The sequence below is a fragment of the Alteromonas sp. 07-89-2 genome (assembly GCF_013113925.1).
Lineage (GTDB): Bacteria > Pseudomonadota > Gammaproteobacteria > Enterobacterales > Alteromonadaceae > Alteromonas > Alteromonas macleodii.
Window position 1 is genome coordinate 57,672 of sequence record NZ_VTYM01000013.1, and the last position, 41,451, is coordinate 99,122.

37 protein-coding genes (1 of these 37 cut by a window edge) are annotated in these 41,451 nt (G+C 45.3%); 18 read left to right on the forward strand and 19 right to left on the reverse strand.

Annotation, left to right across the window (positions count from 1 at the left end):
- The 9 genes from F0261_RS10615 to mutS form a co-directional block, all read right to left on the reverse strand.
- On the reverse strand, window positions 1-495 hold the 5' end (the start) of the coding sequence (locus F0261_RS10615) for an HD-GYP domain-containing protein (protein ID WP_171337935.1). 702 nt of this gene lie to the left of the window's left edge; 495 of the gene's 1,197 nt are visible here — the first part of the coding sequence; it begins with the start codon at window positions 493-495; the stop codon falls past the left edge of the window.
- A 346-nt stretch (window positions 496-841) separates the two neighbouring features.
- On the reverse strand, window positions 842-1,447 hold the full coding sequence (gene leuD / locus F0261_RS10620) for a 3-isopropylmalate dehydratase small subunit (RefSeq protein WP_014948483.1): 606 nt from the start codon (window positions 1,445-1,447) through the stop codon (window positions 842-844).
- Window positions 1,448-1,450: 3 nt separating this feature from the next.
- Window positions 1,451-2,851, reverse strand: coding sequence for a 3-isopropylmalate dehydratase large subunit (leuC, locus tag F0261_RS10625; protein WP_105932330.1), 1,401 nt, complete (start codon window positions 2,849-2,851; stop codon window positions 1,451-1,453).
- Window positions 2,852-2,860: 9 nt separating this feature from the next.
- Window positions 2,861-3,958 (reverse strand): 3-isopropylmalate dehydrogenase, encoded by a 1,098-nt coding sequence (gene leuB / locus F0261_RS10630; RefSeq protein ID WP_014978501.1) that lies wholly within the window; start codon window positions 3,956-3,958, stop codon window positions 2,861-2,863.
- Window positions 3,959-5,518: a 2-isopropylmalate synthase gene (gene leuA / locus F0261_RS10635; protein ID WP_014978502.1), complete on the reverse strand. Its 1,560-nt coding sequence runs from the start codon at window positions 5,516-5,518 to the stop codon at window positions 3,959-3,961.
- 448 nt (window positions 5,519-5,966) lie between these two features.
- On the reverse strand, window positions 5,967-6,701 hold the full coding sequence (locus F0261_RS10640; protein ID WP_171337936.1) for a hypothetical protein: 735 nt from the start codon (window positions 6,699-6,701) through the stop codon (window positions 5,967-5,969).
- A gap of 145 nt (window positions 6,702-6,846) precedes the next feature.
- Window positions 6,847-8,139: a phosphopyruvate hydratase gene (gene eno / locus F0261_RS10645; protein WP_171337937.1), complete on the reverse strand. Its 1,293-nt coding sequence runs from the start codon at window positions 8,137-8,139 to the stop codon at window positions 6,847-6,849.
- Between the two features lie 59 nt (window positions 8,140-8,198).
- Window positions 8,199-9,830, reverse strand: a complete 1,632-nt coding sequence (locus tag F0261_RS10650) for a CTP synthase (RefSeq protein ID WP_014978516.1) — start codon at window positions 9,828-9,830, stop codon at window positions 8,199-8,201.
- 156 nt (window positions 9,831-9,986) lie between these two features.
- A complete protein-coding gene (gene mutS / locus F0261_RS10655) occupies window positions 9,987-12,608 on the reverse strand; it encodes a DNA mismatch repair protein MutS (protein ID WP_171337953.1) in 2,622 nt (873 codons plus the stop codon).
- Between the two features lie 142 nt (window positions 12,609-12,750).
- Between mutS and F0261_RS10660 the strand changes: the two genes are divergently transcribed.
- The 4 genes from F0261_RS10660 to F0261_RS10675 all read left to right on the forward strand — a co-directional run bounded on the left by F0261_RS10660 (window position 12,751) and on the right by F0261_RS10675 (window position 16,775).
- Entirely contained in the window at window positions 12,751-13,290 is a 540-nt protein-coding gene (locus tag F0261_RS10660; RefSeq protein WP_171337938.1) for a CinA family protein, read from the forward strand.
- Window positions 13,291-13,410: 120 nt separating this feature from the next.
- Window positions 13,411-14,457 (forward strand): recombinase RecA, encoded by a 1,047-nt coding sequence (gene recA / locus F0261_RS10665; RefSeq protein WP_171337939.1) that lies wholly within the window; start codon window positions 13,411-13,413, stop codon window positions 14,455-14,457.
- A 316-nt stretch (window positions 14,458-14,773) separates the two neighbouring features.
- The gene (locus tag F0261_RS10670; protein ID WP_014978519.1) at window positions 14,774-15,595 is read left to right on the forward strand and encodes an ABC transporter ATP-binding protein; all 822 of its coding nucleotides are present in this window, start codon (window positions 14,774-14,776) and stop codon (window positions 15,593-15,595) included.
- On the forward strand, window positions 15,579-16,775 hold the full coding sequence (locus tag F0261_RS10675; protein WP_049585957.1) for an ABC transporter permease: 1,197 nt from the start codon (window positions 15,579-15,581) through the stop codon (window positions 16,773-16,775). Before F0261_RS10670 ends, F0261_RS10675 begins: the two co-directional genes overlap by 17 nt.
- A 152-nt stretch (window positions 16,776-16,927) precedes the next feature.
- Here F0261_RS10675 and F0261_RS10680 read toward each other — a convergent pair whose 3' ends face one another.
- Both F0261_RS10680 and F0261_RS10685 read right to left on the reverse strand, forming a co-directional pair.
- Window positions 16,928-17,245, reverse strand: coding sequence for an EscU/YscU/HrcU family type III secretion system export apparatus switch protein (locus tag F0261_RS10680; RefSeq protein WP_014948509.1), 318 nt, complete (start codon window positions 17,243-17,245; stop codon window positions 16,928-16,930).
- Between the two features lie 11 nt (window positions 17,246-17,256).
- Window positions 17,257-19,854, reverse strand: a complete 2,598-nt coding sequence (locus F0261_RS10685) for a flagellar hook-length control protein FliK (protein WP_171337940.1) — start codon at window positions 19,852-19,854, stop codon at window positions 17,257-17,259.
- Window positions 19,855-20,134: 280 nt separating this feature from the next.
- On the opposite strand from F0261_RS10685, the gene ccmA reads away from it, so the two are divergent.
- The 10 genes from ccmA (at window position 20,135) to F0261_RS10735 (ending at window position 28,505) form a co-directional block, all read left to right on the forward strand.
- Window positions 20,135-20,758, forward strand: a complete 624-nt coding sequence (gene ccmA / locus F0261_RS10690) for a cytochrome c biogenesis heme-transporting ATPase CcmA (protein WP_014978522.1) — start codon at window positions 20,135-20,137, stop codon at window positions 20,756-20,758.
- Window positions 20,758-21,423, forward strand: a complete 666-nt coding sequence (gene ccmB / locus F0261_RS10695) for a heme exporter protein CcmB (RefSeq protein ID WP_014948512.1) — start codon at window positions 20,758-20,760, stop codon at window positions 21,421-21,423. The genes ccmA and ccmB overlap by 1 nt, the downstream gene beginning before the upstream one ends.
- Entirely contained in the window at window positions 21,423-22,214 is a 792-nt protein-coding gene (locus F0261_RS10700) for a heme ABC transporter permease (protein WP_171337941.1), read from the forward strand. Before ccmB ends, F0261_RS10700 begins: the two co-directional genes overlap by 1 nt.
- Window position 22,215: 1 nt before the next feature.
- A complete protein-coding gene (ccmD, locus tag F0261_RS10705; RefSeq protein WP_014975830.1) occupies window positions 22,216-22,425 on the forward strand; it encodes a heme exporter protein CcmD in 210 nt (69 codons plus the stop codon).
- A 75-nt stretch (window positions 22,426-22,500) separates the two neighbouring features.
- On the forward strand, window positions 22,501-22,995 hold the full coding sequence (gene ccmE, locus F0261_RS10710; protein ID WP_014975831.1) for a cytochrome c maturation protein CcmE: 495 nt from the start codon (window positions 22,501-22,503) through the stop codon (window positions 22,993-22,995).
- 3 nt (window positions 22,996-22,998) lie between these two features.
- The gene (locus tag F0261_RS10715; protein WP_171337942.1) at window positions 22,999-25,056 is read left to right on the forward strand and encodes a heme lyase CcmF/NrfE family subunit; all 2,058 of its coding nucleotides are present in this window, start codon (window positions 22,999-23,001) and stop codon (window positions 25,054-25,056) included.
- Window positions 25,056-25,757: a redoxin family protein gene (locus tag F0261_RS10720; RefSeq protein WP_171337943.1), complete on the forward strand. Its 702-nt coding sequence runs from the start codon at window positions 25,056-25,058 to the stop codon at window positions 25,755-25,757. Before F0261_RS10715 ends, F0261_RS10720 begins: the two co-directional genes overlap by 1 nt.
- The gene (locus F0261_RS10725) at window positions 25,754-26,251 is read left to right on the forward strand and encodes a cytochrome c-type biogenesis protein (RefSeq protein WP_014978527.1); all 498 of its coding nucleotides are present in this window, start codon (window positions 25,754-25,756) and stop codon (window positions 26,249-26,251) included. Before F0261_RS10720 ends, F0261_RS10725 begins: the two co-directional genes overlap by 4 nt.
- Entirely contained in the window at window positions 26,248-27,558 is a 1,311-nt protein-coding gene (gene ccmI / locus F0261_RS10730; RefSeq protein ID WP_171337944.1) for a c-type cytochrome biogenesis protein CcmI, read from the forward strand. The genes F0261_RS10725 and ccmI overlap by 4 nt, the downstream gene beginning before the upstream one ends.
- Before the next feature lie 2 nt (window positions 27,559-27,560).
- The gene (locus F0261_RS10735) at window positions 27,561-28,505 is read left to right on the forward strand and encodes a VacJ family lipoprotein (protein ID WP_171337945.1); all 945 of its coding nucleotides are present in this window, start codon (window positions 27,561-27,563) and stop codon (window positions 28,503-28,505) included.
- A gap of 185 nt (window positions 28,506-28,690) precedes the next feature.
- Here F0261_RS10735 and galE read toward each other — a convergent pair whose 3' ends face one another.
- The 8 genes from galE to F0261_RS10775 all read right to left on the reverse strand — a co-directional run bounded on the left by galE (window position 28,691) and on the right by F0261_RS10775 (window position 36,670).
- Complete coding sequence (galE, locus tag F0261_RS10740) at window positions 28,691-29,713, reverse strand: UDP-glucose 4-epimerase GalE (RefSeq protein WP_171337946.1); 1,023 nt, start codon at window positions 29,711-29,713, stop codon at window positions 28,691-28,693.
- The gene (locus F0261_RS10745) at window positions 29,710-30,012 is read right to left on the reverse strand and encodes a DUF6170 family protein (RefSeq protein ID WP_171337947.1); all 303 of its coding nucleotides are present in this window, start codon (window positions 30,010-30,012) and stop codon (window positions 29,710-29,712) included. Before F0261_RS10745 ends, galE begins: the two co-directional genes overlap by 4 nt.
- A 100-nt stretch (window positions 30,013-30,112) precedes the next feature.
- On the reverse strand, window positions 30,113-31,633 hold the full coding sequence (locus F0261_RS10750; protein ID WP_014997538.1) for a peptide MFS transporter: 1,521 nt from the start codon (window positions 31,631-31,633) through the stop codon (window positions 30,113-30,115).
- A gap of 217 nt (window positions 31,634-31,850) precedes the next feature.
- On the reverse strand, window positions 31,851-32,969 hold the full coding sequence (locus tag F0261_RS10755) for a capsule biosynthesis protein (RefSeq protein ID WP_171337948.1): 1,119 nt from the start codon (window positions 32,967-32,969) through the stop codon (window positions 31,851-31,853).
- 12 nt (window positions 32,970-32,981) lie between these two features.
- Window positions 32,982-33,656, reverse strand: coding sequence for an ABC transporter ATP-binding protein (locus tag F0261_RS10760; protein ID WP_014948525.1), 675 nt, complete (start codon window positions 33,654-33,656; stop codon window positions 32,982-32,984).
- Window positions 33,653-34,432, reverse strand: a complete 780-nt coding sequence (locus F0261_RS10765) for an ABC transporter permease (protein ID WP_014978534.1) — start codon at window positions 34,430-34,432, stop codon at window positions 33,653-33,655. Before F0261_RS10765 ends, F0261_RS10760 begins: the two co-directional genes overlap by 4 nt.
- A 2-nt stretch (window positions 34,433-34,434) precedes the next feature.
- Entirely contained in the window at window positions 34,435-36,267 is a 1,833-nt protein-coding gene (locus F0261_RS10770; protein ID WP_014978535.1) for a polysaccharide biosynthesis/export family protein, read from the reverse strand.
- 4 nt (window positions 36,268-36,271) lie between these two features.
- Complete coding sequence (locus tag F0261_RS10775) at window positions 36,272-36,670, reverse strand: hypothetical protein (RefSeq protein WP_014948528.1); 399 nt, start codon at window positions 36,668-36,670, stop codon at window positions 36,272-36,274.
- Between the two features lie 562 nt (window positions 36,671-37,232).
- Between F0261_RS10775 and wecA the strand changes: the two genes are divergently transcribed.
- The 4 genes from wecA to galU all read left to right on the forward strand — a co-directional run bounded on the left by wecA (window position 37,233) and on the right by galU (window position 41,344).
- Complete coding sequence (gene wecA, locus F0261_RS10780) at window positions 37,233-38,294, forward strand: UDP-N-acetylglucosamine--undecaprenyl-phosphate N-acetylglucosaminephosphotransferase (protein ID WP_014948529.1); 1,062 nt, start codon at window positions 37,233-37,235, stop codon at window positions 38,292-38,294.
- Between the two features lie 114 nt (window positions 38,295-38,408).
- Entirely contained in the window at window positions 38,409-39,296 is an 888-nt protein-coding gene (locus tag F0261_RS10785; protein WP_014978536.1) for a glycosyltransferase, read from the forward strand.
- Window positions 39,293-40,189, forward strand: a complete 897-nt coding sequence (locus tag F0261_RS10790) for a glycosyltransferase family 2 protein (protein WP_171337949.1) — start codon at window positions 39,293-39,295, stop codon at window positions 40,187-40,189. Before F0261_RS10785 ends, F0261_RS10790 begins: the two co-directional genes overlap by 4 nt.
- Before the next feature lie 261 nt (window positions 40,190-40,450).
- Window positions 40,451-41,344 carry a UTP--glucose-1-phosphate uridylyltransferase GalU gene (gene galU / locus F0261_RS10795; RefSeq protein ID WP_014975843.1) on the forward strand — a complete coding sequence of 298 codons (894 nt, stop codon included), beginning with the start codon at window positions 40,451-40,453 and terminating at the stop codon, window positions 41,342-41,344.
- The last annotated feature ends 107 nt before the right edge of the window (window positions 41,345-41,451 follow it).

Sequence of the window (41,451 nt, forward strand, 5' to 3'; positions counted from 1 at the left end):
GCCGCTTAGTACACTGCAATTAATACTGTGCTCAAGAAGGTACTGGTCGGTGTCCTTGATCATTGTCAGGCAGCTCAGCGCATCTTTGTTATCAAATACACTTTCGATCAGGCTTTGCGACAGCGACTCCATGGGAGACAAATCTTTTACCGCCCCATTTTTAAGCGACTTTAAAAAGCTGCTTTGAATGGCAATTGCGCTGCTGTAAAGCTCGTTGGCTTCGTTAATTGAATCACGACCCACTGGCTTAACAACCGGTTTAGTCACTTCAGGCTCTTTTTCTTTAGCTGGCTCGGGTGGCACAGCTGGCTCGGGCAGCTTAGACTTCGCAAGATCTACTTCGACGCTTAAAATACCTTTCGATTTTAGACTATCAATAATGGCTTGGGTTTTCACAATGCCTTTAGAGCGCATTTTAAGTGAGCCTGTTTGTTCAAGTACTTGATTGACGTACATTCCTGGCTGCAAATCATCAATGGGTACCTGTTCTAGCATTATTTCTCCTGTGAGGCACAACGTTGCCATAGCCTTCAATTACAATAGAAATGAATAGTACGATATTCCAGTGAAAAAAGTGAGGAGTTTATTAGTCTTTAGTATAGCTAGAGTCAGCGAATATAAGATTAACGTATTCGTGAGAAAACGTGTGACGTGTAAATGTGTCGAGAAGTTGCTTATAGCTCAAATCAGGTGAACTGATATTCTCTATGCGGTTTGGGATTAGGCGTATTGATACGAAGTTAAGGTAAAGGCATGGAAGGGAGAAATAAACAGGGTGCCACCTCGCGACGGCACCCATGTGTCATGCTAGGGCTTTGTTAAGCGCTAAAGTCCCACGCTTTTACAACCACGCGGGTTGTTTATCTTCGAAGGCTTCTATAGCACTTGTGAGTTCAAGGGTTTGACCGATAGCATCTAAGCCTTTAATTAGGTTGTTTTTGTGATGCTCAGCAATATCGAAGCTGAAGCTTGTATCGTTAAAACTTACCGTTTGCGCTGGAAGATCAACGGTGATCTTAGTTGCTGGGTCTGCCTTCACTGCAGCAAACAAAGCGTCCATTTGCTCGCTTGATAATGCCACAGGCACTAGCTGATTATTAATGCAGTTGCCGTAAAAAATATCAGCAAAGCTGGTGGCAATAACCGTTTTAAACCCAAAGTCTGCAAGTGCCCACGGCGCGTGTTCCCGGCTTGATCCACAACCAAAGTTTTCGCGAGCTAGCAACAGACTCGCACCTTTGTGCTCAGGCTTATTCAGCGCGAACGCTGGGTTTGGCTCTTTCTCTTCTAAATCCAAATAACGCCAGTCGTGAAACAAATGTTTGCCGTAGCCAGCACGCGTTACGCCAGTTAGAAACTGCTTTGGAATAATTTGGTCGGTATCGACATTGGCCTGATCAAGCGGCGCAGCAATGCCTGTGTGTTGTGTAAAACCTTGTTCAGACATAACTTACTCCTGATAATCTCTAACGTCAGCAAAGCGACCGGTAATTGCAGCTGCGGCAGCCATTGCTGGGCTTACTAAGTGAGTGCGCGCACCACGGCCTTGACGGCCTTCAAAGTTACGGTTACTGGTAGAGGCACATCTATCGCCTGCTACTAGCTTGTCGTCATTCATACCAAGGCACATAGAGCAACCTGGCAACCGCCACTCAAAGCCAGCATCGATAAAGATTTTATCTAAGCCTTCTGCTTCAGCTTGGCGTTTAACGTTACCTGACCCTGGAACGACAATCGCGGTAACTGAATCGGCGACTTTACCGCGCTTGGCGATTTGTGCCGCTGCGCGCATATCTTCAATACGACCGTTGGTACATGAGCCGATAAATACGTGGTTTACTGCAACGTCAGCAAGCTTTTCACCGGGTTTTAGTCCCATATACTCAAGCGCTTTTACTGCGCTCTCTTTTTCAATCGGGTCACTGAAGTCTTCAGGGGCAGGTACCGGTGTGTTTACGCCAATAACCTGGCCTGGGTTAGTGCCCCACGTAACCTGAGGAGCGATATCTGCCGCTTCAAGTTCAACCACAGTGTCAAAGGTTGCGCCCTCTTCGGTATAAAGGGTTTTCCAATAAGCGACAGCGTCTTCCCAGTCTTGACCCTTAGGTGCGTATTCGCGGCCTTCAAGGTAGGCGAAGGTTTTCTCGTCTGGTGCAACAAGGCCAGCTTTCGCGCCAGCTTCAATACTCATGTTACACACCGTCATGCGCTCTTCCATGCTCAAACCGCGGATAGCTTCACCTGCGTACTCGATAACATGACCAGTAGCGCCGGCATGGCCAATTTTTCCAATAATGGCAAGGATGATGTCTTTTGCGGTGATGCCGACTGGAAGCTTACCATTTACGTTGATAAGCATGCTCTTCGCGCGGCTTTGCTTCAACGTTTGTGTCGCCAGTACGTGCTCTACCTGTGAGGTACCAATACCAAAGGCTAGCGCACCAAATGCACCGTGGGTAGCTGTGTGAGAATCACCACATACCACCGTCATACCCGGCTGAATTAAGCCTAGTTCAGGGCCCATTACGTGCACGATCCCTTGCTTCTGGTGACCCACTGGAAATAGCTGAATACCGTGTTCTTCACAGTTGGTCGCTAAGGTTTGTAGTTGAAGCGCGTTAGCTGGTCCACACGCGTCGATTGCCAGTGAGCGAGTTGATATGCTGTGATCCATTGTGCCAACAGTGCGATCAGGGCGACGTACTTTACGGCCTTTTTCATTAAGGCCAGCAAATGCCTGAGGTGACGTCACTTCATGAATTAAGTGACGGTCGATATAAATTAAGCTGTCTTCACCGATTTGGTCAATAATGTGGGCTTGCCACACTTTGTCATATAAGGTCTTGGCCATGAGGTTGTTTTACTCCTGCGCCATTAATTGTTTAACGATTTCATCGCCTACTTGCGACGTGCTTGCCGCTTGGCTGCGTTTATCTGCAGGTAATAACTCGCCTGTAAGTACACCTGCTTCTAGTGTTGCTACGACCGCTTTTTCGATGGCGTCTGCGGCATCACCTAAGTTCATGCTGAAACGCAGCATCATAGCGGCCGATAAAATTTGTGCGATAGGGTTAGCAATGCCTTGGCCTGCAATATCTGGAGCCGAACCGCCTGCTGGCTCATAAAGGCCAAAGCCTTCCTCGTTCATGCTTGCCGATGGCAACAAGCCCATAGAGCCCGTCATCATAGCGCATTCATCAGAAACGATATCGCCAAAAAGGTTTGAACACAGCATTACATCGAACTGCGCTGGGTTCTTCATTATTTGCATAGTGGCGTTGTCGATGTAGATATGGTCAAGTTCTACATCTGGATAGTCTTTCGCTACTTCTTCAGCAATTTCACGCCATAAACGGCTGGTTACCAGTACGTTGGCTTTGTCCACCGACGTCACTTTGCCGCGACGTTTCTGTGCTGCTTCAAACGCTGCAATAGCAATACGGCGAATTTCACGTTTGCTATAGCGCATGGTGTCATACGCGAACTCTTCTTCGCCTTCACCTTCTCGGCCCTTAGGTTGACCAAAGTAAATGCCGCTGGTTAGCTCACGCACAACTAAAACGTCTACGCCTGATTTAGCAATGTCTTCACGAAGGGGAGACAGGCTTTCAAGGCCCGGATAAATGCGAGCTGGGCGCAAGTTGCTGAACAGGTCAAAATGACTGCGAAGGGTAAGTAGTGCGGCACGCTCAGGACGTTGCTCTAACGGCAAGGTGTCCCACTTAGGGCCACCGATACTGCCAAACAAAATTGCATCGGCTTGCTCACAGCCCAAAAGCGTTTTTGAGGGTAGCGCCTCGCCTTCAGTATCAATGGCGTAGCCACCTACAGGATATGCAGTACGGTTGAGGGTGACGTTAAACTTCTTTTCAACAGCATCTAAAACCTTATTGGCTTCCTGCATAACTTCTGGGCCGATACCGTCTCCGGCTAATACGGCAATTGAATACTGGCTCATTTATACTCCTGCAACGCGTTCTTGTTGATTTTTTTGCTGATCAATTTGATCGGCCAAATATGTATTGTTTAATACAAAGATAAGGGCTTTAACGCCGGCTTCCACAATATCTGTAGCCAAGCCGATTCCATGGAAACGACGGCCTTTATATGTAGCGATAACGCTCACTTGCGCCAAAGCGTCGGCACCTTCACCTTTTGAATCTAGTTTAAAGTCGACAACTTCTAGATCTTCGTGACCTAGTATAGACATAATGGCCTTATAAGCCGCATCTACCGGGCCGTTTCCAATGCTAGACTGGGTAATTTCTTCAGTGCCCACTTTCATTTTAACGGTGGCGCTTGGAATAATTTCACGCCCTGAATTCGCTTGAAGATAAAGCAACTGGAAGTGTGCTTGGTCGTGCTTTTGCTTATCGAAGAACAACAAGGCTTCAAGGTCGTAATCGTATACTTGGCCTTTTTTATCCGCTAACTTTAAGAATGCGTCATACACCGCTTCTAAGTCATAGTCTTCGGTTTTATAGCCAAGTTCGGTTAAGCGATGCTTAATCACATGACGGCCAGAACGTGACGTTAAGTTTAGGTTGTTCTTATTAATGCCCACACTTTCTGGGGTCATAATTTCATAGGTATTTTGCGCTTTTAAGACACCGTCTTGGTGAATACCAGATGAATGGCTAAAAGCGTTCGCGCCAACAATAGCCTTGTTTGATTGAACTGGCATATTACAAAGCTGGCTGACTAGCTTAGATGTGCGCGATATTTCGGTAGAATTAATGTTAGTTTCAAAGCCCAACATGTTCTTACGGGTTTGCAAGATCATAGCAATTTCTTCAAGTGAAGCATTACCAGCACGCTCGCCAATACCGTTTATGGTACATTCAACCTGTCTGGCACCTTGCTCAACAGCTGCTAATGAATTTGCTACCGCTAAGCCCAAGTCGTTGTGACAATGTACTGAAATGGTTGCTTTATCGATATTTGGAACGCGATTAAACAATTGCTGAATAATACCGCCAAACTCTGTAGGTGTTGTGTAGCCTACGGTGTCTGGAATATTCACCGTCGTCGCGCCAGCGCTAATCGCTGCTTCAACCATTCGGCATAGGTAATCAATATGGGTACGCCCCGCATCTTCACAGGAAAACTCTACATCGTCAGTATACTTACGTGCATGTTTCACCGCGGCTACGGCCATATCCACAATTTCATCTTGCGACTTGCGAAGCTTGGCACCTACGTGAATCTCTGACGTTGCGATGAAGGTGTGAATTCTGAATTGCTCAGCAACGCTTAATGCTTGCCCGCATGCATCAATATCACCCGACAATGCGCGAGATAGGCCACAAACGATAGAGTTCTTAACTTCTTTGGCAATCATTTGTACAGAGCGAAAATCGCCGGGTGAAGAGACAGGAAAGCCAGCCTCAATGATGTCAACGCCTAACCGTTCGAGCGCCAGCGCGATCTGCAATTTCTCTTTGGCACTTAGGCTTGCTGGTAAGGCCTGCTCGCCGTCTCGCAATGTGGTATCAAAGATCTTCACTTGATTTGTCATGACGCTCTCTCAGTTGAATAGTTAAAAAAAAACCCGTGCTTGGCACGGGTTTTTGTGAAATTAAATCGCTGGTCGCAATCTACCCGTGCAGTCTGGCTGCCATAAGGAGTAGAGATAGAAGAAGGAAACGAATACGCATTTGTTGTTTCTTTGCTGACCAAGTTGATAGCGACAATGTACCCATGTGGCATGAAGAGGTCAACCATTGTTTACAATAATGAGTATATTTTTCGTGTATAAATACTTTCTTTTAATTATTTAGGATGTGTGTCCTAGCGCTTTTGGTCTTAGAGCAACGTGACCAGTAACTACAGTCATTTATGAGGGGGTTAATTTACTATAGATGATGTTCGTTAGGATGTTTGTACTAAATTTGGTTGTTAAGGTGCAAAAGAGACTTTGGTTTTTTATGCGGATATACTGGGTTTTTATTCTTGTCGCGGCTTTGTTACCTATCAAGCAGCGTAAAGTTCTTCCAGTTGATTTGAGTAGATAAGCGCATTTCGCGAAGGGATAAGGCACGTGGTGAACGCTTGGATTTAAAGCTCCATGCGTGGCCACAGCATGCAGCGGTCATTATCGACTTTGAAGGCCGCAGCAGTATTTTGTTTTGAACTGAAAGTGCCGTGGCTGCTTCCATTTCATCGCGTAAGGGAGTTGAAGAAATGCACTCCCCTGTATTAGCAAACCATCCATTTTTGTTCAGATGGAGCTGGGTATTGTCTTGGTTTACCATATCAATGGAATCAAGCTCAATGTGAGAGCCTTCCATATTTACAATTAAAACAGATACAACAAGACCATACCTAGCGTTTTTTCTATACCACGCTTCTCGCTTTTCTACATCGTCTAAATGATTAATGCCGGGGCACTTTGCAGATTGCTTGGCATACCAACTCCCATTATGGGTATCTGTTTTTAGCGGGGATGGATTGTTTGAGTTGCCATTGCTAATCATATATCGAGCAATAGCTTTCACGTGATAAGGAAGCCCGCCCATTCGACGCTTGAGCAGCGATAGGTTTTTTATCTCGCTATGAGCTAGAGAGACGATTTCTCTTTCATACAGAGCAGTACATATTTCATTGAATTGAGGGTGGCTTCCGCCGAGTTCACCAGCTTCACTGAAAAAGCCAACTTGGGAGTTGGGTATAGAGTGGGAAAGTTTGTCGCCTGAAGCCATCGGGATTATCAAATACCTGTCTAAAGTCTTTTAACCCTAGCAAGATTAGGCGCTTGTTGCTACATGGTTTCATTAAACAAGGCGAAAAATAGACACAAAAAAGCCGCTGTATAAAGCGGCTTTTAATCATTGTCTCAGGCGTAAATTATTGACCTTTGATTTCGCTACGGCCTTTGTAAGTTGCAGCGTCACCTAGTGCTTCTTCAATACGAAGTAATTGGTTGTACTTAGCAACGCGGTCAGAACGGCATAGTGAACCCGTCTTGATTTGGCCCGCCGCTGTACCTACTGCTAGGTCGGCAATAGTGGCGTCTTCAGTTTCACCAGAACGGTGAGAGATAACTGCCGTAAAGCCCGCATCTTTTGCCATTTTAATAGCGTTGAGGGTTTCAGTCAGTGAACCGATTTGGTTGAACTTGATAAGGATTGAGTTACCAATACCGTTATCAATACCGCGCTTAAGAATTTTAGTGTTAGTTACAAACAAGTCGTCACCAACTAGCTGTACTTTGTCACCAATCTTCTTAGTTAGGCTTGCCCAGCCGTCCCAGTCGCTCTCGTCTAGGCCGTCTTCAATAGATACAATTGGGTACTGTGAAGAAAGGTCAGCAAGGTAGTCGCCAAACGCTTCTGAATCGAAGCTCTTGTCTTCACCAGATAGTACATATTTGCCTTCTTTATAGAATTCAGACGCCGCGCAGTCTAGTGCAAGGGTGATGTCTTCATTCATTTTATAGCCAGCGTTTTCAACGGCTTCTACGATTACTGCAAGCGCTTCAGCGTTTGAGCTAAGGTTAGGGGCAAAACCACCTTCGTCACCAACTGCTGTGTTAAGACCTTTAGCAGACAGTACTTTCTTAAGAGCGTGGAAGATTTCAGCACCCATACGTAGTGCTTCTTTAAAGCTCTTCGCGCCAACTGGCTGTACCATGAACTCTTGAATGTCTACGTTGTTGTCAGCGTGCTCACCACCGTTGATGATGTTCATCATAGGTACTGGCATAGAGTATTGGCCAGATGTACCGTTTAGGTCTGCAATGTGCTGGTAAAGCGCTACGCCTTTTTCCGCCGCAGCCGCTTTAGCTACAGCAAGAGAAACTGCAAGAATTGCGTTCGCACCAAGGGTTTCTTTGTTTTCTGTGCCATCAAGGTCAATCATGATGCCGTCGATATCAGCTTGCGCTAGTGCGTCTTTGCCGATAAGCGCTGGCGCGATGGTATCGTTAACTGCTGCAACTGCCTTTGTTACACCTTTACCTAGGTAACGAGACTTGTCGCCGTCGCGTAGCTCTAGTGCTTCGCGGCTACCAGTAGATGCACCAGATGGTGCTGCAGCACGGCCCATTACGCCTGATTCTAAGTATACATCTGCTTCTACGGTAGGGTTTCCGCGTGAATCTAAGATTTCGCGTCCGATAATGCGACTAATTTTCGCCATGTTTTTTCCTCAACAATTGAATGGGGTGCAACGGGAGAGAGCACCCCTTTTATTAGAAATTAGTGATTTTCTTTCTGGTATTTTCCTGCCGCAGCAACGAAACCAGTGAATAATGGGTGTCCATCCCGAGGAGTTGATGTGAACTCAGGGTGGAATTGGCCCGCAATGAACCAAGGATGATCAGGGATTTCCACCACTTCTACAAGTCGCTTGTCAGTGGACAAACCACTTACTTTCAATCCTGCAGCTTCAATTTGGTCACGCAGATTGTTGTTCACTTCGTAACGGTGACGGTGACGCTCATAAATTTCGGCATTACCATACATCTCATGAACTTTTGTACCTTCAATAAGGTGACATAGCTGACTACCTAGACGCATGGTACCGCCAAGATCTGAGTTTTCTGTGCGAGTTTCAGTTGTTCCTGCAGCATCTAACCACTCAGTGATAAGGCCGACTACAGGGTAAGGGGTTTCAGAGTCAAACTCTGTGCTATTCGCGTTTTCCATACCCGCAACATTACGAGCGAATTCGATAAGTGCTACCTGCATACCTAAGCAAATGCCAAGATAAGGAACTTTGTTTTCACGAGCATAACGCGCAGCAGCAATTTTGCCTTCTATACCGCGCTCACCAAAGCCACCAGGTACTAAGATAGCATCAAGTTGTTCTAGAATTTGGGTACCTTTGCTTTCCACGTCTTGTGAGTCAATGTGGTGGATGTTCACAGTTAGACGGTTTTTAAGACCAGCATGCTTAAGCGCTTCATTAACAGACTTATAAGCGTCAGGTAATTCAACATACTTGCCTACCATGCCAATGTTAACTTCTGCAGTAGGGTTTGATTCTGCGTAAAGTACTTGTTCCCACTCAGATAAGTCGGCTTCTTCACACTCAAGACCGAAGCGGTCTACAACTAACTGATCCATGCCTTGTGCTTTAAGTGCAGCAGGGATGCGGTAAATGCTGTCTACGTCTTTCAAAGAAATAACGGCTTTGTCAGCAACGTTTGTGAATAGGGCGATTTTCGAGCGCTCACTAGCCGGCAATGCACCTACTGAACGACAAACGAGAATGTCTGGTTGAATACCAATAGAGCGAAGCTCTTTTACCGAGTGCTGCGTAGGCTTAGTTTTTACTTCACCTGATGCTGGCATATAAGGTACTAGCGTTAAGTGCATGAACATAGCGCGTTCACGGCCTACTTCGGTACCTAGTTGACGAATAGCTTCTAAGAAAGGTTGTGACTCGATGTCACCTACGGTTCCGCCCACTTCAACAATAGCTACATCATGACCTTCAGCACCTTCAATTACGCGGCGCTTAATTTCATTGGTGATATGAGGGATAACCTGAATAGTTGCACCAAGGTAATCACCGCGACGCTCGCGCTTTAACACTTCTTCATATACACGGCCGGTAGTGAAGTTGTTGCGCTTAGTCATGCGGGTGCGAATAAAACGCTCATAGTGACCAAGATCAAGGTCGGTCTCAGCGCCGTCATCGGTAACAAATACTTCACCATGCTGGATAGGGCTCATAGTGCCCGGGTCGACATTGATGTAAGGGTCGAGTTTTAACATGGTTACGGTGAGACCGCGAGCTTCCAGAATTGCGGCCAACGATGCTGCAGCAATACCTTTACCTAGCGATGAAACTACACCACCGGTGACGAAAATATAATTTGTCATGCGAAACCTAGAACGTTTGGGTTGTATGGTAAATATAGGCTGAGTTTAGAACAAAACCAGCTACACTTTGGACGGGGCGATAGTATACGCAAATTCATGTGGGCAGACAATCAATTTGCCCACATGATGCGCAATTTATACGCGCTTAAGCTTGCTTTAAGATTGGCTCAGGCGCTTAAGTGTGTAGATAAGGTCTAGCGCTTGGCGCGGTGATAGCTCATCGGGTGACAAGTTTTCAAGGGCTTCTACTACCGGGTGCGGCTTATCAGGGAACAGCATTTCAGCTTGGCCTTTGGTATTTGGTGTAGCTTTAACTGATGCGCTTGTTTTATTTACACCTTTTACCGAGCTCTTCGCTACAACAGCCTCATCGCTGGCTTTCTCTGATCCATCTTCCGTGCTGGTCATAAGGTGTGATGATTCCAACACCGCAAGCTTCTGTTGCGCCGCTTTTATTACCGCCTTAGGTACGCCTGCAAGTTGGGCAACTTGTAAACCAAAGCTTTTGCTCGCCGCGCCTTCTGATACGGTATGCATGAAGCGTATGGTATCTTCAAACTCCATCGCATCTAAGTGCACATTCACTACGCCGCTTTGCGTTTCTGGAAGTTCAGTAAGTTCGAAATAATGCGTGGCAAAAAGCGTATAAGCATTTAGCTGTTTTGCCAAATAACTCGCGCATGCCCACGCCAGAGACAATCCATCATAAGTACTGGTGCCACGGCCTATTTCATCCATTAATACCAGAGAGTTTTCTGTGGCATTGTTTAGAATGTTCGCCGTCTCTGTCATCTCAACCATAAAGGTAGAACGACCTGAGGCTAAGTCATCTGATGCGCCTATACGGGTAAAGATGCGATCAAGCTTTCCTATGTGGGCATTTTCTGCAGGTACAAAACTGCCAATACAGGCCAACAGGGCAATCAGCGCGGTTTGGCGCATATAGGTTGATTTACCGCCCATGTTCGGGCCAGTAATAATCAGCATGCGGCGCTCGGTATCTAGCTGAAGCGGGTTGGCAATGAAGGGGTCTTTCATTACATTCTCAACCACAGGGTGGCGACCGGCATCATAAGTAAGCGCACATTCTTGACTCAAATGAGGTCGATACCAATCAAGGGAGACTGCGCGTTCGGCAAAACAGCACAGCACATCTAATTTGGCTAGAGCCGCGGCAGTTTCAATTAAGTTGTTTAAGTGTGGCGCAAAGTTGTCGAATAAGGCTTCGTAAAGCTGCTTTTCAAGAGCAAGTGCAGCACCCTGACTGCTTAGCACTTTATCTTCGTGCTCTTTAAGTTCTGGCGTTATATAACGTTCAGTGTTTTTAAGGGTTTGTCTTCGAATATATTCAGCAGGCGCTAATGCACTGTTGGCCCGGCTAATTTCAATAAAGAACCCGTGAACTTTGTTATAGCCCACTTTTAGCGTAGAAATGCCGGTGCGCTCGCGCTCACGTTGTTCCATAGCGTCTAAGTAGTCGGTAGCTCCTTGTGATAGCTTACGCAATTCATCAAGTTCGGCGTTGTAGCCCTCGGCAATCACGCCGCCATCGCGTATTACCACTGGCGGGTTATCAATAATGGCATCATTTAACAGGGCTTGAAGCTCAGGGTAAGTGCCAATGGTTTCGCTAATACTTCTGATTTGGCCTGTGTCGAACCGCGCTAAGGCATCTTGTAAGTCAGGCAGCGCATTAAACGCATTTTTTAGGCGAGCAAAGTCCCGTGGCCGCGCTGAACGAAGGGCTAAGCGCGCCATAATACGTTCTATATCACCAATGTGCTTTAACGCGGTGCGAATATCTTCAGGGTCATCATTAATAAACGTTTCAACAGCATCTAAGCGGCTGTGCAGTTCATGCTGATCAGTTAAAGGCGAGTGAATAACACGCTGTAGCATACGACTACCCATGGCCGTAGTGGTGGTATCCATCACGCTAAACAGCGTATTTTCCTGTCCGCCCGACAAATTATGGGTAAGTTCTAGGTTTCTGCGGGTGGCAGCATCAAGCTGAACGCGGCTGTCTTGCTGTTCGGTCTGAATGCGGCGAATGTGAGGCAGAGCAGTACGCTGGGTATCCTTTACATATTGTAAAACGCAGCCCGCCGCACCTAAGCCTTTAGTGACGCCTTTTATTCCAAAGCCATCTAATGTTTTGGTTTCAAACTGTGCGTTTAATTGCTCTGTGGCGGTATCAATGTCGAATTCCCATTCAGGACGGCGTCTAAGTCCTTTGCGGTTTTCAACCAATGCTAAGCTTTCAAATCCTTCAGGATAGAGTAGTTCAGCTGGGTTAATGCGCTGAATTTCAGCAAGTAGGCTTTCATCGCTGTCACATTCAAACACAACAAAACGACCGCTTGTAACATCTAGGGTTGCCAGCCCATAGTGCATACTGTGACCACAAACGGCGGCCAGAATATTGTCGCGACGTTCTTCTAACAGCGCTTCGTCGGTGACTGTACCGGGCGTAACAATGCGTTGTACTGCGCGTTCAACAGGGCCTTTACTGGTGGCTGGGTCGCCTACCTGTTCACAAATGGCTACTGACTCGCCCATTTTCACTAAGCGTGACAGATAGCTTTCTACCGCATGATAAGGCACACCAGCCATAGGAATAGGTTCACCACCAGATTTTCCTCTGGCTGTTAATGAAATATCCAGTAATTCAGCAGCTTTTTTTGCATCGTCGTAAAACAACTCATAAAAGTCGCCCATGCGATAAAACAGTAAAATATTCGGATGCTGCGCCTTAATAGTCAGGTATTGGCGCATCATAGGAGTATGTGATTCCAAAAATGCCTCTGCGAATTTGTTGCTGGGTTTAATGCCTGTTGAGGGGAATAAATGATAAACTCACGCCCACTAAGATCAAGCGAAGATCTGATAAAGCACAACAGGTGTAATTAGGTATATCCAAATGAGCACAACATTTTCAACTGATTCGACAGCAAACGCCACCCCTTTAACGCTTGATAGTGCATTATCTGCGCAAGTTCAGGTGTTAGGCGACGCACTAAGGGAAAAAGGTTGGACTGTATCAAGCGCTGAGTCGTGTACAGGCGGAGGAGTCGCTTTTGCTTTTACCAGTGTGGCTGGCAGCTCTGATTGGTTTAACCAATCCTGGGTGACGTACTCAAACGACGCAAAGCAAAGCATACTGGGCGTAACAGAGCAGACGCTAAAAGAGTACGGCGCGGTGTCGAAGCAAACGGTAATTGAAATGGCAGACGGCGTGCGCTGTAATAGCGGAGCGCAACTTGTTGTAACGGTTAGTGGCATTGCCGGTCCTGGCGGTGGTAGCGACGCAAAACCGGTGGGCACTGTGTGGTTTGGCTTTTTGTGTGGGGAGCACGAAGCGCAAATTAAACAGGTGTTTAGCGGCAATCGCGACGAAGTACGTCAACACGCTATTAGCTTTGCGATTACTCACTTAGTTAAAATGTTGAGTGAAAATTAAAAACACTGGTTGAAACTGTATGCTTGTACAGTATAGAATATGATCATTATTTGGTAGTTTTATACAAGATATGGAAAACGCCAATACAGAATTTAACCGCAAATCCTAGAGGATACATACGTGGACGATAACAAATCAAAAGCTTTAACCGCCGCAGTTGGCCAAATTGAAAAGCAATTTGGTAAAGGCGCTATCATGCGTTTAGGCGATAACCAAGCCATGGATATTGAAGCGATTTCTACTGGCTCACTTACCATTGATATCGCTCTAGGTATAGGCGGTTTGCCATGTGGACGTGTTGTTGAAATCTACGGGCCAGAATCATCAGGTAAAACCACGCTAACACTTCAAGTTATTGCTGAAGCGCAGCGCAAGGGTAAAACCTGTGCTTTCGTTGATGCTGAACACGCACTAGACCCGGTATATGCTGAAAAACTTGGCGTAAACATCGACGAACTATTGGTATCTCAGCCCGATACTGGTGAGCAAGCGCTAGAAATTTGCGACATGCTTGTACGTTCAGGTGCGGTAGATGTTGTTATTGTTGACTCGGTAGCGGCGCTTACACCTAAAGCAGAAATTGAAGGTGACATGGGTGATTCTCACGTCGGTCTTCAGGCGCGTCTAATGTCGCAAGCGTTGCGTAAGCTTACTGCAAACATCAAGCGTTCAAATACACTGTGTATCTTCATTAACCAAATTCGTATGAAGATTGGTGTTATGTTTGGTAACCCAGAAACTACAACCGGTGGTAACGCGCTTAAGTTCTACTCTTCTGTTCGTCTAGACATTCGCCGTATTGGTGCGGTTAAAGAAGGCGACGAGGTAGTCGGTAACGAAACTCGCGTTAAGGTAGTGAAGAACAAAGTTGCACCTCCGTTTAAGCAAGCTGAATTTATGATCCGCTACGGCGAAGGTATCAGCAAAGAAGCTGAGCTTATCGACCTTGGTGTTAAGCAAAAGCTAGTTGATAAAGCGGGTGCTTGGTATAGCTACAAGGGTGACCGCATTGGTCAAGGTAAAGCGAACGTAATGAAGTTCTTGAAAGAGAACCCTGAGATCGCAAACGAGATTGAAACCAAGATCCGCCAAGAACTTTTGCTTTCTAAAACAATGAAAGTAGAGGAAGCGGTACCTCAGCAAGAAGACGATGTGCTTCCTGAGTAAAATTAGCGCTTAACCGCATATTAAAAACCCACCGCTAGGTGGGTTTTTTTATGGCTTCATCAAAGGGTATATTAAGAAATATTTACTAACACTTAATGCAAGGCTGAAACTTGTACAACAAATAAAAACAAGGAATGCTGTAATAAATATTTGTAAGTACAGACTACTAGGATGCAATGGCCACTACTGCCAAAGCTGGTTAGTACGCTAAAACAATTTTAAACAAATAGAACGGCATAATTTGCGGCTACAGCAAAGCAAGCCTACAACAAGAATGAACGGTGCTACTGTTCACACGTGAGAAGAGGGAAGGGAAATGATTGAAATATCAGGCCTTGCTAAGCGTTTTGAGGTGGAGAACCCGAAAAAGCTTAGTGAACAGGAAAAAAAGGACCCGCGATTAAAAGGACGCTATTTCCAGTCGGTAAGGGATGTGTCGTTTACTTGCGAAAAAGGACAGGTACTTGGGCTGTTAGGGCCAAATGGAGCTGGCAAAACAACCACACTTCGCATGCTTTCAACAGCACTAAAGCCTGATAGCGGAAAAGTTATCATTGGTGGTGAGGATGTGCTTTCTAACCCTAATATTGCCCGTAAAAAAATTGGCTTTTTATCTAGCTCAACGGGCCTTTATGGTCGTTTGAGTGGCCGAGAGAATATTAGCTACTTCGGTGAGTTGCACGGTATTCCAAAAAATGTGATTAACGCGCGTATTGAAGAGTTAGCTGATTTACTCGATATGCAAACCTTCCTTGATAGACGTGCCGAGAATTTCTCATCAGGGATGAAGCAAAAAGTTTCTATTGCTCGCGCTGTTATACACGAGCCTGAACTAGTGGTGCTTGATGAGCCTACTACCGGCCTTGATATTATGGCAACGAGTACCGTGATGGAATTTATTCAGCGCCTTAAAGATAAAGGTACCCCGGTTATTTTCTCTACTCACCACCTTGATGAGGTGCAAACCCTTTGCGACAAGGTGACCGTGATTAACCAAGGTGAAACGGTATTTAACGATTCGCTAGCTGCCTTTAGCGCTTTGTCTGGTAATGACGGGGCTGGCGGGCAAATGCATAAGAGCTTCCTAAAAACACTATCAATGGATTCTGAGGAGATGGGTAATGTGGTTAATCTTTAAAAAGGAATTCAAAGAACTATTACGGGATAAGAAAACCATCATATTCATGATTGGTCTACCGCTTTTATTATTCCCAGCTATTTTCGGTGTCGCGTTCTTTTTCATGAGTTCAGCGGCGGATAAAGCGGAAAATAAAATACTGAAATACGCGATAGTGGGTGAAGCTTACGCGCCAGCAATTGTTCAGTCTTTTAACGACGCATCAGATAAATTCGAATCGGTTGCGATTGGCGATGAGACTGACTACGCTAAACTCATCAAAAACGAAACATTAGATTTTGTTTTGGTTATTCCCGAAACCTTTGATAGCGATGTTTTGCGTTCAGGTCAGCATAACATTGAGCTTTATCTCAACGATGCTGGTCTAAATAAGGTGATGGGGCGCGTATCCGACATCATTGATGAATACACCGATGCATTCCAACAAACCGCTTTTGCGCAGCTTAATCTAGATGAAACTCAGCAAGAGGCCTTGCTAAAGCCAATCAAGATAGAAAAGCAAAATGTCGCCGACGATCGCGAAGTGTGGGGTGAACGCTTAGGCGGTATGCTGCCATATTTCATCTTCATCTTGTGCCTTCAAGGCGCTATGGCCCCAGCGGCTGACTTAGGTGCCGGTGAGAAAGAGCGGGGTACATTAGAAACACTACTTATATCGCCGATGGACCGTCATAAGCTGGTACTGGGTAAATTCTTTACTATCGCTACTGCGGGGATAATTACTGCGCTTATTACGGTTTCTTCCATGGCTATATGGGGACTGGTGTTATCGCAAGGCATGGCCGTTGAGTTTGTGGTTAAGATCATGTCGATGATTGGTCTTGTGGACTTCCTGCTGATCTTTCTAATGTTGGTGCCAGTGGTGGCAGTTTTCGCCGCTATTCTACTATCACTTTCAATTTATGCTCGCTCGTTTAAAGAGGCGCAAAGCTACATGGGGTCGTTAATTATGGTGGTTATTTTCCCTGTAATTATAGCCATGATGCCGGGTGTAGAGCTTAAAGGCGGCTGGGTTTGGGTACCGCTGACTAACGTTGCCCTAGCGATGAAAGAGCTGTTCAAAGGTACCATGGACTACTTTGCACTCTTTGGCATATTCACGTCTACCGCAGTTATTGCAACCGGACTGATTTTCTTCTGTATCCATTGGTTTAACAAGGAAAAGGTCCTGTTTAGATAACAAAACTGCTTACCTAGCACCATGTGGATGTTTAGCATCTTTGTAATAAGCCTGCTAAAAGTGGGCTTATTCTTTGTGGCATCAAGGTTTTTTACAAGGTGGACAATTTAACACTCGAAGTGCAGGTTCAATACGCTTTAGTTTTGTGTTTACTACACTTCAAAGTCGATACGCTTGATAATTCCCTCCCAACCAGGAGGGATTTTTCCTTGAAGGACATAAGAATAGGCCAGCAACTCGGCAATTACATAATACAGCGATTCAGGGATATCTTGCCCCACATCAAGGGTAGCAAGGACTTCGCTTAAGTATGGGTCTTCGTGAATTAATATCCCGGTTTCTTCAGCCATGGCTATGATGGCTTCCGCCAAATCTCCATAGCCTTTCGCAACCACTTTAGGTGCGTTTTTCTTATCGCCGCCGTCATATTTTAGGCCGATGGCGCGTTTTGTCTTTTGCGAATCAGTCATAAACGCTTTATCTAAACCCTAGTTTCAAAGATTTGATGAGGACGCGAATTTAATGTGTTCGGAATGTGGCCTCGCTGGTAGCTGGTGTTTTCAACAACCAGGCCGAGCGAAGTAAGACGTTTTTGCAAATAGGGTAGGGTATCGCCAATGCGCCTAAGTACTTCATCGTTGGATGCATATAAGTCTAACGTAATGGTGCTTTTATCAATTTTTGATTTTGCCAACACTTGTCCGCTGTCACCAATGTCCAGCTTCATCGTGATATTCCAAAGAGAACGTTGGCCTGCTTGTGCGTGCTTATTGTCTTGGCCACCCAGCTCTCGTTTTATCAAGAGTTCTGGTGGACTTTGATGTTGTGAAAGTGATGGCAATATATAATAGAAACTATCTTGCCCTTGAATACGGCTATCTACATTAGCAATTTTGTTTTGCTGGTGGCTACTTAGCAGCGTTTTAAGTTGAGAAAGCAGCTGTTGTCTGCCGTCTAACTGGTTCATGTCTTGGCTAACGCGACTTGGTTGAGTCGTTACCCCCATATTCGCTAACGTTTTTGAAACGATAGAGTCAGGCGCATCTATTTGCGTTTTTAAGCCAGGCTGACGCTGCATGGCACGCCCCGCTAGTGCTAATTGAACTAAGGCGACCAGCCCTTGAACGAAGCTGGAAGCGTTTACGGGTGAGGTTAAGTTTATTGGTGTGGTAACCAGCGCCTGTGAGGATATAAGCTGCTGCAAGCGTTGCGACAATCCTTGCTCGTTCATATCGGGCGCTAGTTTTTTCGCGCCGTTTTTTACATCGCCGACAGCGCCTACGTTCTCACCAGTTACACTTTCGTTTGTTTTTGAGCCGGTTAGACTGGTGGGGCTATCTGAAACCACTGGTGGTATCTCTGCGCCTTTACCTTGTGTAGCCGCTAGTTGCGCAGCAATATTACTCAGTAAGCTATTCGATAAACCTTTGGCCTGTGTGCTTAATGCTTGTGCGAGAGAGGCAAATGACACAAGAGAAGGCTTACTTCCACTGCCTTTTCCTTGCGTGCCAATAGTCTCGGGTGACATGGTATCTTTTCCGTCAGTCAGAGACGCTTTTGCCGTTGCTAGCAGTTGTTCACTGGAAGGCTTAGGCGGGCCGATAAACGCTCCATTAGATATTTTGAGTTGCGAAGGTTTCGCGTTGAGTGCATCAAGACCTTTTAGGTGCTGCAAAATTTTATCAAAATGCTGGGCTCCATGTGCTTGAGAAGCGCCGCTGCCGGGCGGTAACTTTCCATTCTCAACAATAGCAACGAGTTGGCTTAATGCTTGGCTGGTACTGCCTGTTTGGCTCAATAATACCCGAGAAAGTGTACTAATTGCGTTGTGTACATCCGTTCCTTTAAGCGATGTGGGAGCCGCTGCTTTTAGGTTTGTAATGGATGAAGAGGCTTCGAGCGAGCTATTTCCCGTGACGGCATCGAGCCCTTTCGCCGTCACTTTTGGTAATTGTGTAAGGTTAAGTTTATTTACCTGCTCCAGATTCAAAGTTGGAGCCGAAAGGGAAGGGGCCTTGCTCTGCGGTAAACTTATTTGTAATAACGCGCTTTGTTGCGCAGTGCGAATCGAGAGTTTGCTACCCGTTAAGGTTAAAGCAGAAAGCACTTTTAACGCGTTAGTGTCAGCATCAGAACCTTTTAACATCGCGTTAAGTTGTGGCGGGTTACTCAAGTTATGCTCAACAGCAACGCCGCCTTGCTTAAGAGCACTGGAAATTAGCTGTTGCTGTAAGTTGGTACTTACATTTTTATGGGTTATAGCGGCGAAATTATTGTGGTTGGCTCTTGGGGCAGCGCTTCCATTGGAAAAACCTTGAGAGATTTGCAAAGCGATTCCACCGCTGCTTGCTCGGCTTAGTCCTATAACGACCTGCTGGCCGACCAGCTTTTGAAGCGCTGCTTTCGCCGTGCTATCCAGCTTTTCAGTGTTTATGTCTGTAAGGGGAACATCCACGTTTTTAGCCGTGGTGAGAATGAGCTGCCCGAAGCTTTTATTTTTTGTAGAAATAGACAGCTGACCCTTAAGCGTAACGGCGGCGTTATTTGCAGCAAGCGCTTGTGCCACGGCTTTCAGTAATTCAGCTTTATCGGGCGCTGACAATGACGCGCCTTGTTGAAACAAACTTGTAGAAAGGAGTATTGCAGACTGAGCGCTTAACTGACTCTGAGAAGCATTTTGAACACTTTTCGTTTCTGGGTTTGAGATCTGGTCTGAAGTTTGGGGCAGAAGAGCAATTTGCGCATTATGAATAGCGTGTTTGGAGAGTTTAGCGCTAACTTCTGCGGGTAAGGCAACGTGCAATACTTGGGCGACCGACGGCGCTAAATTTGACGATCCATTACTCGATGTCATCGTTATCGATAGCACTCGTTCAGGCAAGCGTTCAACTATCACTTTCGCCGCATTGTCTAAAACGGTAGCCTGCGAAAGCGCAGCGTTGGCAATCAGAGGCGTTGCTCCTCGACTCGATCCTTGAGTAGCGGCATCTGTAGACGATAAAGCGGCCGAGACAGGCGACGTCGGGCCAGTTGTTTGATTTAGAGCGGCTGCCAATAGAGATGATAGTGGTGTTGTCATAATTGAGATATCGGCAATGTCGCGCTTTTCCTTACTTATTTGAGTATAGCAAAGCTCTGTTTGGCAGTTTCGTTATTGACCAGTTGATAAGATGAAGCAAAAGAATTCATCCTTTAGGCGGAGGGATAACACTTACTCACGACGGATGGCTCTCAGGAAAAATACCTTTGTCATTGAAGTAAATCATATTTAATTGGAATTCGCGACTGCGAAAAAGCGTTCATGTGGTAGACTAGCGCCATTTTTTAGAACCTCTTTTTAAGGTTGGAGTAGCCAGGTAGTGTTAGAGGCGCGCGGATTAACCTGCAGCAAACGAGACAGAACCCTTTTTGAAGGGCTTTCACTGGTTGTCGAACCCGGTGAGTTGCTGTATTTACGCGGTCCTAACGGTGCAGGGAAAACCAGCTTGCTGCGCATTTTAACAGGACTGAGTTCACCTGATTCAGGTGCAGTATTGTACAACGGCATGGACATTTCAGCGGACAAGACAGGTTATTACCAAGACCTTTTTTATCTTGGCCATAAAAGCGGAACTAACGGCAGTCTCTCTGCCCTAGACAATCTATCGTTCTGGCTAGCTCAACATAATGTATCGGTGCCTGTTAACACGATTTTTGATGTATTAGAGAAAGTGGGATTAGTTGGACTTGAAGATGTACCCGTAAGGTATTTATCGGCCGGTCAACAGCGTCGTGTGGCGCTATCGAGACTGTGGCTAAAGCCAGCAAAGGTGTGGATACTGGACGAACCGTTTACAGCGCTTGATGTAAAAGGGGTTCACATGCTTGAAAAAAGTATGAAAGAGCACGTTGGTCGCGGTGGTCTCATCATTACTACTTCGCATCAACACCTATCAGAAACTGCAGGGGAAAACCGTGTATTCGATTTGGAGTACCGTTTTTAATGTCACTTTACCAAGGAATTTTTAAGCGCGACATGCAGGTTGCGTTCAAGCAAAAAGCAGAATTAGTGCAACCTCTGATGTTTTTGCTTATGGTGGTGACCTTATTTCCCTTAGGCGTTAGTCCGTCTCCCGACACCCTTCAACGCATTGGACCAGGGGTAATATGGATTGCGGCAATTTTGTCATCGCTCATGGCGATGGAAAGGCTGTTTCGCGATGATTTTCAAGACGGGTCGCTAGAGCAGTACATGTTATCTGGTATGCCATTACCAGCGGTGAGTGCGGTAAAAGTGGCTGCCCATTGGCTGGTTAGCTTTGTACCATTATTGCTGTTGTCTCCGCTACTCGCCATGTTTTTGAATTTAACGGTCGATATGTATATCGCCCTTGTTTTAACCTTGATATTGGGGACGCCGTTACTTTCCTTAATTGGTGCCATTGCAGTAGGGCTTACCGTTGGATTGCAAAAAGGTGGAGTGCTGTTGGCACTGCTACTTATCCCTGTCTTTATTCCGTTACTGATATTTGCCACGTCGGCTGTGGATTCTGCCGCACTGCAATTACCTTATCATGCGCAACTTGCTATTATTGCCGCCATGCTTTTATTGGCTGCGGCATTGGCACCGTTTGCCATCGCATATTCTTTAAAAGTGAGTCAAAACTAATGTGGAAGTGGTTACATCCCTACGCAAAAACAGAGCGAGCCTATCAGCTTTGTTTAACTTTACAGCCTTGGTTTTGGGTTGGCGCTCTAGCGTGTTTAAGCGTAGGCACCGTGTGGGGGCTGGCCTTTGCGCCTCAAGATTATCAGCAGGGCGATTCATTTAGAATCATCTATATCCATGTACCTAGCGCCATTTTGTCTATGGGCACCTATGTGGCCATGGCGATTGCGGCCTTGGTGGGTATGGTTTGGCAGTGGCGCACCGCTTATATGAGCATGATTGCTATGGCGCCTATCGGCGCAGTAATGACGTTTATTGCTTTGTTCACCGGCGCCGCTTGGGGTAAGCCAATGTGGGGCGCTTGGTGGGTGTGGGACGCACGCCTAACTTCAGAGCTTATTCTGCTTTTCTTGTACATAGGTGTGATTGCGCTCTATGGTGCGTTTGAAGATAAGCAACAGGCGGGCAAAGCCGCAGGCGTAATGGCGCTTGTAGGTGTAGTAAATATCCCCATTATTCACTACTCGGTAGAGTGGTGGAATACGTTGCATCAAGGGGCGACTATCAGTAAATTCGACAACCCTTCGATTGCCCCTGAAATGCTGTGGCCGTTGTTAATTAACCTGCTGGGCTTCGCTTTTTTTATTGGGGCTGTGACCACTGTACGATTACGTAATGAGATTGTGCTTAGAGAAATGCACCGACCTTGGGTACAAGCGCTAGCAATGAATAAAGCATTAAATCAACAACCTGGTGATGCGGCTACTGCTAGTTTAAAAGAGGGCAGTTAAGATGCAGTTTGAATCCTTTGCCGATTTTTTAAATATGGGAGGCTATGCATTTTATGTATGGCTTTCGTTTGGCGTTACGTTCTTAGCAATGGGCATTATCGCTATTCAGAGTTTTAGTAAACATCGCGACCTTTTAAAGCAGGTAGTGGTGGAAAAAGAACGCAAAGCGCGTATTAAAAAAGCGCGACAGCAACAGCAAGACAACACCTAAGTGTTAATGTGAAAAGTGAACTTAGCATTCATTTGCGTTTTTATTGTTTATTAGTTTTTTCGAAGTGAGAGTTGCATGAACCCGAGACGAAAGCAGCGACTAGCCGTAGTGGGAATTATCGGTTTTTTAATAGTAAGTGCAATTGGATTGATGCTTTACGCGCTTAACGACAGTATTGACCTTTTCTATACGCCAAGCGAAATCATTGAAGGTAAAAACGGCCAGAAACCGCAGGTTGGCCAGCGTCTTCGTATAGGCGGTATGGTGGTACCTGGCAGTGTGAAAAGGGATCAAGAAAGCTTAGCGGTGAGCTTTGACCTTATCGATACTGGCCCAACGGTGACTGTGACTTACACCGGCATCCTTCCTGATTTATTCCGCGAAGGCCAAGGCATTGTAGCAACCGGAGTGCTCACTGGTGCAAGCAGCATTAAAGCGCAGGAAGTACTAGCGAAGCACGATGAAGAGTACATGCCGCCTGAGCTAGCTGAAAAAATGAAAGGCATTAAGCACGTTAAACCTGAAAATATGCCTTCCTACGAGTCGACTACCGGCAGCGGAGGCAAGTAAATAATGGTGCCAGAGATTGGAAATATTGCGCTGACGCTTGCGCTAGTGCTCTCTATATTATTGGCCGTTTATCCGCTATGGGGGGCTCACCGTCAGCACGAAGCGTTAATGGCAACCGCCAAACCACTGGCAATCGGCTTATTTACCTTCACGCTTATCGCCTATGTATGCTTAACCTATGCCTTTGTGACTGACGATTTCAGTGTGGCCTATGTTGCACAGCACTCAAATAGTCGACTTCCCATTTATTATAAAATTACCGCTGTGTGGGGCGGCCACGAAGGCTCATTTCTGCTGTGGGTGCTGATGCTTTCTATATGGACAGTAGCAGTGGCGATATTCAGCAAGGGTATTCCTCTTGCTATGGTCGCACGGGTGCTGTCGGTATTGGGAATGGTGGGCATCGGTTTTTACTTATTCATGCTGCTTACCTCAAACCCGTTTAACAGCATGCTGCCATTTTTCCCGGTCGATGGGCGAGATCTTAATCCGCTGCTGCAAGATTTTGGCATGATCATTCACCCGCCTATGCTTTATATGGGTTATGTTGGCTTTTCTGTCGCGTTTGCTTTTGCAATTTCAGCATTAATTTCAGGCCAGCTAGACTCAACGTGGGCACGCTGGTCAAGGCCCTGGGTCATTTCTGCCTGGGCGTTTCTTACCGTGGGTATTGCGCTGGGTAGCTGGTGGGCGTATTACGAACTTGGCTGGGGTGGCTGGTGGTTCTGGGATCCAGTAGAAAACGCCTCTTTCATGCCTTGGTTGGTCGGTACTGCGCTAATGCACTCGCTAGCTGTAACCGAAAAGCGAAAGGCGTTTAAGTCGTGGACCGTACTGCTGGCTATTGCCGCATTTAGTTTGAGTTTACTTGGCACCTTCTTAGTACGTTCAGGGGTGATTGTTTCGGTACACTCGTTTGCAAGCGATCCTACCCGAGGCTTATTTATACTGGGAATATTGATTGTACTTAGTGGCTTCGGCTTGCTGCTTTACGCTATGCGTGCTGCTTCACTTAAAAGCCCAGGCCGCTATCAAGCGTTTTCCCGTGAAGTGTTGTTAATGGGGAATAATGTCTTCTTGTGCGCAGCAACACTGGTTGTGTTGTTGGGTACCCTACTGCCACTCGTACACAAAGAGTTAGGCCTAGGCAGTATTTCGGTAGGCGCTCCGTTCTTCAATCAAATGTTCACGTTATTGATTGTGCCATTCGTACTAATGCTAGGTCTTGGCCCGCTTACGCGCTGGAAACAGCAAAAAGCCAGGGAATTACAAAAACAGCTATTAATCGCTGGCGGTATTGCGCTAAGTGCAGGTGTGTTAGTGAACTTTGCCTATGATGAACCAACCTATATGGGCGTTTTAGGTATGGTGTTAGTGTTTTGGATCCTAGTCACTACGGTGCAAGAGGTGATGCAGCGTCTATCGGCAATGCCATCAAGTAACAGTGACGATGCTTTGGTACTAGCTAAACTTCGCAAGCTTACGCCAAGTCACTGGGGAATGGTGCTGGGCCATGTTGGCTTCGCCATTTGCATTATCGGTATTACCCTTGTTTCAAACTACGAAATGGAGCGCGATGTTCGCATGGACACTGGCGATACCGTTTCTCTTGGCGGCTATGACTTTAGCTTTAGGGATGTCGTCAAAGTTCAAGGTCCGAACTATGAGGCGGACAAAGGCGTATTCGACGTTTATCAAAACGGTGAATTAATCGCGCACCTAGAGCCTGAGAAACGTTTGTATATCGTACAGCGTATGCCGATGACTGAGGCCGCTATTCACTCAAATCTCGCAAGGGATTTGTTTATCGCTATGGGTGAGCCTTTGGACAATGGTGCATGGGCCATCCGTATTTACATTAAACCGTTTGTTATCTGGCTATGGGCTGGCGCGGTAGTAATGGCGATAGGCGGTATCTTTTCTATTAGCGACAAACGTTACCGCATGGCTAAGGTTAAGAAGATAAAACGTGTATTTGGTGGGAAAAGTGAGAACGACGCAGAGCAATCTCATGGTCAAGTATCCACTCCATCAAATACGTCAGTGAAAGGAGGCGCATAATGAAAAAAGCACCACTCGTTGCTATTCCGTTAGTATTGTTTTCTTTGCTGGTCATTTTTCTGTTTAAAGGGCTTTTTTCTGACCCCAGAGAGTTAGATTCTCAGGTTCAGGATAAGACGCTACCTGCATTCTCACTGCCAGACCTGATGAAACCAGAGGTGACCTATACACCTGAAGATTTAAAAGGCAAGGTAACCATATTAAATGTATGGGGTGTATGGTGCGTGACCTGCGCTGTTGAGATGCCGTACCTTACTCAGCTAAAGAACGAACAAAACGTCCACATTGTAGGATTGTATTTTGATCAGGACTTAGACCCAGACTTTGGCACAAAAACACTGAGCCGTGTTCAGCAAGAAGTTACCGACATGCTCAGCCGTTACGGTAACCCTTACGCGTATAATATTTTTGATGTCTATCGCGATACGTCGCTCGACCTTGGCGTAACAGGAGCGCCAGAACACTTTGTTATCGACGCTGAAGGCATTATTCGTATGCACCACATAGGCGATATTAACGAGCGTGTTTGGAACTCCAAAGTTGGCCCGCTATATAACAAGTTGGTGGCAGAAGCATCTGGCAAAACAGGCAATGGCAAAAAGGTAGATGTAGATGCAGTTATGGCCTCAGAGCCTACATTGTCGAACACGCTTAATGAAAAGAATAATCAGAGCTCCGCAAGTGCACAGGGAAGGGAATGATTATGTTATTAACTACCTCTCTCCACAGATTCGCAAACGCTAGAGCCATCGCGCTTAACGTTTTTGCACTGCTGTTTGTGTTTAGCGCTTTTTCAGTAAGTGCAGCTGAAGATAAGTTTTCTTTCGACACGCCAGCTCAGCGTGAAAGCTTTTTAAAACTTACCGCCGAATTACGTTGCCCTATGTGTCAAAACCAGAATATTGCTGATAGCGATGCCATGATTGCTCACGACATGCGCCGAAAAGTGTACGCGTTACTAAAGCAAGGCAAAACAGAGCAAGAAGTGATTGATTTTATGAAGTCACGCTATGGCGATTTTGTGCATTATCAACCGCCAGTTACAGCTGCGACTTTGTGGCTTTGGGCTGGCCCTGTTTTGTTTATTTTTATTGCCCTAATTGTGGTGATTCGCCGCAAATCGGTAACACCACCGGAAGATATGGCCGCTAAGTTAGCTAAAGCAGATGAAATGTTGGAGCGAGAGAAAGAATGAGTTGGTCTGAGTTTTATATTATTGTTTCAGGCTTAATTACGCTTGTTCTACTAATTGTCGCTTTCCCATGGCTGCGTAATAAAAATCACGCAAAACAAGACAGTTTAAGCAATACGCAAATTGTTAAGCAGCGTCTTGCGGAGCTTGACCGCGAAGTGCAAGAAGGGCTCATTAGTGAGCACGATAAGCGCCAAGCTGTTGATGAACTCAAGCTTGCGCTGGTAGATGAAAGCGCATTTCAATCTCATAAAACGGGTAATGCAAAACTTCCGCTCGCGATTGGCGCCGTGCTTGCGATAGCCTGTGGAGTGATTGTATATGCGCAGGTAAACCAAATGGATCGTGTTACCCAGGCAAGCCAAGCTATTGAAGCGCTGCCCGAATTGAGTCAACAGCTTGCCAGCGGTAATGCGAATAACCTGACCCAACAAGACATTGCTAGTCTTGCTCTTGCTATACGCCAGCGTTTGAGAGAAGAGCCCGAAGACGACACGGGATGGATGTATTTTGGCAGATTGATGCTGAGTATTGGTCAAGAAGTGCAGGCCATTGAAGCTATTGATAAAGCGGTGAGTTTGGCGCCGTCTAATTCAGCTAATCGCATTACGCTTGCTCAAGCCTTGATGACCACAGGGGATGTCAACAACTTGGAACGTGCGCAATCTATCTTGTTGGGCTTGCTAAACGACAATCCAGCGAATGATAATCTTGCGCTGATGATGGCGGTGGTCTCTGCTCAGCTTGGCGATCTTGAAAATACTCAGCGTTTTTATAAGCAAGTTGAAGGTAAGTTACCAGCAGATAGCGACATGGCGCAGCGTTTAGTTGCGCGTATAAAAGAGCTACAAGGGAATACCAGTGCAATGGCAGCGCTACAAAATACAGCTGCTGAAATTACTGATACATCAACAGCGCAAAATGCCAGTAGCGAAGCGAAAAATGCTAGTAGCGAAGCGCAAACCGGCTTTAATATTACGGTAAATTTATCTGACGACGCTAGCACTAAAGCGCCTAAAGATGGTTTCTTGATAGTGTTCGCTCAAGATGCGAACTCTAACAACAAAATGCCTGCTGCTGTGGTTAAACTGCCGATAGATGACTTCCCCGTATCCGTTACTCTAACCACAGAGAACGCAATGATGCCACAATTCACGCTGGCCACACTTTCTGATGTGATGGTTACCGCAAGACTATCCAAAGATGGTAATGTGGCAGTTTCAAAAGGCGAATGGCAAGGTAGTGTGAGTGCAAGCGTTACTGCCAACGAAATATCTTCACTAAGCGTTATTATTGATAAGGAATTATAAGTATGGAACTGTCTAAATCACTCGCAACCGGGTTGATTATTGCCGCAAGTCTTTTAGGTGGCTGTGCGAGTAACCATACTCAAGATCAGGCTCAAGCCTATTCTCAAGACGCTGGGTCGAACCAGGCTGTAGTGGATACTTCAGACCCCCGCGACCCGTTCGAGCCGGTTAACCGTGAAATCTGGGATTTTAACTGGGATGTGTTGGATGCCTACATCTTACGCCCTATAACCGTTACCTACGTGACTGTGATGCCTCAGCCTGCGAGAACTGGTTTGGTGAACATCACGGACAACCTACAAGAGCCTGCGAACTTTTTGAATAATATGTTTCAAGGCAAGGTTGATGATGGATTAGATAGCTTGGCTCGTTTTTTAATTAACACCACAGTAGGGTTAGTTGGCACGTTTGATGTCGCGTCAAAAATTGGCATTGAGCGTAAACGGGAGCAGTTTGGTGAAACTCTGGCTGTGTGGGGATTAGATACTGGGCCTTTCTTAATGCTGCCCTTTTTAGGCCCAAGCGATCCGCGAAGCTTCACAGGGGATTATGTTGACGGTTTTGCGTTTCCAATGTCGTTACTCGAAGGGTCTGTAAACTTAGCGCGTATTGGCATTTCGGTACTTGAAACACGAGCTCAATTACTTGATCAAGAGGCGCAGCTTGAGCAGTCTGTTGATGACTATGCTTTTGTGAAAAATGCTTACTTTGAAAACTTGGAGTTTCGCGTTACCGACGGTAAAAGCGGCGATAAAGCCATTGATGATGAGCAGCTAGATGACTTTGCTGATTTTGAAGCAATGTTGGAAGGCAATGACTTTGATAGCTATGAAGAAACGTCGGAAGAAGGTGTTGATGAGTCGACAGATTCAGAAGATTCGTCAGTTGATGACAGTGAGAAAGCTAAGCTAAAAGAAAAAGACGCCAAGTCGGAAGACGGCAAATAGAGAAAGAGTAATAAATAAAACGATGTTGGATAAAGTTCGGGGCAGGGTTTAGTTATTATTATCTAATCTCACCTTCAACGTCACTCCAGCCATATATGCGCCGCATAAAAAAAGCCATGCTCAACAGCATGGCTTTTTAGTTCTAGGTATGTGAACAGACCTATCGGCAGCGTTCAAATGCAAAACTAGTCCTTTGGATAGCCCATCGGGTTTTGTGACTGCCAGTTCCATGTGTCGGCACACATGTCTTCCAAGCCTTTTTCTGCATGCCAGTTAAGCTCTGTAGCAGCTTTTGTTGGGTCGGCATAACAGGCTGCCACATCGCCGCTTCTACGCGGTGCAATCTTATAAGATACGGTTCTACCCGAGCCTTTTTCGAAAGCTTTGATCATTTCGATGACTGAATAGCCCTGACCTGTACCCAGATTGTATTTGTCTAAGCCCATGTTAAGGTTTAAACGATCAAGTGCTTTCAAGTGACCATTGGCAAGGTCAACAACATGGATATAGTCGCGAACGCCTGTGCCATCAACGGTATCGTAGTCGTCACCGAACACGCTTAGCTGCTCTAGCTTACCGGTAGCAACCTGAGAGATATAAGGCATTAAGTTGTTCGGAATACCGTTCGGATCTTCACCGATCTGGCCAGATTCGTGTGCGCCAACGGGATTGAAGTAGCGAAGCAATACAATGTTCCACTCGTTGTCCGATACGTAAAGATCGCTAAGTATGTGCTCAACCATAAGCTTCGACATACCATAAGGGTTTGTCGGGTGGCCAGTGGCCATATCTTCACGTAGCGGTAGCGATGCTGGATCGCCGTAAACCGTTGCAGATGAGCTAAACACAATATTCTTTACATTGTGCTTCTGCATAGCTTTACATAGCGTTAGCGTGCCGTACACGTTGTTTTCATAGTATGAAAGTGGCTTTTGCACAGACTCGCCGACGGCTTTTAAACCGGCAAAGTGAATAACGGCATAAATGTTATGCTCGCTGAATATGTCATCTAACACGGCGGTATCGCGAATGTCACCTTGAACAAAAGTAACCGACTTGCCTGTTAACGCTTCTACGCGACGAAGTGATTCAGCACTTGCGTTTGCAAGGTTATCCAGCACTACAACACCGTAGTTTTGTTCAAGTAACTGTAAAACTGTGTGACTACCTATATAGCCTGCACCACCAGTGACTAAGATGGTCTTCATGCATTCTCCTTGCTAGACGGTTGCGCAATGTATTTAGCGCAGATGGAATTTTGAATAGGTTTTACAACCAATGGATAAACTAAAAATACCACAAAAGCCCACAGTATCGAGGTCCAATTTGACGCGGTTTGAAGAATAAATGCGAATACAGGGACAATGACGAGTAACTTTAGCACATTCAGTAAAGTCTTCTCAGGGACAGATAGCCGCTTTGCGGCCTGATCAAGCAACTTAACGCGCTCTGTCAGTGGAAGACCTTTTAAGGCAGGAATGTCTCTGGTAGAAAAATAAAACTTCATAGGTTTATGCAAATGCCCTTAATAAAAAACCGCCGGAACGTTACGTTGCGGCGGTTATTGTAGGGTAATTGGTCAGCACTTAAAACATGCTAACAATAAATTACGCTTTTTGTTCAATACCTGCTTTTTCCCAGAAACGAGATTTAAAGCTCATTAAACCAATCACGATGGCAATGGCAATGCTAAATAGGGCAATTTGAAGGTACAGGTCTGGCATCTGCTCTACGTTTTCTGGGTCGAAGTTACCTGAAAGTAAGCCAGCAATGATGTTACCAATAGAGTAAGTCAGAACGAATACCCCCATCATTTGCCCTGCGAAACGCTTAGGCGATAGCTTACTTACTGCACTTAGTGCAACAGGGCTCAGGCACAGCTCACCAACAGTGTGTAAGAAGTAAGTGGTAACAAGCCACATAGGCGCAACTTTAAGGCCTTGTGCAGCATATTGAGACGCCATAAACATTACCAAGAAGCCCGACGCCATAATAACGATACCAATGGCACACTTAATTGTGTACGACGGGTCGATCATTCGTTTCGCAAGGTTAATCCAAAGAGCAGCGAAGAAAGGCGACAAAATAATGATAAATAGCGAGTTTGAAAGCTGGAACCATACCGTTGGGATAGCGTCCATCCCAAACCAAGAGGTAAGTAGCGAGCCGCTTTCAAGTACGCGGTCGGTGTAGTTCTGTGCGAATAGGTTTAGTGAAGAACCAGCCTGTTCGAAACCAGACCAGAAACATGCTGAAGCAACACACACTAAGAACAGCGCCCACATGCGCTTTTTCTCATTGTCGCTTAGCTGGCCTTTGAAATAAATAAAACCAAAGTAAAGGAAGAAGATTGCGGTAAAGACGATGGCAACTTGTTGAGCAAGGGCAACTGGCTCAATAACGATAGTGCCCATGTGTGCAAGCACAATTACCACAACAGCAAGGGCAATCACTGCCCATACGCCCATCCATGCGCGCTGTTTAGCCGCACCTTGATATGGGTTTGCAGGAGCAACAGAATCAGCCGATAACGAACGGTTGCTGAAGTAATATTGAATTAGGCCGATTGCCATACCGATGGCAGCTGCACCAAATGCATAGTGCCAGCCCCAGTTTTCCTGTAAATAACCGGTAACTAGGTAGGCGATGAGTGAACCGATGTTAATGCCCATGTAATAAAGCGCATAACCACTATCACGACGGCCGTCGTCGTCGCCATATTGCTGGCCAACCATCGCAGAAATGTTAGGTTTTAGTAAGCCAGTACCCGAAGCAACAAGGATAAGGCCGACGAAGAAAAGGTTTTGCAAGTCTATGGCAAGTACCACGTGGCCTGCGAAGATGATAATACCGCCATACCATACGGCGTTTTTACCACCGATTAATCGGTCAGCTAACCATCCACCTGGTAAGCCTAGAAAATATACTGCACCTGTGTATAGGCCGTAGATTGCGCCAGCGGTTGCAACGGTAAAACCTAAGCCTTGTGTCTGTAAGCTCGCGGTCATGAAAAGAACAAGTAGCGCGCGCATACCGTAGTAACTCATGCGCTCCCACATTTCTGTAAAGAATAGCGTTCTTAGGCCCCCTGGATGGCCGAAAAAGCTAGTATCGTTAGATGGTTTCATAATTATATTTTAATTCCATATTGCTTATGGTTGTTATTGTAGAGCACTTATAGGATAGGCTCTTTGATAGTCGTCCGTAAGGCGGATAGCTTCTTATACTAGAGCTTGCTTAAAGACACAAGATTTGGGCGATAAACTTCATTAAAGCGCTGTCAATCGACTAAGTCTTGAGCGACTTAGTCGATTAAACTGTCGGCTTGCTAAACAGATGAAGGCACTAAAGCTCGCGGATAGTAGCTACCACGATTCGTACTATTCCGTAAATAAGCAGCAATGACACACCAAAAAGAACAAGGTTATAGATAACCGTGGGGTAAGCATTATCATCTGGAAGGGTAGGTGATTCTACGGTTACCAAGTGTTGCAGTTTTTGGTATGCCTCTACGCGCGCGTTTTCTAGCGTAATCAGCGATGAAGAGTACGCTTGAATAGCCAATTGAAGCTGCACCTGAAGGTTACTGTATTGCGCCATTAATTCACTGACTGACAGGGCTTCACTTTCTCCTTCAGCGGTACTAATGCGCTCTTTCTGCTTTTCGACTTCTTTTTGAAGTGCAGCTATTTCACGCTTAATGTTTATCACTTCAGGTGCGACGTTAGACATCATAGTGGACATGGTGCTTAGCTCAGCCTTTTTCTGGGCAAGGGTTGCTTCTAACGAAAAAGCAATCTGCTGAAACGCTGCACCTTCAGCAGTAGGATCAAGCACGTTGTATTTAGATTGAAAACCTAAAATTTCCGTTTTTGCTTGTTGAAGTTTTTGCTCAACGATTTCATGTTCACCTTTAGCAAAAGTGAGCTTTGATTTCGCCAAGTTGTTATTGATGTTGTTGATAAACTCTTCTGCCTTATCAACAATAGCCTGGTTGATTATTTGCGCATATTCCGCATCGAAAGCACGGGTTCGAAGACTAATTACGGAAGATGCCGAATCGACGCTTACCTCAATATGATCCAAGTAAAATTGGTAAAAGTCTTCTTGCTTATGAGAAGACGACAGGCCGCTAAACATATCGGCTTTGTCTGACATGTAATGATCTCGAAGGCCAATAGTCTCATCGAGATACTTAATCATATCTGCAGACTGAATATACGCTTCTACAAGCTGACTTTCCGTGCCGCCTGATGCACCAGAAACACCAGCTGCCATCAAGAGAGATGAGGGGTCGAAGCTACTGCCGCCGTCACTTGATTTTACAATAAGTTGGCTTTTACTTTCGTATTGAGGTGCAGCCCATAAAACAAGGTATAGGGCGTAAAGCACCCATGGAAGAACAAGCAACAGCATTTTGTGTTTGCTGAGAAGGGCATTGAGCTGTGTAAGAGATTTTTCCACTGTGATTTGAACCTATTTGAGTGATTTCTTATTGTCTGCATCCTGCGTATAAACGTCGATGCCTTCTTCGAGATCGTGATAATAAGTAAGTTTGCCTTCATCTATGATAACGGCAGACGTACAGAACTCGCGGATTTGGTCAAGTTCATGGCTAACCATAATAACGCCCGCTTGTTCACTTTTTTCTTTTAGCGATAAACGCGCTTTTTTTCTAAAAAGCGGATCGCCTACAGATGTCGCTTCATCGATAAGGTAAATATCAAAATTAATATTCATGCAGCACGCAAATACGAGTTTGGCGCGCATACCAGATGAGTAAGTTTTTACAGGAAGGTCGAAGCGTGCGCCGAGTTCGGCGAATTCTTGCACTTGCTCTTCGTATTCTGGAAGCGATTTGACGTTGTTAATTCGGCCCACAAAACGCGTATTTTCACGCCCTGTCATTTGCGGGTGTACACCTGTTTGAAGGGCAACCGGCCACGACATGGATTTATTCGTTAAAACTCGGCCTCTGTCAGGGTATTCGCTTTTTGCTAGCATCCGGAAAAGAGTCGACTTACCCGCGCCATTTTTACCCAAAATTGCGACGTTGTTTTCCGTAGGAAAATCAAAATTCAAATTTTTGAAAATATATTGAGGGCCCATTTTACTGGGGTAACTCTTTGTTAGATTCTCAATTCTTATCATCGAGACAACACCTTCTTCCATGTGATGTGATACATCGAAAGGCTTAGGAAGAGAAAAATTATAGTAATTTCAATTAGAAAGCCAAGGGATACGCCCTTTGTTCCATAGGATTCGAAACAAGCGTAACGGGCGAGTTCATTGAAGTGAACAAGAGGATTCCACGTTAAGTAAGGCCAATACTCTTCAGGCAGATCTTGAAGACTGAAAAAAACGCATGAAATAAACATTAATGGGCGGGTAAGCATTGATTTTATCTTATCCACTTCCGGCACGAATGCGGCAGCGATAGCAAAAATCATCCCTATGGATATTGAAAATACCCACAAAAGAAGAAACAGAGATATCAGCAGCAACGGGTCATTTACCGTAAAGGTCTCGCCCATCAGGTAAAGCGCAAGACATAGTAATGCGACAACCACTACCTTTACTGAAAACTCGAGGAAGCCCGCTGTGAGTATCGCTGAAATAGGTTGAACCTGTCTGAACGCATAGAGCGGCTTATTTCTGCGCACAGAAGTTGATACTGACTGGAGGCATGTAGTCAAAGACTGCAGGCCGACCATTCCGATCATCATAAACAGAAAAAGAGGAATAGAGTGGATATCATCGCCGCTGATCAGTCCACGAAGGTACGACAGCGCGAAAATAAAGGCGAAGGGCTCTAAAAATGCCCAGCCTAAGCCAAATTTATCGTTAAATTTACTTTGAAGCTCGCGCAGGAAAAGCGCGAATATCACGCCTCTCCATGCGTAGAGCTGGTCTTTAAACGTTACCATGTTTAGTTAGTAGCTACGTTGGCTGCAATAGCAATCTGATAAACAATCTGAGTAATGTCTTTAACCGCTTGCAATAGCTTGGTATCGATAGCAGGCAATACAATGATCTGATCACCTGGTTCTAACTTACTATCGTTGCTAGCTAGGAATGAGCTGTTGATGCTGGTAAAGGTAACATTACCATTCTTACGAACAATAAGGATTCGTTCGTCTTCAGCACGTTCAGTGAATCCGCCGGCCCAAGCAACATAATCTTCAGTCGTGGCTTCTGGGTTAAAGACTACTGACTGAGGAAGTAACACTTCACCACCTACGTGCACTAAGTCAGTTACCTCTGGGATGACAATGGTGTCATTCGGTTCTAGCAGAATGTTTGCGATATCACCATTTTCAGAAACTACGACTCTGCCTTGAGGCTCAATTTGGCGAGCACGTGCGATAAAGTCAGCGACAAGCTGAGCTTCTTGGGCACGGATGGCTCCTTCACCCGTCGAGCTAATGGGAGCGGTATACATGCTCCGCTCAAGACGCTGAAGACCTTCTTCGATGATTTCTTTTTGCTTTACAGCAACGCTTTCTCTTAACAGATAAATGTTCTGGGTATCAGAAAGGGCTGTATCTGCTTCGATGTGATCTAGTACATCGATAAGGCGTGTGCCTTTATCAACCATAATCTGAGAGGCGCCAGCAAACGCGCCAGCTACATTAATGCGATAGATTTGGGGCTCGTGGTCAGCAAGGTATTCAACCGTGTCGCCTGCACTTAGTTCGAGTGAAGCAAATTCATCCAAGCTCAAGTAGCGAGCAAACTGTTTGTTATTTCGAATACCAGATACCGAAGCATGGGAGGAAAACTCACCTGGTCGCGCAAAGTAATTCACCACGCCGCCGTTCAATTCTTCGTTAAGAAACTCAAAGGTGAAGCTATTTCGAGCGCCTGTTTCAACGACAATAGTGTTGCCAATTGGGTGCACTAATATGGTATCGCCATCTTTAAACGACATCTGAGGCAACTTACCATTTCTGAAAAATGCATATAAATCGGCAGTAGCGACTACTTTACCATTGCGCACTACGTCTATCTGCCTAAAACTTCCGCGCTGAAAATCAATACCACCGGCGCGTTTTAGGTAATACAGCACGCTATCTGAGGCGAGGCCTGCATATTGACCTGGTCGTAGCACCGGACCGGAAACAAAAATTGACACGGGCGTTGACGTAAGAAGGTTTACGTAAACATTTACATCGTTTGTGTAAACCTGTCTGATTTTTGCAGTAACGGTTTGATTTACACTGCCAGCAGGTGTATTTGCAATACGAATAGGACCAATGTTAGGAATAAAAATATTGCCTTGATTATCAACGGTTACTACGTCAGAAAAGTTAACCGCCCCCCACAGCCATATTGAAATTTTATCGCCTGGCGCAACGAGATAGTTATCATTTAGACCTGTGCTGCGTTCCGACTCAAATCCACCAATAAATAAGTTGGCTGCAAAAGGTGGGTTTTCCATAGGCGCTTGCGCAGGAAAAACAGTATCAATAGTTGGCTCGCCAGGTAAGTTTACGCCATTACGAGGCTGGGTTGAAAACTGTCCCATGGTATTTGCAGAACTGCTAGCGCCTGGAAGCGTTCGCTGGGTTGAAATACTCAGTGGCGATACGGACTGATTAGCAATGCCGCTACTCTGGCTCTGCTGAGCTCTTTCTCTTAATTGCTGCAATTGTTCCACGCTTTGCGCGCTTGCAGTGCCCACATAAGCGAAAAGAAGTGACGTTGCACAAGCCGCTAGCGTCAGGCGCTTTAAAGTTTTTTTGATGCTGGTTGACTGCATTTATCTATTCACCTTGCACTGTTGCCGAAGCTACTAAGGGAGTAATTACTCGCCATTGACCGTTTCGCTGACATGTCGTCATTTTACGCTGAATATCAGAAGACGCTGTTTCACCGTCTTGTAAAGAAAATCGGATACATTTATTGCCTGTGGCGGATATATAGTGCTTCAAGGACTCGTATTGGTGGCCATTGAAGCGTATTGAAAATGATTCCTGCGTATCATGATAAATGTTGGCTTTTGGAATATTTATTGCAAGCTCTTTGTCCGGTGCAAGGGAATAAGCAAGAGAAGAATGCACCAAAGGAATGTCAGCCTTAGTGGCGGTAGGAGTGTTAGAACACCCAGCTACGCCTACCGTAACTACGATAGGTAAAATTAGACGAGATAATTGTTTGAACATTAGCTTTCATATCCATATAGCAATTTCGCGCTAGGATAACATAAGTTTTAAAAAAAGCATGTTCGCTATCGCAGTTGCTGAATTGTCTGAGTCTTCACCAAGACCGCAATATAGAAGACAAGTTCATATCAATAGTGTAACTCGATATGTTTTTGGCATTGTAAAGGCTGGAAATAGACGAATAAGTTAACAGGTTAAAGGAATAAAGTAGTTATTCAATCGTTACAACAGAAGCTGAGATAGTTCGAGAGAGGCGGCGAGAAGACGCACAACAGGTTCTCTTTTTAGCGGTGATTAAGGTAATTCTCGCAACAAATGAGTTTTTAACACGTTTTGATACGTTATTTATGCATGAAGGGTGGTTACTTAGACAAATGTTTTATATTATATCGAAGTTTTCTATCCGCATACTCATAACAAGATGCCCTCATCGCGCTGGAAGAAATGGAAGTTGTAAATAAATGGAAGCAACATTTAGTTTTTTATCAAAATTTGCATGTGTATTGACAGAAACTACTACAAATAGCTGTGCTTTTGTCGGTAACGCGAGGTTGTGTGTTTTATGCTAGCTTATTTGCAGTTTGTCCCGCTTTTTACTGCATTTTTCGTCGCCCTTATCCTTTTGGTGGTCATGACGCCTTTAGCGCATCAATTTGGCTTAGTTGACCAACCATCAGCGCGAAAACGTCACGCCGGAATTGTACCTCTAACAGGTGGTGTGGCTATTTTTATGGCCGTGCTTGTTGCCAGCGTCGCGACTGATGTGTGGATGAAAAACAATCCTCTGTTTTTCACCGCATCAGCATTTGTTGTCTTGCTTGGTATGTTGGATGACCGTTTTGACCTGAGTGCCAAAGGCCGCCTTATGTGTCAATTTGGTGTTGCAGCGATCATGGCATGGAGCGCGCAAAACTATATTACATCTTTGGGTAATATCTTCGGAACAGGTGAGGTATTTCTCGACCTAGGCGGGTATTTCTTTACGATCATTTGTGTGGTCGGTGTCATCAATGCGTTTAACATGATAGACGGTATTGATGGATTAGCCGGCGGTATGAGCCTTGTTATTCTATTAACAGTTGCGGGCTTTTTGATCTTTACTGGTAACGGAGCCTCCATCATGGAGCCGCTTATCATCGTCGCAGCTATTGTTCCGTTTCTTGCTTTTAATTTGAGTTGGAAAGGGTTTAAAGGCAATAAGATATTTATGGGTGATGCGGGCAGCATGTTCGTTGGGCTCACTATCGTTTGGTTGCTTGTTGATCACACTCAAGGTGAAGCTGCCGCATTTAGGCCCATTACTGCGGTGTGGTTAGTCGGCCTTCCCTTAATGGACATGGCCGCGATCATGTATCGCCGTGCACGGAAGGGGCAATCAATGCTCAAACCTGACCGTCAGCACCTTCACAATATCTTTATGCGTGCAGGGCTTAGCAGTAGAAAGTCACTTGTTGCTATCCTTTTGCTCGGAGCATGTTATTGCTTAATCGGTATATTAGGAGAAGTCTATCAGGTAGCTGAAGCCGTCATGTTCTGGGGCTTTATTGGGCTACTCGTCGTGTACAGTCTTGTTATCCAACATATTTGGAGTGTACTGCGCTTTGTGAAGCGATTAACCGCATAGTTTAAGCAAAATCGTGGCAGGCTTAGTAAAATCTCTGTAACATGCCAACAAATAAAAGCGCACAATTAAAGCGCTTTTATTTTCTTTGTTACTTTTTTACGTTGGTAAAATTTCTTGATAAATCAATTCTCTATTCTTCACAATAACAATAAAAAACAGCATGTCGAATCGATTATTGCTATGGCGGTTTACCAAGCTGACAATGCGAAGTGGCTTCGCGAAGCCATTGAAAGCATGATTGAGCAGTCTTACACAGATTTTCTTTTCGTTATTGTCGTCGATGGACCTGTACCTCAAAAAATAACTCGCGTACTAGAGGATGTAGCAAGTAAAGACGACAGGGTAATAATAGCGTCGAATAGTCACAATGTGGGGCTAGCAAGTAGCATGAACTCAGTTGCTGAGTTCGGTATGCAGTTTAACCCATCGTTTTTCATAAGAATGGATGCGGATGATATTTCTGAAGAAAACCGCCTTCTACGTCAAATCACCTACCTTAAAAAGCACAGCAATATTTCTGTACTAGGATCAGCGCTAACAGAAGTTAACGAAAGTGGTGTTAAAGTTGGCGCGCGAGTAATGCCCGCTTCGCACAGGCAGATCGTTCGTATCTTGCCGAGACGATGCTCGCTAAACCATCCAACAGTAGTGATTCGTTACAATGTATTTAATGATGGGCATCGTTACGACAGTGACTTGTTAAACACACAAGACTATTTTTTCTGGATAACCTTAGCGTCTAAGGGGTATATCTTTAGGAACTTAAAAGATCGACTTTTGAAGTTCAGACGAGTTAATAACTTTTATAAACGTCGAGGCTTAAGTAAGTCGCTCAACGAGTTCAGAGCACGTTTATATGCCATACGTAAATTAAAGCAACTTTCACCCTATAACTTTTTATACGCTTGTGGTGTTTTAGCATTGAGGTTAATGCCTGGAAAAGTGGTTAAACTTGCCTATAAACTTGATAGACATTTACTGGAAAGGTTTGGTAAACATTGAGCGTCGGCGTTGTTGTTATACTATTTAATCCTGATGTTGAGCATGTGCGTAGTCTCATCGATGCGTTTTGTGCCCCTGACTGGAACGTCATCTTAGTTGATAATTCTCCAAGTCCTCAGCAGGCTCTTATAACAACTGATGTTACTTATCTTCATTACCCCTCAAATATTGGTATCGCCCACGCTCAGAATGTCGGCTTGAAAGTGCTCTTTAATGAGGGAAGCGACTACGCTTTTTTACTTGATCAAGATAGCTTGTTCTCTCCCGATATTGCTGTTGAGTTAGTGAGGCAATTCCAAGACCTTGAGCAACGTTCCCCAATTGCAGCCATAGGCCCTTCTATCTATTGCCAATTTTCAGAGTGTGTCGATCAGGGGGTTCTGCAAAAAGGGAAGCAGGTTTCCGAAAAGTTAAAAACAGTAAAGCAAATCATTGCCTCAGGCATGTTAATTTCCAAACGTGCTTTTGAACGCGTAGGTGAAAAAGAAAATGAGCTCTTTATCGATGGCGTTGATCACGAATGGTGCTGGCGTGCTCGAGCCAAGGGCATGGTTATCTATCAGTCGCTCAGTGCATGTATGCCTCATCGACAAGGCGATGATAGAGTGAAAGTTTGCGGTGTGACATTCAAGCAGGGCGCACCGATAAGGCTCTACTATCAGTTTCGCAACGTACTCATTTTAGCTCGCCGCCATTACGTACCTCTTTATTGGAAACTTCGTCATGTTTGTGCAATACCTCTGAGGTATCTTGTAAACAGATATTGCTTTGAGCAAGGCAAAACGCGAGGCGCTTTCATGTGGGCAGGGCTCAAAGACGGATTAAAACGCAAAACCGGCCCCATAGAGCATGCACTAATTCCAAAAAGTAGTGTGAAAAAAAGCGACACTTGATGTGTAGGAAAGGAAGGACAAACCATAAACGCTTTCACTATTATGGTGCATTAGATATTATTTATCCCTAATTTTGTGCTTTTATCGGTGGTTTTGAGCTGTTTTGCCCATTTTCAATACGCAGACGCTCTAAAAAGGTAATTGGAACATCGATTGCATTAGTCTTGCGAACAACAGTGAATATATCTCAGCTTAAGGAATAACAAACGGCTGAAAGTCGACTTAGGCGTGTATTTAGGATTTTAAAAAAGGATATTAACTATGAGTCAGGTTAAAAAAGCGGTAATCCCTGTAGCGGGCCTGGGGACGAGAATGCTCCCAGCAACGAAAGCTATTCCAAAAGAGATGTTGCCAGTGGTTGATAAGCCATTGATCCAATACGTGGTAAGCGAATGTGTTGCTGCAGGACTAAAAGAAATTATCCTAGTAACGCACGCGAGTAAAAACAGTATTGAAAACCACTTTGATACCTCTTTTGAGCTAGAAGCCACACTAGAAAAGCGTGTAAAACGCCAACTGTTAGAAGAAGTTCAGTCAATCTGTCCAAAAGATGTAACTATCATGCATATTCGCCAAGGCGTTGCTAATGGACTTGGGCACGCAGTACTTTGCGCTCGACCTTTGATTGGCGATGCGCCATTTGCGGTAGTATTACCTGACGTTATCATTGATGATGCAGCAAGTAATCCTAAAAAGGATAACCTTGCAGACATGGTTGCCAAATTTAACACCAGCCGAGTAAGTCAGGTCATGGTTGAGCAGGTACCAGACGAAGATATCTCTAAATTTGGTATCGCAGACCTAGACGGTGCGGCAATTGCGCCAGGTGAGTCAGCGAAGATTCACAAAATGGTAGAGAAGCCGCCTCGCGACGAAGCACCTTCTGACCTCGCTGTTGTAGGCCGATACGTTCTGTCAGAAAAAATCTGGGATCTGTTAGAGTTCACGCCTCCAGGAGCAGGTGGTGAAGTTCAGCTTACTGATGCTATTGACGCATTGATGAAACTTGAACAAGTTGATGCCTACTACATGAAAGGTAAGAGTCACGATTGCGGTAGTAAGTTGGGTTACATGAAAGCTAACGTTGAATATGCGTTACGTCACCCATCGTTAGGCGACGAATTTAAAGAATACTTAGCGTCTGTTGTTAAATAGTCTTACTAGGGCCTGTATATGGTCTCCCCCATTATTGCAAGAGTAAACATGCTGTTTTGACTAAAATGGTTTGCGTCCGTATATCCGGCTTCTCGTTGAAGTATTTT

What these genes read in the sequence shown, in the direction of transcription:
- leuD (WP_014948483.1), bottom strand. Translation starts at nt 1,447, where the DNA reads ATGTCTGAACAAGGTTTTACACAACACACAGGCATTGCTGCGCCGCTT.
- leuC (WP_105932330.1), bottom strand. Translation starts at nt 2,851, where the DNA reads ATGGCCAAGACCTTATATGACAAAGTGTGGCAAGCCCACATTATTGAC.
- leuB (WP_014978501.1), bottom strand. Translation starts at nt 3,958, where the DNA reads ATGAGCCAGTATTCAATTGCCGTATTAGCCGGAGACGGTATCGGCCCA.
- leuA (WP_014978502.1), bottom strand. Translation starts at nt 5,518, where the DNA reads ATGACAAATCAAGTGAAGATCTTTGATACCACATTGCGAGACGGCGAG.
- F0261_RS10640 (WP_171337936.1), bottom strand. Translation starts at nt 6,701, where the DNA reads ATGGCTTCAGGCGACAAACTTTCCCACTCTATACCCAACTCCCAAGTT.
- eno (WP_171337937.1), bottom strand. Translation starts at nt 8,139, where the DNA reads ATGGCGAAAATTAGTCGCATTATCGGACGCGAAATCTTAGATTCACGC.
- F0261_RS10650 (WP_014978516.1), bottom strand. Translation starts at nt 9,830, where the DNA reads ATGACAAATTATATTTTCGTCACCGGTGGTGTAGTTTCATCGCTAGGT.
- mutS (WP_171337953.1), bottom strand. Translation starts at nt 12,608, where the DNA reads ATGATGCGCCAATACCTGACTATTAAGGCGCAGCATCCGAATATTTTA.
- F0261_RS10660 (WP_171337938.1), top strand. Translation starts at nt 12,751, where the DNA reads ATGAGCACAACATTTTCAACTGATTCGACAGCAAACGCCACCCCTTTA.
- F0261_RS10670 (WP_014978519.1), top strand. Translation starts at nt 14,774, where the DNA reads ATGATTGAAATATCAGGCCTTGCTAAGCGTTTTGAGGTGGAGAACCCG.
- F0261_RS10675 (WP_049585957.1), top strand. Translation starts at nt 15,579, where the DNA reads ATGTGGTTAATCTTTAAAAAGGAATTCAAAGAACTATTACGGGATAAG.
- F0261_RS10680 (WP_014948509.1), bottom strand. Translation starts at nt 17,245, where the DNA reads ATGACTGATTCGCAAAAGACAAAACGCGCCATCGGCCTAAAATATGAC.
- F0261_RS10685 (WP_171337940.1), bottom strand. Translation starts at nt 19,854, where the DNA reads ATGACAACACCACTATCATCTCTATTGGCAGCCGCTCTAAATCAAACA.
- ccmB (WP_014948512.1), top strand. Translation starts at nt 20,758, where the DNA reads ATGTCACTTTACCAAGGAATTTTTAAGCGCGACATGCAGGTTGCGTTC.
- F0261_RS10700 (WP_171337941.1), top strand. Translation starts at nt 21,423, where the DNA reads ATGTGGAAGTGGTTACATCCCTACGCAAAAACAGAGCGAGCCTATCAG.
- ccmD (WP_014975830.1), top strand. Translation starts at nt 22,216, where the DNA reads ATGCAGTTTGAATCCTTTGCCGATTTTTTAAATATGGGAGGCTATGCA.
- ccmE (WP_014975831.1), top strand. Translation starts at nt 22,501, where the DNA reads ATGAACCCGAGACGAAAGCAGCGACTAGCCGTAGTGGGAATTATCGGT.
- F0261_RS10715 (WP_171337942.1), top strand. Translation starts at nt 22,999, where the DNA reads ATGGTGCCAGAGATTGGAAATATTGCGCTGACGCTTGCGCTAGTGCTC.
- F0261_RS10720 (WP_171337943.1), top strand. Translation starts at nt 25,056, where the DNA reads ATGAAAAAAGCACCACTCGTTGCTATTCCGTTAGTATTGTTTTCTTTG.
- F0261_RS10725 (WP_014978527.1), top strand. Translation starts at nt 25,754, where the DNA reads ATGATTATGTTATTAACTACCTCTCTCCACAGATTCGCAAACGCTAGA.
- ccmI (WP_171337944.1), top strand. Translation starts at nt 26,248, where the DNA reads ATGAGTTGGTCTGAGTTTTATATTATTGTTTCAGGCTTAATTACGCTT.
- F0261_RS10735 (WP_171337945.1), top strand. Translation starts at nt 27,561, where the DNA reads ATGGAACTGTCTAAATCACTCGCAACCGGGTTGATTATTGCCGCAAGT.
- galE (WP_171337946.1), bottom strand. Translation starts at nt 29,713, where the DNA reads ATGAAGACCATCTTAGTCACTGGTGGTGCAGGCTATATAGGTAGTCAC.
- F0261_RS10745 (WP_171337947.1), bottom strand. Translation starts at nt 30,012, where the DNA reads ATGAAGTTTTATTTTTCTACCAGAGACATTCCTGCCTTAAAAGGTCTT.
- F0261_RS10750 (WP_014997538.1), bottom strand. Translation starts at nt 31,633, where the DNA reads ATGAAACCATCTAACGATACTAGCTTTTTCGGCCATCCAGGGGGCCTA.
- F0261_RS10760 (WP_014948525.1), bottom strand. Translation starts at nt 33,656, where the DNA reads ATGATAAGAATTGAGAATCTAACAAAGAGTTACCCCAGTAAAATGGGC.
- F0261_RS10765 (WP_014978534.1), bottom strand. Translation starts at nt 34,432, where the DNA reads ATGGTAACGTTTAAAGACCAGCTCTACGCATGGAGAGGCGTGATATTC.
- F0261_RS10770 (WP_014978535.1), bottom strand. Translation starts at nt 36,267, where the DNA reads ATGCAGTCAACCAGCATCAAAAAAACTTTAAAGCGCCTGACGCTAGCG.
- F0261_RS10775 (WP_014948528.1), bottom strand. Translation starts at nt 36,670, where the DNA reads ATGTTCAAACAATTATCTCGTCTAATTTTACCTATCGTAGTTACGGTA.
- wecA (WP_014948529.1), top strand. Translation starts at nt 37,233, where the DNA reads ATGCTAGCTTATTTGCAGTTTGTCCCGCTTTTTACTGCATTTTTCGTC.
- galU (WP_014975843.1), top strand. Translation starts at nt 40,451, where the DNA reads ATGAGTCAGGTTAAAAAAGCGGTAATCCCTGTAGCGGGCCTGGGGACG.